The organism is Paracoccus luteus (assembly GCF_004522155.1).
Lineage (GTDB): Bacteria > Pseudomonadota > Alphaproteobacteria > Rhodobacterales > Rhodobacteraceae > Paracoccus > Paracoccus luteus.
This window is the reverse complement of sequence record NZ_SDEA01000005.1, coordinates 113,372-167,375: the sequence shown is the minus strand read 5'-3', so window position 1 is coordinate 167,375 and position 54,004 is coordinate 113,372. Positions and strand designations below refer to the sequence as shown.

The 54,004-nt window shown below is 71.3% G+C and carries 57 protein-coding genes and 3 tRNA genes (1 of these 60 only partly in view); 34 read left to right on the top strand and 26 right to left on the bottom strand.

Translation table 11 applies throughout. The annotated features are described in order from the left end of the window. From EPA64_RS08995 to EPA64_RS08985, 3 genes are all read left to right on the top strand, one after another. Positions 1-206, top strand: the 3' end of a protein-coding gene (locus EPA64_RS08995; RefSeq protein WP_134725913.1) for an HAD family hydrolase. It extends 397 nt beyond the left edge of the window; only the last 206 of its 603 coding nucleotides appear in the window; the start codon falls outside the window, past its left edge; its stop codon occupies positions 204-206. Between the two features lie 112 nt (positions 207-318). Further along, positions 319-1,266, top strand: coding sequence for an MBL fold metallo-hydrolase (locus tag EPA64_RS08990; RefSeq protein ID WP_134725912.1), 948 nt, complete (start codon positions 319-321; stop codon positions 1,264-1,266). A gap of 75 nt (positions 1,267-1,341) precedes the next feature. Then, positions 1,342-1,761, top strand: coding sequence for a TIGR01244 family sulfur transferase (locus EPA64_RS08985; RefSeq protein ID WP_134725911.1), 420 nt, complete (start codon positions 1,342-1,344; stop codon positions 1,759-1,761). Between the two features lie 303 nt (positions 1,762-2,064). On the opposite strand, the gene EPA64_RS08980 is transcribed toward EPA64_RS08985, so the two are convergent. Beyond that, entirely contained in the window at positions 2,065-2,958 is an 894-nt protein-coding gene (locus EPA64_RS08980; protein WP_134725910.1) for a hypothetical protein, read from the bottom strand. A 132-nt stretch (positions 2,959-3,090) separates the two neighbouring features. Between EPA64_RS08980 and EPA64_RS08975 the strand changes: the two genes are divergently transcribed. The 6 genes from EPA64_RS08975 (at position 3,091) to preA (ending at position 8,379) form a co-directional block, all read left to right on the top strand. Next, positions 3,091-3,528, top strand: a complete 438-nt coding sequence (locus tag EPA64_RS08975) for a PepSY domain-containing protein (RefSeq protein ID WP_134725909.1) — start codon at positions 3,091-3,093, stop codon at positions 3,526-3,528. After that, positions 3,529-4,191, top strand: coding sequence for a response regulator transcription factor (locus EPA64_RS08970; RefSeq protein WP_134725908.1), 663 nt, complete (start codon positions 3,529-3,531; stop codon positions 4,189-4,191). It begins immediately after the preceding gene. Further along, entirely contained in the window at positions 4,188-5,534 is a 1,347-nt protein-coding gene (locus EPA64_RS08965) for a sensor histidine kinase (RefSeq protein ID WP_134725907.1), read from the top strand. Before EPA64_RS08970 ends, EPA64_RS08965 begins: the two co-directional genes overlap by 4 nt. 84 nt (positions 5,535-5,618) lie before the next feature. Continuing rightward, complete coding sequence (locus EPA64_RS08960) at positions 5,619-6,938, top strand: NAD(P)-dependent oxidoreductase (protein ID WP_134725970.1); 1,320 nt, start codon at positions 5,619-5,621, stop codon at positions 6,936-6,938. After that, complete coding sequence (locus EPA64_RS16290) at positions 6,928-7,065, top strand: hypothetical protein (RefSeq protein WP_167626635.1); 138 nt, start codon at positions 6,928-6,930, stop codon at positions 7,063-7,065. Before EPA64_RS08960 ends, EPA64_RS16290 begins: the two co-directional genes overlap by 11 nt. Before the next feature lie 15 nt (positions 7,066-7,080). Continuing rightward, a complete protein-coding gene (gene preA, locus EPA64_RS08955; RefSeq protein WP_134725906.1) occupies positions 7,081-8,379 on the top strand; it encodes an NAD-dependent dihydropyrimidine dehydrogenase subunit PreA in 1,299 nt (432 codons plus the stop codon). Between the two features lie 82 nt (positions 8,380-8,461). Here preA and EPA64_RS08950 read toward each other — a convergent pair. The 3 genes from EPA64_RS08950 to EPA64_RS08940 form a co-directional block, all read right to left on the bottom strand. Then, a tRNA-Leu gene (locus tag EPA64_RS08950) sits at positions 8,462-8,547 on the bottom strand. A 52-nt stretch (positions 8,548-8,599) separates the two neighbouring features. Next, on the bottom strand, positions 8,600-9,547 hold the full coding sequence (lipA, locus tag EPA64_RS08945) for a lipoyl synthase (RefSeq protein ID WP_134725905.1): 948 nt from the start codon (positions 9,545-9,547) through the stop codon (positions 8,600-8,602). Between the two features lie 128 nt (positions 9,548-9,675). Beyond that, positions 9,676-10,956, bottom strand: coding sequence for a DUF6456 domain-containing protein (locus tag EPA64_RS08940; protein ID WP_134725904.1), 1,281 nt, complete (start codon positions 10,954-10,956; stop codon positions 9,676-9,678). A gap of 213 nt (positions 10,957-11,169) precedes the next feature. On the opposite strand from EPA64_RS08940, the gene EPA64_RS08935 reads away from it, so the two are divergent. Further along, entirely contained in the window at positions 11,170-11,550 is a 381-nt protein-coding gene (locus EPA64_RS08935; protein WP_220443730.1) for a DUF6477 family protein, read from the top strand. 13 nt (positions 11,551-11,563) lie between these two features. On the opposite strand, the gene EPA64_RS08930 is transcribed toward EPA64_RS08935, so the two are convergent. After that, the gene (locus EPA64_RS08930) at positions 11,564-13,108 is read right to left on the bottom strand and encodes a helicase HerA-like domain-containing protein (protein WP_246026692.1); all 1,545 of its coding nucleotides are present in this window, start codon (positions 13,106-13,108) and stop codon (positions 11,564-11,566) included. A gap of 485 nt (positions 13,109-13,593) precedes the next feature. On the opposite strand from EPA64_RS08930, the gene EPA64_RS08925 reads away from it, so the two are divergent. Next, complete coding sequence (locus tag EPA64_RS08925; RefSeq protein WP_246026684.1) at positions 13,594-14,403, top strand: invasion associated locus B family protein; 810 nt, start codon at positions 13,594-13,596, stop codon at positions 14,401-14,403. A 238-nt stretch (positions 14,404-14,641) separates the two neighbouring features. On the opposite strand, the gene EPA64_RS08920 is transcribed toward EPA64_RS08925, so the two are convergent. The 5 genes from EPA64_RS08920 to rpiA all read right to left on the bottom strand — a co-directional run bounded on the left by EPA64_RS08920 (position 14,642) and on the right by rpiA (position 21,201). Next, complete coding sequence (locus EPA64_RS08920; RefSeq protein ID WP_246026691.1) at positions 14,642-16,018, bottom strand: DegQ family serine endoprotease; 1,377 nt, start codon at positions 16,016-16,018, stop codon at positions 14,642-14,644. Positions 16,019-16,484: 466 nt separating this feature from the next. Beyond that, positions 16,485-17,681 (bottom strand): protease modulator HflC, encoded by a 1,197-nt coding sequence (gene hflC, locus EPA64_RS08915; protein ID WP_134725901.1) that lies wholly within the window; start codon positions 17,679-17,681, stop codon positions 16,485-16,487. Then, positions 17,681-18,943: an FtsH protease activity modulator HflK gene (hflK, locus tag EPA64_RS08910; RefSeq protein ID WP_134725900.1), complete on the bottom strand. Its 1,263-nt coding sequence runs from the start codon at positions 18,941-18,943 to the stop codon at positions 17,681-17,683. Before hflK ends, hflC begins: the two co-directional genes overlap by 1 nt. Before the next feature lie 123 nt (positions 18,944-19,066). After that, on the bottom strand, positions 19,067-20,476 hold the full coding sequence (gorA, locus tag EPA64_RS08905; RefSeq protein ID WP_134725899.1) for a glutathione-disulfide reductase: 1,410 nt from the start codon (positions 20,474-20,476) through the stop codon (positions 19,067-19,069). Next, positions 20,473-21,201 (bottom strand): ribose-5-phosphate isomerase RpiA, encoded by a 729-nt coding sequence (gene rpiA, locus EPA64_RS08900; protein ID WP_134725898.1) that lies wholly within the window; start codon positions 21,199-21,201, stop codon positions 20,473-20,475. Before rpiA ends, gorA begins: the two co-directional genes overlap by 4 nt. Before the next feature lie 120 nt (positions 21,202-21,321). Between rpiA and EPA64_RS08895 the strand changes: the two genes are divergently transcribed. Genes EPA64_RS08895 through EPA64_RS08885 form a run of 3 tightly spaced genes read left to right on the top strand, consistent with a single transcriptional unit; the run spans position 21,322 to position 23,503 of the window. Then, positions 21,322-22,494 carry a bifunctional 2-C-methyl-D-erythritol 4-phosphate cytidylyltransferase/2-C-methyl-D-erythritol 2,4-cyclodiphosphate synthase gene (locus tag EPA64_RS08895; RefSeq protein ID WP_134725897.1) on the top strand — a complete coding sequence of 391 codons (1,173 nt, stop codon included), beginning with the start codon at positions 21,322-21,324 and terminating at the stop codon, positions 22,492-22,494. Beyond that, entirely contained in the window at positions 22,494-22,982 is a 489-nt protein-coding gene (locus tag EPA64_RS08890; protein ID WP_134725964.1) for a phosphatidylglycerophosphatase A family protein, read from the top strand. The genes EPA64_RS08895 and EPA64_RS08890 overlap by 1 nt, the downstream gene beginning before the upstream one ends. Further along, a complete protein-coding gene (locus tag EPA64_RS08885; RefSeq protein WP_134725896.1) occupies positions 22,982-23,503 on the top strand; it encodes a CinA family protein in 522 nt (173 codons plus the stop codon). Before EPA64_RS08890 ends, EPA64_RS08885 begins: the two co-directional genes overlap by 1 nt. Positions 23,504-23,688: 185 nt before the next feature. On the opposite strand, the gene EPA64_RS08880 is transcribed toward EPA64_RS08885, so the two are convergent. The 9 genes from EPA64_RS08880 to EPA64_RS08840 all read right to left on the bottom strand — a co-directional run bounded on the left by EPA64_RS08880 (position 23,689) and on the right by EPA64_RS08840 (position 30,212). Next, positions 23,689-24,711 carry a threonine aldolase family protein gene (locus EPA64_RS08880; RefSeq protein WP_134725895.1) on the bottom strand — a complete coding sequence of 341 codons (1,023 nt, stop codon included), beginning with the start codon at positions 24,709-24,711 and terminating at the stop codon, positions 23,689-23,691. Next, complete coding sequence (locus EPA64_RS08875) at positions 24,708-25,148, bottom strand: YcgN family cysteine cluster protein (protein WP_134725894.1); 441 nt, start codon at positions 25,146-25,148, stop codon at positions 24,708-24,710. Before EPA64_RS08875 ends, EPA64_RS08880 begins: the two co-directional genes overlap by 4 nt. Continuing rightward, positions 25,148-26,128, bottom strand: a complete 981-nt coding sequence (locus EPA64_RS08870; RefSeq protein ID WP_425467021.1) for a bifunctional riboflavin kinase/FAD synthetase — start codon at positions 26,126-26,128, stop codon at positions 25,148-25,150. The genes EPA64_RS08875 and EPA64_RS08870 overlap by 1 nt, the downstream gene beginning before the upstream one ends. Positions 26,129-26,154: 26 nt before the next feature. Then, positions 26,155-26,598, bottom strand: a complete 444-nt coding sequence (locus EPA64_RS08865; RefSeq protein ID WP_134725957.1) for a MaoC family dehydratase — start codon at positions 26,596-26,598, stop codon at positions 26,155-26,157. A 92-nt stretch (positions 26,599-26,690) separates the two neighbouring features. Then, a complete protein-coding gene (locus EPA64_RS08860) occupies positions 26,691-27,551 on the bottom strand; it encodes a TIGR01459 family HAD-type hydrolase (RefSeq protein ID WP_134725893.1) in 861 nt (286 codons plus the stop codon). Between the two features lie 87 nt (positions 27,552-27,638). Further along, positions 27,639-28,556: a manganese-dependent inorganic pyrophosphatase gene (locus EPA64_RS08855; protein ID WP_134725892.1), complete on the bottom strand. Its 918-nt coding sequence runs from the start codon at positions 28,554-28,556 to the stop codon at positions 27,639-27,641. Positions 28,557-28,619: 63 nt separating this feature from the next. Beyond that, positions 28,620-28,997 (bottom strand): nuclear transport factor 2 family protein, encoded by a 378-nt coding sequence (locus EPA64_RS08850; protein WP_134725891.1) that lies wholly within the window; start codon positions 28,995-28,997, stop codon positions 28,620-28,622. Next, on the bottom strand, positions 28,994-30,061 hold the full coding sequence (locus tag EPA64_RS08845; protein ID WP_134725890.1) for a TraB/GumN family protein: 1,068 nt from the start codon (positions 30,059-30,061) through the stop codon (positions 28,994-28,996). The genes EPA64_RS08850 and EPA64_RS08845 overlap by 4 nt, the downstream gene beginning before the upstream one ends. Before the next feature lie 76 nt (positions 30,062-30,137). Further along, a tRNA-Thr gene (locus EPA64_RS08840) sits at positions 30,138-30,212 on the bottom strand. Between the two features lie 169 nt (positions 30,213-30,381). Between EPA64_RS08840 and EPA64_RS08835 the strand changes: the two genes are divergently transcribed. From EPA64_RS08835 to EPA64_RS08805, 7 genes are all read left to right on the top strand, one after another. Next, on the top strand, positions 30,382-30,597 hold the full coding sequence (locus tag EPA64_RS08835; RefSeq protein WP_134725889.1) for a hypothetical protein: 216 nt from the start codon (positions 30,382-30,384) through the stop codon (positions 30,595-30,597). Then, on the top strand, positions 30,597-31,880 hold the full coding sequence (gene murA, locus EPA64_RS08830) for a UDP-N-acetylglucosamine 1-carboxyvinyltransferase (RefSeq protein ID WP_134725888.1): 1,284 nt from the start codon (positions 30,597-30,599) through the stop codon (positions 31,878-31,880). Before EPA64_RS08835 ends, murA begins: the two co-directional genes overlap by 1 nt. Continuing rightward, entirely contained in the window at positions 31,873-32,370 is a 498-nt protein-coding gene (locus tag EPA64_RS08825) for a DUF2948 family protein (RefSeq protein ID WP_134725887.1), read from the top strand. Before murA ends, EPA64_RS08825 begins: the two co-directional genes overlap by 8 nt. A 66-nt stretch (positions 32,371-32,436) precedes the next feature. Further along, a complete protein-coding gene (hisD, locus tag EPA64_RS08820) occupies positions 32,437-33,750 on the top strand; it encodes a histidinol dehydrogenase (protein WP_134725886.1) in 1,314 nt (437 codons plus the stop codon). Between the two features lie 87 nt (positions 33,751-33,837). Beyond that, a complete protein-coding gene (locus tag EPA64_RS08815) occupies positions 33,838-34,332 on the top strand; it encodes a UPF0262 family protein (protein ID WP_134725885.1) in 495 nt (164 codons plus the stop codon). Positions 34,333-34,336: 4 nt separating this feature from the next. Continuing rightward, the gene (locus EPA64_RS08810; RefSeq protein ID WP_134725884.1) at positions 34,337-34,831 is read left to right on the top strand and encodes an arsenate-mycothiol transferase ArsC; all 495 of its coding nucleotides are present in this window, start codon (positions 34,337-34,339) and stop codon (positions 34,829-34,831) included. A 112-nt stretch (positions 34,832-34,943) separates the two neighbouring features. Then, on the top strand, positions 34,944-36,632 hold the full coding sequence (locus EPA64_RS08805) for a methyl-accepting chemotaxis protein (RefSeq protein WP_134725883.1): 1,689 nt from the start codon (positions 34,944-34,946) through the stop codon (positions 36,630-36,632). Between the two features lie 103 nt (positions 36,633-36,735). On the opposite strand, the gene hisH is transcribed toward EPA64_RS08805, so the two are convergent. The 4 genes from hisH to EPA64_RS08785 form a co-directional block, all read right to left on the bottom strand. Next, entirely contained in the window at positions 36,736-37,371 is a 636-nt protein-coding gene (gene hisH / locus EPA64_RS08800) for an imidazole glycerol phosphate synthase subunit HisH (protein ID WP_134725882.1), read from the bottom strand. Between the two features lie 82 nt (positions 37,372-37,453). Continuing rightward, the gene (gene hisB / locus EPA64_RS08795) at positions 37,454-38,041 is read right to left on the bottom strand and encodes an imidazoleglycerol-phosphate dehydratase HisB (protein ID WP_134725881.1); all 588 of its coding nucleotides are present in this window, start codon (positions 38,039-38,041) and stop codon (positions 37,454-37,456) included. Between the two features lie 63 nt (positions 38,042-38,104). Then, positions 38,105-39,145: a hypothetical protein gene (locus EPA64_RS08790; protein ID WP_246026683.1), complete on the bottom strand. Its 1,041-nt coding sequence runs from the start codon at positions 39,143-39,145 to the stop codon at positions 38,105-38,107. A gap of 502 nt (positions 39,146-39,647) precedes the next feature. Next, positions 39,648-39,731 (bottom strand) — tRNA-Tyr (locus EPA64_RS08785). A gap of 127 nt (positions 39,732-39,858) precedes the next feature. On the opposite strand from EPA64_RS08785, the gene rlmB reads away from it, so the two are divergent. The 5 genes from rlmB (at position 39,859) to groL (ending at position 43,974) form a co-directional block, all read left to right on the top strand. After that, positions 39,859-40,677 (top strand): 23S rRNA (guanosine(2251)-2'-O)-methyltransferase RlmB, encoded by an 819-nt coding sequence (gene rlmB, locus EPA64_RS08780; protein WP_134725880.1) that lies wholly within the window; start codon positions 39,859-39,861, stop codon positions 40,675-40,677. Positions 40,678-40,787: 110 nt separating this feature from the next. Continuing rightward, positions 40,788-41,240 (top strand): YHS domain-containing (seleno)protein, encoded by a 453-nt coding sequence (locus EPA64_RS08775; protein WP_246026682.1) that lies wholly within the window; start codon positions 40,788-40,790, stop codon positions 41,238-41,240. 183 nt (positions 41,241-41,423) lie between these two features. Further along, positions 41,424-41,846 (top strand): CoA-binding protein, encoded by a 423-nt coding sequence (locus EPA64_RS08770; RefSeq protein ID WP_134725879.1) that lies wholly within the window; start codon positions 41,424-41,426, stop codon positions 41,844-41,846. A 145-nt stretch (positions 41,847-41,991) separates the two neighbouring features. Next, a complete protein-coding gene (locus EPA64_RS08765; protein WP_134725878.1) occupies positions 41,992-42,279 on the top strand; it encodes a co-chaperone GroES in 288 nt (95 codons plus the stop codon). A gap of 45 nt (positions 42,280-42,324) precedes the next feature. Next, positions 42,325-43,974, top strand: a complete 1,650-nt coding sequence (groL, locus tag EPA64_RS08760; protein ID WP_134725877.1) for a chaperonin GroEL — start codon at positions 42,325-42,327, stop codon at positions 43,972-43,974. Between the two features lie 152 nt (positions 43,975-44,126). On the opposite strand, the gene yddG is transcribed toward groL, so the two are convergent. Further along, positions 44,127-45,017 (bottom strand): aromatic amino acid exporter YddG, encoded by an 891-nt coding sequence (yddG, locus tag EPA64_RS08755; protein WP_134725876.1) that lies wholly within the window; start codon positions 45,015-45,017, stop codon positions 44,127-44,129. Between the two features lie 226 nt (positions 45,018-45,243). Between yddG and EPA64_RS08750 the strand changes: the two genes are divergently transcribed. Together EPA64_RS08750 and grxD are read left to right on the top strand one after the other, a co-directional pair. Further along, positions 45,244-45,486 (top strand): BolA/IbaG family iron-sulfur metabolism protein, encoded by a 243-nt coding sequence (locus EPA64_RS08750; protein ID WP_134725875.1) that lies wholly within the window; start codon positions 45,244-45,246, stop codon positions 45,484-45,486. 44 nt (positions 45,487-45,530) lie between these two features. Next, a complete protein-coding gene (grxD, locus tag EPA64_RS08745) occupies positions 45,531-45,890 on the top strand; it encodes a Grx4 family monothiol glutaredoxin (RefSeq protein ID WP_134725874.1) in 360 nt (119 codons plus the stop codon). A gap of 54 nt (positions 45,891-45,944) precedes the next feature. On the opposite strand, the gene EPA64_RS08740 is transcribed toward grxD, so the two are convergent. Both EPA64_RS08740 and EPA64_RS08735 read right to left on the bottom strand, forming a co-directional pair. Next, positions 45,945-46,625: a phage holin family protein gene (locus EPA64_RS08740; RefSeq protein WP_134725873.1), complete on the bottom strand. Its 681-nt coding sequence runs from the start codon at positions 46,623-46,625 to the stop codon at positions 45,945-45,947. Between the two features lie 4 nt (positions 46,626-46,629). Continuing rightward, positions 46,630-47,034, bottom strand: a complete 405-nt coding sequence (locus EPA64_RS08735; protein ID WP_134725872.1) for an ElaB/YgaM/YqjD family protein — start codon at positions 47,032-47,034, stop codon at positions 46,630-46,632. Between the two features lie 340 nt (positions 47,035-47,374). Between EPA64_RS08735 and EPA64_RS08730 the strand changes: the two genes are divergently transcribed. Genes EPA64_RS08730 through EPA64_RS08705 form a run of 6 tightly spaced genes read left to right on the top strand, consistent with a single transcriptional unit; the run spans position 47,375 to position 53,862 of the window. Next, on the top strand, positions 47,375-49,426 hold the full coding sequence (locus EPA64_RS08730; protein ID WP_134725871.1) for a TonB-dependent siderophore receptor: 2,052 nt from the start codon (positions 47,375-47,377) through the stop codon (positions 49,424-49,426). Between the two features lie 2 nt (positions 49,427-49,428). Beyond that, positions 49,429-50,637, top strand: a complete 1,209-nt coding sequence (locus EPA64_RS08725; RefSeq protein WP_134725870.1) for an MFS transporter — start codon at positions 49,429-49,431, stop codon at positions 50,635-50,637. Beyond that, complete coding sequence (locus EPA64_RS08720; protein WP_134725869.1) at positions 50,634-51,650, top strand: siderophore-interacting protein; 1,017 nt, start codon at positions 50,634-50,636, stop codon at positions 51,648-51,650. The genes EPA64_RS08725 and EPA64_RS08720 overlap by 4 nt, the downstream gene beginning before the upstream one ends. Before the next feature lie 30 nt (positions 51,651-51,680). Continuing rightward, complete coding sequence (exbB, locus tag EPA64_RS08715; protein ID WP_246026681.1) at positions 51,681-52,445, top strand: tonB-system energizer ExbB; 765 nt, start codon at positions 51,681-51,683, stop codon at positions 52,443-52,445. Next, positions 52,445-52,864 carry a TonB system transport protein ExbD gene (exbD, locus tag EPA64_RS08710; RefSeq protein WP_134725868.1) on the top strand — a complete coding sequence of 140 codons (420 nt, stop codon included), beginning with the start codon at positions 52,445-52,447 and terminating at the stop codon, positions 52,862-52,864. The genes exbB and exbD overlap by 1 nt, the downstream gene beginning before the upstream one ends. Next, on the top strand, positions 52,861-53,862 hold the full coding sequence (locus EPA64_RS08705) for a TonB C-terminal domain-containing protein (protein WP_134725867.1): 1,002 nt from the start codon (positions 52,861-52,863) through the stop codon (positions 53,860-53,862). The genes exbD and EPA64_RS08705 overlap by 4 nt, the downstream gene beginning before the upstream one ends. Positions 53,863-54,004: the final 142 nt, after the last annotated feature.

Below are 54,004 nucleotides of genomic sequence, written 5' to 3'. Positions count from 1 at the left end.
AGTTCCAGGTGGTCATTCCCGCAGCCCGGCTGGACGCGAGGCTGATCGACCAGGCGCGGTGCAGGCTTGACGTGGACCGCGCCGACTGCGTGGTGGTCGCGGCGACGGCCCAGGGCAGCGACGTGGCTCGGCACGCGGGGCTGGACGTGCGGGTGGTCGGCGACGCCGAGGACGCGGGGGAATCCGGTCGGGCCGTCTGCCCGTGACCGGCCGTCGGCCACGCGGCCCGATGCGGTTCCGCTGCAAACATTCACATATTGCAATGTGATTGCTGCCGTGTTATGGTCGGCGGGCAAGCCGCCAAAAGGACGACGACGCATGGCCGAAGACCAAGGGGACATCGCTGCCGCCCATCCCTCGCCCGCCGTCGGCGATCCGGCGCAGGCGCGCGACAATCCCGCCAACCGCCCCGATGTCTTCGCCTTCTTCGACGAGGCGACGAACACCCTGACCTATGTCGTCAGGGATCCCGCGTCGGACCGCGCGGCGATCATCGATTCGGTGCTGGATTTCGACTATGGCTCGGGCCGGACCGACACGCGCAGCGCGCAGGCGGTGGCCGATTTTGTCCGCGACAAGGGGCTGACGGTGGAATGGGTGCTGGAAACCCACGTCCACGCCGACCATTTGTCCGCCGCGCCCTGGCTGCAGCAGCAGCTGGGCGGCAGGATCGGGATCGGCGACGGCATCACCGTGGTGCAGGACACCTTCGGCAAGGTCTTCAACGAAGGGACCGCGTTTCGCCGTGACGGCAGCCAGTTCGACCGGCTGTTCTCGGATGGCGACAGCTTTTCCATCGGCGGGCTGACCGGCCGCGTGCTGCACACGCCCGGCCATACCCCCGCCTGCCTGACCTATGTCATCGGCGATGCCGCGTTTGTCGGCGATACGCTGTTCATGCCCGATTATGGTACGGCGCGGTGCGATTTCCCGGGCGGGTCGGCTGCGGTGCTGTTCCGGTCGATCCAGACCATCCTTGCACTGCCCGATGAGACGCGGATCTTCGTCGGCCACGACTATCTGCCCGAGGGGCGCAGCGCCTTTCAGTGGGAAACCACCGTCGGCGCGCAGAAACAGGGCAACATCCACATCGGCGGCAACCGTTCGGCCGATGAGTTCGTGGCGATGCGGGAACGCCGCGACGCGACGCTGGCGACGCCGCGGCTGATCATCCCGTCGCTGCAGGTCAACATGCGCGCGGGCCAGCTGCCCGAGCCCGAGGAGGACGGCACACGGTTTCTCAAGGTGCCGCTGAACAGGCTTTAGGCGCGGCGGGGGTTGACGCGCCCCCTGCCCCGGCCCCACGACAAGGCCGACCCGACCCCTGTCCCGGAGCCTGCGATGGACCTGCGCCAACTGACCCCCGACCTTGCCGTGTCGCCCCAGATCGAGGTCGCGGACGTGGCCGCGCTGGCGCAGGCGGGGTTCCGCGTCCTGATCGACAACCGCCCCGATGCCGAAATCGGCCCCGACCTGGCCAGCGCCCGGATGGCCGAGGCGGCGGCGGCGTCGGGCCTGACCTTCCACTATCTGCCGTTCCAGCCCGCCGGCATCTCGCCCGATCTGATCCAGGGCTTCGACGCGGCGGTCGGGGACGCGCGCGGCCCGGTGATCGCCTATTGCCGGTCGGGCACACGCTGCGCGACGCTGTGGGCTCTGACCCAGGCCGGCCGCCAGCCGGCCGAGACGATCCTCGCCACCGCCGCGGGCGCGGGCTATGATCTGGCGCATATCGCGCCCCTGCTGCGCGGCCGGGGCTGACCCCGTGCGCCGCCGATCCGGCGCATGGCGCGCTGTTCGGCTGGACGGCCGATTGCCGCGCCAGCACGCTGTCGTGCAGACGGGGTGGCGGCTGTCATCGTGACGCCGATGCTTGATCCTGCGGCTGGCCGGGCCTGCGCGAGCTGACCGGGCGGATGTTCCCGCCGCAGGCCCAATCGCTTGCGGCGCTGGCTGCCGACCTGACCGCCCGCACCGGGCGGAGGGCGCGGCGAGACAGGGCGCGCGAGGTATAGGGCCACGGAAAGGCCGCGGCGGGGTGCCGCGGCCTTTGGGTTCGGTGCTTCAGCGGGCCTGTTCGCGGACAATGATGCCACGCGGGTTCAGCGTGACCGTCACCGCCTCGCCTTCGGGGTTCAGCGCCTCGATGGTGGTGCGCGGACCGTCCTTGGCGATGGCGCCGGGCTGGGTATAGCCGGCGTCGGCCAGCGCCGAGCGGACAGCGTCGTCGGTCAGCGCTGCCGGGGGCTGGCCCATGCCGCCGCCCGGCGCGCGTTCCCCGCGCGGCCCCTCGCCCCGGCGGTCGTCGCCCCGGCGGTCGTCGTCATGCCCGTGCTTGCCCTCGTGCTTGCCGCGGTCCTTGCCGCGGTCGTCGTCGTCGTCGTCGTCGTTGTCGCCACGGCCGCCCGGCCCGCGGCCGTCGTCGCCGCGCCCGAATTTCTGCAGCGTGCCGTCGGGCGTGAACGCGGCCCGCACCGGCTGACCGGCGCTGTCGCTGCCAAAGATCATCACGCCCTGCCCGCCCTGCGCGACACCGGCGACCTGCGCGATCTCGGCAAAGACGGCCGCGTCACGGACGGGCTGCGGCACCAGCCGGGCGATGACGTCGGCGGGCAGCGCCGCGCCGTCCCCGGTCGCGCGCAGCATCCGCAGCGCGCCCTTGTCGTCCAGCACCCCCTGGAACGCCGCGCCACCCGGCAGGGTGCCGCGGACGCGCTGTCCGCCGCGCTTGCCCGCGGTCACGGTCGCGTCGGTGATGCCCAGATCGGCCAGCGCCTGCGGCAACGCGGCCGCCGGTGCCTGCGCAGTGGCGGGCGCTGCGGGTGCCGCGATCACCGGCGCGGCGGGGGCCGCCGGGGCGGGGGCTTGGGCCGGGGGGGCGGTCTGCGCGGCCAGCGGCGCGGCCAGCAGGGACGCCGCCACCAGCGTGGCTGCCGAAGTGCGAAGCATGCGAAGCATGATCAGTCCTTTCCGTCATATCGTGCCGGGGGTCCGTCCCCCGGATCGAATCAACCTTTAGCGGGACAAGCACCAACAGACGGCCAACAGCCCGTTTGGTGTTCGTTTGGCATTCGTGGTCTAGTGCGGGCCATGCCCCGCCGCCCGGTCCTGATCCTTGCCCCCATCGTGCTGCTGGCCGCGCTGGCCGGGTGGCTGATGCTGGACCGCCGCGATGACCGCCGCGATCACCGCCCGCCGCCCCCGCACCACGCGGCCATGCCGCTGCCCGACGCCATCCTGGACCCCGAACTGGCGGATACGCTGGGTCAGCCCATGTTCGCCGTCCTGCCCGCCCATCAGGCCGTGCGGGAAATCAACCGCCGGTTCGACGGGCGGCTGATCGGGCTGGCGCTGGTCTCGCCCTCGCCGCCCGAGGCCGCGCGCGGGGTCCAGCTGGTCTATGCCGCAAGGCTGCTCAGCAAGCACCGCGACGTGGTGGAAATCCGCCTTGACGCGCGCCAGGGGCGGCTGCTTTCGGCGCGCGGAAACGACCTTGCGGCCGCCCGCCGGCGCGGAAAGGACGACTGAATGCGCTGCCTCATCGTCGAGGATGACCCCACCCTTGCCACCCAGCTTGCCGACGCGATGAGCGTGGGGGGCTTTGTCCCCGACATCGCGGCCACCGGCGACCGGGGCGAGTTCCTGGGCGCGACCGAACCCTATGACGTGGCGGTCCTGGACCTGGGCTTGCCGGGCCTGCCGGGGATCGAGGTGCTGACCCGCTGGCGCGCGCAGGGCATCACGATGCCGGTGCTGATCCTGACCGCGCGCGGCGACTGGACCGACAAGGTCGCGGGATTCCGCGCCGGGGCCGACGACTATGCCGTCAAGCCCTTCCGGCTGGACGAGGTGGTGCTGCGCGCCCAGACGCTGGTGCGCCGCGCCGCAGGCCACGCCCGCGCGGTGCTGACCGCCGGTCCGCTGGCCTATGACACGCAGCTTGGCGTCATCACCCGCGACGGCGTCGCGCAAAGGCTGACCGCGTTCGAGACCCGCATCCTCGGCTATCTGATGCACCATCCCGACCGCGTGGTCAGCCGCACGGAACTGTCCGAGCATCTCTATGACGCGGGCAGCGACCGCGACTTCAAGTCGATCGAGGTCGTGATCGGCCGCCTGCGCCGCAAGATCGGCGGCGCTATGATCGAGACGCGCCGCGGCGAAGGCTATGTCCTGCGGAGCGGGCGTTGAGGATCGCGGGCGATTCGATCCGCGCCCGCCTGCTGGGGCTGGCGGCCATCTGGCTGACGCTGGCGCTGCTGGCGGCGTGGGTCGTCATCGGCGGGCTGCTGGAACGCTTTGTCACCGACCGCTTCGATGCCGACCTGTCGGTGACGGCCGACACGGTGATCGCGTCGGCGACGCCGGATGCCTCGGGTGCGGTCGGGGTGCCCGCCCCGCCCGCCGATCCACGCTTTCACCTGCCGCTGTCGGACTGGTTCTGGCAGCTGGACGGCGGCGGCGGCGTGCTGGCGCGCTCGCCCTCGCTGCTGGACCTGCGGCTGGCGACCACGCCCCTGCCCGCCCCCGACGCCGCGCTGACCGGCGGCAGGGGCACCGGACCGGATGGCGAGGCGCTTCGCGTGCTGCGCCGCCCGTTCACCCTGCCCGGCATCGACGAGCCGCTGGCGGTCACTGTGACCGCGCCCCAGTCCGAGATCGACGCGGCCTTGGCGCAGGTCCGCCGGCCGCTGGCGCTGTCGCTGGCCGCGCTGGGGGCGGGGCTGGCGCTGGCGTCCGTCGCGCAGGTGGCGGCGGGCCTGCGCGCGCTGGACGCGATGGGCGCGGGCATCCGGCGCATCCGCGCGGGCGGGGCCGAATCGCTGCCCCTGCCCCGCGTCGCCGAACTGCGCCCCATCGCGGCGGAACTGAACGCGCTGCTGGACCAGAACCGCAGCGTCGTCGGCCGCGCGCGCGAGCATCTGGGCAACCTCGCCCATTCGCTGAAAACGCCCATGGCCGCGCTGGCGAACGCCCTGCCCCCGGACCATCCCGGCCAGCCGCTGATCGCGCGGATGGACCGCCAGATCGGCTGGCACCTGCGCCGCGCCCGCAGCGCGGGCAGCCCCCGCCTGCTGGGCCACGCCACCGCCGTCGCGCCGGTGATCGACGACATCCTGCTGGTCCTGCGCCGCCCCGCAGCCGACCGGAACCTGTCCGTCACCGTCACCTGCCCGGCCGGCGCCCGCTTTGCAGGCGAGCGTCAGGATCTGGAGGAGATGGTCGGCAACCTGCTGGAAAACGCCGTGAAACATGCCCGCCGCCGGATCGACGTGAGGGTCGTCGCGGGCGATCCGCTGCGCCTGTCCATCGCCGACGACGGCCCCGGCATGGCCGACGACGACCACGCCCGCGCCCTGTCGCGGGGCGTCCGGCTGGACGAGCGCGGCCCGCCCGGAGCGGGTCTGGGCCTGTCCATCGTGGCCGACCTTGCCGCGCTGCACGGGGGTCGGCTGGCGCTGGGGCGCGCGCCCTCGGGCGGGCTGGACGCCGCCCTGACGCTGCCCGGCACGGACCCATCTTTTACCGTTTGATAAAAAAAACGACCTGTGCCAGCGTGATCGCAAGAGCCAGCAATCGGCCAGCTTTCAGGGAGGTCCGCCGTGACCACGACACCCATGACGCCCGGCGTGGTGCCGGGGCGTCTGACGCCCGATGCCTATGCCGCGAACTTTCGCGACGTGGCCCCCCCGCTGGATGAGCATGAGGCGCGCGTCGCCGCCGACCGCTGTTATTTCTGCCACGACGCGCCCTGCATCACCGCCTGCCCCACCGCCATCGACATCCCGCTGTTCATCCGCCAGATCGCGACCGGCACGCCCGACGCGGCGGCGATGACGATCCTGCACGCCAACATCTTTGGCGGCATGTGCGGTCGCGTCTGCCCGACCGAGAACCTGTGCGAGGGCGCCTGCGTCCGCATGGAGGCCGAGGGCCGCCCGGTCGAGATCGGCGCGCTGCAGCGTTACGCGACCGATGGCGTCGTGCTGTCGGGCGTCCACCCTTTCCGCCGCGGCGCCCCCACCGGCAAGCGCGTGGCCGTCGTGGGCGCGGGGCCGGCGGGGCTGTCCTGCGCGCACCGGCTGGCCGCCAAGGGCCACGATGTCGTCGTGTTCGACGCGCGGCCCAAGCCGGGCGGGCTGAACGAATACGGCATCGCCAGCTATAAGGCGGTGGACGGCTTTGCCGCGGCCGAGGTGGACTGGCTGCTGGGCATCGGCGGGATCGAGCTGCGGCAGAGCCACCGCTTGGGCGAGCAGGTGACGCTGGACGGCTTGCGCGCCGAATACGACGCGGTGTTCCTGGGCATGGGGCTGGCGGGCGTGAACGCGCTGGGGATCGACGCGCCGGAGATCGACGCACCGGCCCGGCGCGACGCCGTGGATTTCATCGCGGAACTGCGCCAGTCGGACGATCTGTCCACCCTGCCGGTGGGCCGCGACGTGGTGGTGATCGGCGGCGGCATGACCGCGGTGGACGCCGCGGTGCAGGCCCGCCTGCTGGGCGCGCAGAATGTCACCATCGCCTATCGCCGCGGACAGGACCGGATGGGCGCGTCGGTCCACGAACAGGACCATGCGGTCACCGCCGGCGTGCGGCTGATGACCAACGCGGCCCCCGTGGCGGTCGAAAACGGGGCGGTCGTGCTGGGCTATACCGCCGACCTGCCCGACGGCACGCTGCTGAACACCGCCGAGCGCATCAGCGTCCCGGCCGACATGGTGCTGACCGCCATCGGCCAGCGGCTGGCGGGGGTGCCCGACGCCGTCGCGGTGGCGGGCGGCAAGATCGCCGTGACCGGGCCGGGGCGCACGTCGGTCCCCGGCGTCTGGGCCGGCGGCGACTGCGCGGCGGGCGGCGACGACCTGACCGTCACCGCCGTGGCCCAAGGGCGCGACGCGGCCGAGGATATTCACGGGTTCCTGCATGCGGGCTGACGACAGATCCTCGCTGCTGATCGGTATCCGTTCGGCGCCCCAGCTGACCCGCCACGCGGTGTTCCGCGAACGCTGCGACCTGATCCGCGCCCATGCCGACACGCCGTTGCCACGACAACGCCTGTAACCCGGAGGAACGCCCATGACCTCGCTCGCCTCGAACTTTATCGGGATCCGGTCGCCGAACCCGTTCTGGCTGGCCTCGGCCCCGCCGACCGACAAGGAATACAACGTCCGCCGCGCCTTTCAGGCCGGCTGGGGCGGCGTCGTCTGGAAGACGCTGGGGCTGGACGGCCCGCCCGTCGTCAACGTCAACGGCCCCCGATACGGCGTGATCCACGGCGCCGACCGGCGCGTGCTGGGGATCAACAACATCGAGCTGATCACCGACCGCCCGTTGCAGGTGAACCTGGACGAGATCAAGTCGGTCAAGCGCGACTATCCCGACCGCGCGCTGGTCATCAGCCTGATGGTGCCCTGTGACGAGGAGTCGTGGAAATCCATCCTGGGCCGGATCGAGGACACCGGCGCCGACGGGGTCGAGCTGAACTTCGGCTGCCCGCACGGCATGGCCGAGCGCGGCATGGGGTCCGCCGTGGGACAGGTGCCCGAATACATCGAGATGGTGACGCGCTGGGTCAAGCAGCACTCGCGCATGCCCTGCATCGTCAAGCTGACCCCGAACGTCACCGACATCCGCAAACCGGCCGAGGCCGCCCGGCGCGGCGGCGCGGACGCGGTCAGCCTGATCAACACGGTGAACAGCATCACCTCGGTCGATCTTGACCTGTTCGCGCCCGAGCCCACCATCGACGGCAAGGGAACGCATGGCGGCTATTGCGGCCCGGCGGTCAAGCCCATCGCGCTGAACATGGTGGCCGAGATCGCCCGCAGCGCGGCCACCCGCGGCATGCCGATCAGCGGCATCGGCGGCGTGACGACGTGGCGCGACGCGGCCGAGTTCATGGCCTTGGGGGCCGGCAACGTCCAGGTCTGCACGGCGGCGATGACCTATGGGTTCAAGGTCGTGCAGGAGATGATCTCGGGCCTGCGCGACTATCTGGAGGCGCGCGACATGGCGCTGTCTGACCTGGTCGGGCGCGCGGTCCCGAACGTCACCGACTGGCAGTATCTGAACCTCGACTATATGACCAAGGCGGTGATCGACCAGGATCTCTGCATCCACTGCGGCCGCTGCTATGCCGCGTGCGAGGATACCAGCCACCAGGCCGTCGCAATGGAACCCGGCCGCATCTTCCGCGTGAAAGAGGAGGAATGCGTCGCCTGCAACCTGTGCGTGGACGTCTGCCCGGTCGAGAATTGCATCACCATGCGCGAACTGGCGCCCGGCGAGGTCGATCCCCGCACCGGACGCGTTGCGGGCGGATTCCGCGACTGGACGCAGCACCCCAACAACCCGATGGCGCAAGCGGCGGAGTAGCAAGGGGGCGCTGCCCCCGTCCCTGCGGGACTCCCCCGGGATATTTCGACAAGGAAGAACCGGCGGGGGGCCACGTGGGCGCTGGTACCCGAGGTCGGACTCGAACCGACATATCCTTGCGGATGGCGGATTTTGAATCCGCTGCGTCTACCATTCCGCCACTCGGGCCCCTTGCGGGCGCGGTGCAGCGATAGCGCGGCCGGGCGGGCCGCGCAAGCGGTCAGACCAGCGCCAGCCTTTGCAGCCGCGCCGCGCGCAGGGCGGCGAAATCCTCGCCGGCGTGATAGGACGAGCGCGTCAGCGGCGTCGCCGACACCATCAGGAAGCCCTTGCCAAAGGCCGCCTTTTCATAGCCCGCGAACTCCTCGGGCGGGACGAAGCGATCGACGCGGTGGTGCTTCGGCGTCGGTTGCAGGTACTGCCCGATGGTGATGAAGTCGATGTCGGCGGCGCGCATGTCGTCCATGACCTGCATGACGCCCTGCCGATCCTCTCCCAGCCCGACCATGATGCCGGACTTGGTGAACATCGCGGGGTCCAGTTCCTTGACACGCTGCAGCAGCCGCAGGCTGTGGAAATAGCGCGCGCCGGGGCGGACGGTCGGATAGAGGCCGGGCACGGTTTCAAGGTTGTGGTTGAACACGTCGGGCCGGGCCTCGACCACGGTTTCCAGCGCGCCGGGCGCGGTCTTGAGGAAATCGGGGGTCAGCACCTCGATGGTGCTGTCGGGGCTGCGGTGGCGGATGGCGCGGATGGTCTGGGCAAAATGCTCGGCCCCGCCGTCGTCCAGATCGTCGCGGTCGACGCTGGTGATGACCACGTGCTTCAGCCCCAGCTTCGCCACGGCATGGGCCACGCGCCCCGGCTCGAACACGTCCAGCGCCTTGGGCTTGCCGGTGATGACGTTGCAGAAGGAACAGCCGCGGGTGCAGATCTCGCCCATGATCATCATGGTGGCGTGACCCTGGCTCCAGCATTCGCCGACGTTGGGGCAGCCGGCCTCTTCGCAGACGGTGGACAGCTTGTTGTCGCGCAGGATGTCGCGCGTGTCCTTGTAGCCCTGGCTGACGGGCGCCTTGACGCGGATCCACGCCGGTTTCTTCGGCTGGCTCTGGTCCGGGCGGTGGGCCTTTTCGGGGTGACGCAGGATCGGGGGCGTGTCGGCCATGATCTCCTCGGACGCGATTTGCCCACAGGTAATGGCTTTCGGCCGATTGATCAACGGCGGCAGGCGCGGGGAGTGATGGCGGCGCACAGGCGCGCGTCTTGCCCGCGCGCGCCTGTGCGGAACCGCAATCAGCCGATCAGCGGACGGCCCGAACCATAGGTTTCGCCATAATGGCGTTCCAGCCGCATCAGCGCCAGCCGCAGCACGACCTTGCCCGACCGCGCCGACCAGCCCAGGCGGCGTTCGGTCAGCTCGATCCCTTCGAGAAAACAGCAGACCCGCAGGACCAGGTCGCCCATCCCCGGTCCCAGTTCGCGCAGCGCCGCGGCGACACGGCGGCGCGCGCCCTCGGACCCGCCGCCGCCGGCGTCGTGGCGGCTGACGTCGATCCCTGCGGTCATGAACCGGTCCCAGTTCTGCGCCACCCGCGCGCCCATCTGCGCCAGCTCGAAATCCTCGCGCAGGCGTTCGCCCGCCCCGACCTGTCCCGCATCCAGGAACGGCTGGCCGTTCGCGTCGCGCCGCCGTCCCAGCACCTGCAGCGGGCTTTCGGCGATGTTGACGCGCATCCGCCGCGGCCCGCCGCCCTCGGGGTCGTCCAGCACCCGGTCCCCAAGGATGCGGTGGCGCTGCGCCTCGGCCGGGCCGATGTCGGGCGCGGGCGCGAATGGGGCCGCCGCCTCGGCCATGCCGGGGCCGGCAGGGGCATGCAGGCCGTCCACCGGGCGGGCGTCCATGAAATCGGCGGCCTGCGGCACAAAGAAGGCGCGGCCCGCGACCATCCCCTTCAGCGCCGCGCGCCCTGCCGGCGTGATGGCATGGCGGGTGATGCGCCCCTGCCCCACCAGCGCCACCCACCCGCGCAGCGCGATCAGTTCCGCCAGGCGGCGGTCCAGCACGGCGGTGCGGATGTCGGACCGGGTGACGATGGCCTTGTCCATGCCGACGGCCACCGCCAGCACGGCGCCGGGTTCGGCCAGCCGCCGCAGGATGCGGCGCAGCTGGTCCTGGTCGTGCAGGCTGATCGCCGACGGCGCGCCATCGGCCCGACCGGCCCGGTCGACGGCACGGTCCACCAGCGGATCGTCGCGGCGCGCCTCGAACCGGCGGATGCGGCGCAGGATGGTCGAGGCGTGGCACCCCGTCTCGCGCGCCAGCGCCCGGATCGTCTCGCCGCCCTCGACGTGGCGCAGATACAGCCGCGCGTCGTCGGGCAGGCCCGCCGCGGGCAGCGGCGCGGCCGCCGGGGCGGGGCACGGCTGGATCCCGCCGCCCAGCACGCCCTGGGGCGCGGTTTTCAGTTCGACCAGCTCCTGCAGGATGCCTGCGGCGCCGGGGATAGGGTGCTGCCCGCCGCCGGCCGGCACGATGGCTGCGGCGTCAGAGAAATCACCCGTCAGTATCGTCATGTCCGATGTGTCCTCGTGATCCTGGGGCCGCCCGTCGCGGCCTTGGGCTTGGTGGAGACCCACCGTGCAAGGCAGGTCGTATTTTCACATCGGTGAATAAATCCTAACAATTCCTAAAGAACCCTTGTCGTCGCGAACGCTGCCCGGGTCTGTGGCGCAACACACGCATAAGGCGAGCAGAGTGCCGGGGCCAACCCGAACGCGGAGCCTGCGATGTCTCACCTGTCCCCCTTCGACCTTGCCGACAGCCGTCATGTGGGCGTGCCGCCGTCCGGCCGGGTGATCGCCTTCCCGGCCCAGCGGATCGACGCGCCGCTGCGCCGGCCGGGCGTGCTGCTGGCGGCGGCCCGCGCCGGGCAGCCCGGCTGGCGGCGCGACCCGGCGCTGCGCCGGCTGATGCGGGCCGAGGTCGCGCCCCGCCCCGGCGCCGCCCTGCCCTGGCTGCGCGCCGAGGAGGACCGGCTGAACTGCGCCCGGCTGGAAGGCGCGGCCGACTATGACATGCACCGCCATGTGCTGGTGCTGATCGCCCTGCTTGCCGAACTGGCGGCCGTCGCCGCAGGCCCGCGGCTGCGGGTGGTGGGCGGCGCCTGATCGTCGCGGCGCCCTAGCGCCCCCGGAACAGCGACCCCAGCACCCCGCGCACGATGGCGCTGCCCGCCCGCGTCCCGATCGAGCGCGCCATGCTTTTGCCAAAGGCCGTGGCGATGGAATCGCCGCGCCGGACCGGCTGGTCGGGCCGGATCTGGATGCCGGGATCATGGCGGCGGCCGCGCCGGACCGACTGGCCCGGCATCTCGAACAGATCGGCGTCCGCCTTGTCCGCTGCTTCGTCGGCGGCCTGCGCGGTGCGGCGGGCCAGCGCCTCGTGCGCCGAATCGCGGTCGATGGGCCGGGTGTATTTCAGCGCCAGCGGCGACAGCCGGATGATCCCTGCCCGGACCTCGTCGGGGATCGGACCCAGTTGCGACAGCGGCGGGCGAATCAGCGTGCGCTGCGCCATGCCGGGCGCGCCCTTCGCGTCCAACAGCGATGTCACCGCCTCGCCGGTGCCGACCTGCCGGATAGCCTCGACGGTGTCGAACGCCGGGTTCGCCCGATAGTTTTCCGCCGCCGTCTTCAGCGCCCGCGTGTCGCGCGGCGTAAACGCCCGCAGCGCATGCTGGATGCGGTTGCCCAGCTGCCCCAGCACCGATTCGGGCACGTCGGCGGGGTTCTGGGTGACGAACCACAGGCTGACGCCCTTGGACCGGATCAGGCGCGCCACCTGTTCGACCTTGTCGATCAGCGCGTCGGGGGCGTCGTCGAACAGCAGATGCGCCTCGTCGAAAAAGAACGCGAGCCGCGGCTTGTCGGGGTCGCCCACCTCGGGCAGCTGCTCGAACAGTTCCGACAGCAGCCACAGCAGCAGGGTCGCATACAGCCGCGGCGACTGCATCAGCCGGTCGGCGGCCAGGATGTTCACGACGCCCTTGCCCGACGCGTCCAGCCGCATCATGTCGGCCAGTTCCAGCGCGGGTTCCCCGAACAGCCGGTCCGCCCCCTGGTTTTCCAGCACCAGCAGCGCGCGCTGGATCGCCCCCACCGACGCGGTCGGGACATTGCCAAAGCGCAGGCTGAGGTCTTTCGCGTTCTCGCCCACCCAGATCAGCATCGACCGCAGATCCTTGAGGTCGAGGATCGGCAGCGCCTGTTCGTCCGCGATGCGGAACACGATGTTCATCACGCCTTCCTGTGCGGGCGTCAGGTCCATCAGCCGCGACAGCAGCAGCGGCCCCATCTCGGCCGGGGTGGTGCGGACCGGGTGGCCCCTGTCGCCGAACACGTCCCAGAAGGTGACGGGAAAGCCCTGATGGTCCAGCGCGACCCCGATCTGCGCGGCGCGAGCGGCAAAGGCCGCGGCCAGCCGGGGATCGGCCCCGCCCGGCTGCGCCATGCCGGCAAGGTCGCCCTTGACGTCGGCCAGCACCACCGGCACGCCTGCCAGCGACAGCGCCTCGGCCAGGGTCTGCAGGGTCACGGTCTTGCCAGTCCCCGTCGCCCCCGCGATCAGCCCGTGGCGGTTGGCGTATTTCAGCAGCAGTTCCTGCGGCTCTGCATGATCCGGCCCGCCGCCGCCGACAAGGACGCGGCCCCCGCCAAGGTCCACCACCGGGCGGGGGGCGGTGGCGGTCGGCTGGGGACCGGCGTGCGACGCGGCGGGGGAAACGGGCGGGGCGGGATCGGTCACGGGCATCCTCGTTCGGCGGGACTGCAAAGATCAGGCGCATGGGCTGGCCCATCGCGCCGGCGAAGAATACCCGGTTGAGGGCGGCGTTCCAGCCTTGTCGCCGGGCGCTTGTCGCGGTCATGTTTACCCTGCGGCAAGCGATGGCCGGCATGATTGACGCGTTGCGAGCGGATGGATAATCTGCGTGCAATGATGACCGGCCAGTCCGGCAGGGAAGAGAGAACGGGAAGGGGTGTCGGCATCTGCCGCGCCCCTTTTTCCTTTCCGGGCGGCAGGCTGGCGGCCGAACCTCGCCGACGCACGCGACTGTTACGCGCCCCCCGGCGCGGCGGCGGGGGACTGGCCCTGACAAGCCGCAAGGCGCGTGCTAGCACCGCGCGGACGCGTATCGCCAAAAGGATGAACATATGGCTCGCACCCCTTCTGCCGCGCTGCTGGCGGCGATGATCGCCATCGCGCCGCTGGCCGCTTTGGCCCAGACCGCCCCGGAAACGGTGCCCCCCGCCGCAGCGCCTGCCGCCGCCCCCCCCGCGGCGGACGCGGCCACCCCGGCCGCGCCGGACGCCGCGCCCGACGCCGCGCCGGCTGCGGCTGAACCCACCGCCGCAGCGGCCGCGCCCGCACCGACCGCCCCCACGGCCGAGCCTGCCGCGCCGTCCACCGCCGCCGTGCCGGTCCCGACCGGCCAGACCCCTGCCCCCGCCGGTGCGGCCCCTGCCGGTTCCCCTGACGCTGCCGCGGCGTCCGGCGAACCGCAGGTCGGCGCCTATTACAACAAGACCACGCATGGCGACTGGCAGCTGCGCTGCCTCAAGACGCCCGACAACAAGGATCCGTGCGAGCTTTACCAGCTGATGCGGGACGGCGAAGGCGCCGCCGTGGCCGAGGTGTCGGTCATCCCGTTCACCGGCCGGGCCGCCGCGGTGGTGAACTTCGTGGCGCCGCTGGAAACCGACCTGACGACCGGCCTTGGGTTCCAGATCGACGCCGGCAAGAACAGCGCCTATCCGTTCCTGGTGTGCGCGCCGATCGGCTGCATCGCCCGTGTCGGCATGACCGAGGCCGAGCTGGGCGCGCTGAAAGGCGGCAACGCCGCCACCGTATCGCTGCTGCCCTATGGGGGCGAGGCCGCCGAGAACACCGTCAAGCTGAACCTGTCGCTGAAAGGGTTCACGGCCGGGTTCGACGCGCTCAAGGCGGCGGTGTCCGCCCAGTAAGGCCGCCCCACGCGGCAGCCAGGCGGGCGGCGGTCATGTGGCCGCCGCCCGTTTCCTTGTCCCGCGACCGGACCGCGGCCCGAATGAGAACAGCGACCCCTGCGGATCGCCGCCGCCACATCAAGCGGCAGTGCCGATCATTCGACCGACAGTGCAGGGACCGCGGCTCGCCCCTTCGCGTCAAATGGAAACGGCGACCCCTGCGGATCGCCGTCGCCGTGTCACGCCGCAGCGCCGATCATTCGACCGACAGCGCCAGGAACCGCGGCTCGCCCTCGCGCCGGACCAGCAGCAGGACCGACTTGCGCCCGGCCTCCTTGGCCTCGGCCACCCGCGCCTCGAGGTCGGACAGCGTGGCGACGGGCTGCTGGCCCGCCTCGACGATGACGTCGCCGGCCGACAGGCCCTTGCCCGCGGCCGGGCCTTCGGGATCGACGTCCTGCACGACCAGCCCGGTCGCGTTCTGCGGCAGGTCCAGCCGCGACGCGAGTTCCGGCGTCATCGGGGCCAGCGTCAGGCCCAGCGTCTCGCTGGCGCGGGGCGCGCCCTCGGCGCCCTGGGGGGCGGACCCGTCGGCCTCGGCCTCGGCCAGTTCGCGCCGGCCCAGCGTGATCTGCAGCGTGACGGGCTTGCCCTCGCGCATCACCACCACGTCCACCGCCTGCCCGACCGGCGCATCGGCCACGCGGCGCACCAGGTCGCGGGTGTCCGCGACCTCGCCGCCGGCGAACTGCGTGATGACGTCGCCCGCGCGCACGCCCGCGTCGGCCGCCGGGCCCGCGGGCACATCCGTCACCAGCGCGCCCGCCCGGGTTTCCAGGCCCAGCGAATCGGCGATGTCGTCGGTCACGTCCTGGATCTTGACGCCCAGCCAGCCGCGGCGCGTCTCGCCGAACTCGTTCAGCTGCTCGACGACCTTGCTGACGACGTTCGACGCCATCGAGAACCCGATGCCGATCGACCCGCCGTTGGGCGACAGGATCGCGGTGTTCACGCCGATCACCTCTCCGGCCAGGTTGAACAGCGGCCCGCCCGAGTTGCCCCGGTTGATCGCCGCGTCGGTCTGGATGAAATCGTCATAGGTGCCGGTCAGCGCCCGCGCCTTGGCCGAGATGATCCCGGACGAGGCGGAAAACCCCTGCCCCAGCGGGTTCCCCAGCGCCAGCACCCAGTCGCCCACGCGGGCCTGGTCGCTGTCGCCGAAGGTGACGAAGGGCAGCGGGTTGTCCGCCTCGACCTTCAGCACGGCGACGTCGGTGGTGGCGTCGGTGCCGATCACCTTGGCGGGCAGGCGCGCGCCCGACTGGAACTCGACCTCGATCTCGTCCGCGCCGTCGATGACGTGGTTGTTGGTGACGATCAACCCTTCGGCCGACACGACGAACCCCGATCCCAGCGCGTTCGACCGTTCCCGCGACATCGGCCCCTGGTCACCGAAGGGCTGGCCCTGGTCGGGCATGCCGGGCATGCCGAAGTCGCGGAACAGGTCGGAAAACGGGCTGCCTTCGGGGAACATCGGGCCGCGAGTCGTGGGGCGCGACACGACCGCGGTCGTGGTGATGTTGACGACCGCCGGGCTAACCCGTTCCACGATGCCCGCGAAGCTGTCGGGCATCACCTGCGGCGCGGGCGCGGTCAGCGGCGTGTTCGCGTTCGCGGCCTCCGGCACCTTGCCAGCCACGGCGTCGGGATCGGTGGTGGTCTGCGGCGCGTCCGAGGGCGCGGCCTGCAGCGGGGTGATCTGGGCGGGCGCCGCCGGGGGAACCGGCTGGGGCGCGGCCTGCTGCGCCTGGACGGGCGACAGCGTCATGACAAGGGCAAGCGCCGAGGCGGACAGGCCCAGGCGACGGCGATAAGGGGCGGGGATCATGCGGGAAAATCTCCAGAATCTGCAGGCCGCCGTGCGGCCGTTTGCGAAAACCAACGCACGACATATGGGAACCAGTTGCAAGAGTGCCACGCCCGCCGCGCGTGAACTCATCGTGACTTGCGGGTGAGGCGGCGTGAGCGGGGGCGCATGCGCCCGGCCCAACGCAAAAGGGCGCGGTCGCCCGCGCCCCCTTGCCGATGTCGTGACAGGCTCAGTTGCCGGCGGTCGCGGCGGGTTCGGGCGCGGGCGTCGTCGCCGGAGCGGGCGCTGCCGGGGACCCGGCCGTCGCGACGGGCGCATCGGGGGCGACCGCCGCCGCCGTGTCGGCGGGCAAGGCCGACGTGCCGGCATCCGCCGCAGCGCCGTCCGTTTCGGCGGCCCCGTCCGGCGCGGCCGTCGCGTCCGGCACCGCAGGCGCGGCCGTCGCGTCCGGCTCCGCAGGCGCCGCGGTTTCCCCCGCATCGGCGCCATCCGCCGCGGCGCCGTCCGTGCCAGCCGCGGGCGGCGTGATCGGCACGCCACCGGGACCGGTGCCGCCGCCCGTCTCTCCGCCCAGATAGCTGAAGAACTCGCCGTCCGGCGCCATCACCATCGAGCTGTTGGACCCGCGCAGCGCGCGTTCATAGGCGGTCATCGAACGGGTGAAGGCAAAGAACTCGGGGTCGCGGCCGAAGGCGTCGGCATAGATGGCGTTGCGCCGGGCGTCAGCCTCGCCGCGCACCACCTCGGCCTTGCGCCGCGCGTCCGAGGTCAGCTCGACCACGGTCCGGTCGGCGGTGGCGCGGACCCGCTGCGCGGCCTCGCCGCCGCGCGCGATCTCGTCGGCGGCTTCGCGTTCGCGTTCGGCCCGCATCCGCGCATAGGTCGCGGTCAGGTTCTGCTCGGGCAGGTCGGTGCGCGTCAGCCGCACGTCGATGACCTGCACGCCAAGGTTCTCGGCGTCGCGCCGGGCGGTGTCGCGGATCTGGTTCATCAGCGAGGTCCGGTCATCCGACAGGACCGTCGTCGAGGGGACCGAACCCAGCACGCCGCGGATCGCGTTGGTCATGATCCCCGACAGCCGGCTTTCGGCGAATGCGATGCCGCCATCGCCCACGGCGCGACGGAACCGCACCACGTCGGTGATCTGCCAGCGCAGGAAGGCATCGACCACAAGCCGGCGGTCGTCCAGCGGCGTGACCTCCATCGGCTCGGTCGTCAGGCCGAGGATGCGGGCGTCGTATTTCACGACCTGATCCACGACCGGCAGCTTGAGGCCGAGGCCGGGTTCCTCGCGCACCGCCACGACCTCGCCAAAGCGCAGCACCAGCGCCTTTTCGCGGACATCGACGATATAGACCGAGGCCATGACAGCCACCGCCAGCACGATCACCAGCGGCAGCGCAAAGAAGGAAATCGCGCGGCGCATCAGTTGCTCCCCTGCGTGACGGTGGTTTCGGGGGCAACGCCGCGAGCGGCGGCCGAGGGCTGGGCGGCCGGCTGCACGGGCTGCGGGCGCAGCTGGTCAAGCGGCAGATAGGGCACGACGCCCGAACCGGACGCGCCGCCGTCGATCAGCACCTTGTTCACGTCGCCCAGCACTTTTTCCATCGTTTCCAGATACATCCGGCGGCGGGTCACGTCGGGCGCCTTGATGTATTCGTCATAGACCGAGATGAACCGCGCGGCTTCGCCCTCGGCGGCGTTGACCGCCTGCGCGCGATATGCCTCGGACTGCTCGACCAGGGCTGCCGCCTCGCCGCGGGCGTTGGCCAGCACGCGGTTGGCATAGGCGTCGGCCTCTTTCTCAAGCCGGTCGCGTTCCTGCTGGGCGGCCTGCACCTCGCGGAAGGCGTCGATGACCTCTTGCGGGGGGTCGGCGCGGCCAAGGTTGACGCGCACGACGTTGATGCCGGCGCTATAGCTGTCCAGCGTGGCCTGGATCGCGATTTCCAGGTCGTTGGCGATGACGCCGCGGTCGCGGTTCAGGATCGGGGCCAGTTCCGACCGGGCCACGATGTCGCGCATCGCGCTTTCGGCGACGGCGCGGATCGTGCCCTCGGGGTCGGCCAGGTTGAACAGATACTGTTCCGGGTTCGAGACGTTCCAGACGACCTGATACTGCATGTCCACGATGTTCTGGTCGCGGGTCAGCATCAGCCCGCTGTCCAGCGCGTCGCGCCCGGTGCCGATGTCGATCGACTTTTCCTCGGTCACGCCGATGATCTGGCGGGTGACAAAGGGCCAGGGGGCAAAGTTCAGACCCTCGTCGCGCACCGCATAGGGCTGGCCGAACAGCAGTTCGACCGACTTTTCGCCGGTGTCCACGGTGTAGAAGCTGGTGAAGACCCAGACCGCCACCGCGCCCAGGGCAAAGATGCCCCAGGTGCCGCGGCTGGCGCGGGGCAGGCCGGGCCGCGGCGCGCCGGGGCCGCGCGGGCCGCCGGTCTTGCCGCCCATCAGGACGCGCAGCCGTTCCTGGCCCTTGCGCATCAGATCCTCGATCTCGGGAACCTGGTCGGGGCGGCGCCGGCCGTTCGGGGGCGGCCGGTCGTCAGAGCCGCCGGGCACGCCCCACGGGCGCTGCGGGCCGCGGCCCTGTTCCGGCGGGCGCGCGGGTGGCGCCTTGGGCCGCTCGTCGTCGCCGCCGCCGCCGCCGGTGCCCCCGCCCCACGGGCCCTGATTTGCCATGAATTCACCTTTCGTCAAACCTGACCCCTAACTGGGGCGAACATGCGTGAAGTCAACCCTTTGTGTCCCCGCGCGCCGCGGATACCAGCGACGCGACCGTGAGCGGCGATCAGGCCGCGGGGGTCACGCCTCGGCGGGCTGCGCGGCGCGCGGCGCGGGTGCCGGCTGGGGACCGGCGCGCCGGACGGGCATGCGCATCGTGACCAGCTCCTCGGCCAGCGTCGGGTGGACGGCCACGGCGGCGTCGAAATCCTCTTTCGTGGCCTTCATCCCGATGGCGACGGCGGCCAGCTGGATCATCTCGCCCGCCTCGGGGGCAAAGATGTGGCAGCCCAGCACCCGGCGCGTCGTCTCGCAGACCACCAGCTTCATCAGCGCCCGGATCTCGGACCCGGCGAACAGCGAGCGCATCGGGCGGAAACTGGCGGCATAGACCTCGATCGGGCCCTTTGCGCCCGCCTCCTCCTCGGTCAGGCCGATGGTCGCCAGCTCGTGCGGGCGGGTATAGACGGCGCTGGCGATCAGCGCGTGATCGACGCAGCGCGGCTGCGCGCCGAACACCGTGTCGGCGAAGGCGTGCCCCTCGCGGATGGCGACGGGGGTCAGGTTGACGCGGTCGGTCACGTCGCCCACCGCAAAGATCGAGGGCACGGCCGTCTGCGACCACTGGTCGACAAGGATCTGGCCCTTGGGGCCAAGCCGCACGCCGGTTTCCTCAAGCCCCAGCCCGGCGGTGAACGGCGCCCGCCCGGTCGCGAACATCACCGCGTCAAAGTCCGCATCCGGCCCCGCCTTGAAGCTGACGCGCACGCCCTCGCCGTTGCGGGAAAGCGCGGTGGGGCTGTCGTCCAGCTGCAGCGTGACCCCGATCCCCGCAAGCTGGCGGGTGACAAGGCCGCGCAGCTCGTCGTCAAAGCCGCGCAACGCCTTGTCGCCGCGATGGACCAGCGTCACGGCGCAGCCGAGGCCGTTCAGGATCGTCGCGTATTCGCAGGCGATGAAGCCGCCGCCAACGACCAGAACCCGGCGCGGCAGCCGGTCCAGGTCGAAGAGGTCGTCCGAGATCAGCCCCAGTTCCGCCCCCGGAATGTCCGGGCGCACCGGCCGGCCGCCGACGGCGATCAGGATATGGGCGGCGCTGAACCGCCGTCCGTCGGCCAGCTCGACCGTGTGGGCATCGACGACGCGGGCGCGGGCGTGGTGGACCGTGACCCCCGCCGCGACCAGCCCGCCCTCGTAGATCCCTTCCAGCCGCGACAGTTCCGCGTGCAGCTTGCCGCGGAAGGCGGGCCAGTCGAACCGCCCCGCGTCCGCCGACCAGCCATAGCCGCGGGCCTCCTCGGCCGCCGCGGGCGCGCCGCTGGCGAAGATCATCAGCTTTTTCGGCACGCAGCCGCGGATGACGCAGGTGCCGCCCATGCGGCTTTCCTCGGCCAGCGCCACGCGGGCGCCGTGCTGGCTGGCGGCGATGCGCGCCGCGCGCACCCCGCCCGAGCCGCCGCCGATCACGAACAGATCGAAATCAAAGCTCATTCCACCACCTCGGGCCGGGCCAGTTCGATCACGCCGCCGTCCGGGCTGCCGATCAGCGCAAGGTCGCACATGCCCAGAAACAGCCCGTGTTCCACGACGCCGGGGATCGCGCTCAGCCCGTTGGACAAGGCCCGGCAGTCGGGGATCGCCTCAAGCGAAAGGTCCAGGATCATGTTGCCCTCGTCGGTGACGAAATCGCGGCCGTCGCGCTGGCGGGTCAGCATCGGACGCTGGGTCAGGTCCAGCGATTCCAGCAGGCGCTGGACATGCGCCCGCGTGGTCTGCCAGCCAAAGGGGATCACCTCGACCGGCAGGTGGAACGCGCCCAGCGTCTCGACCACCTTGCCGGGGTCGGCGATGACCACCATCCGGTCGGACGCGGCCGCCGTGATCTTTTCGCGCAGATGCGCCCCGCCGCCGCCCTTGATCAGGTTCAGGTCGGGGTCGATCTCGTCCGCGCCGTCGATGGTCAGGTCCAGCCAGCCGATGTCGTCCAGGTCTTCGATCGTCAGGCCAAGCTGCCGGGCCAGGTCGCAGGTCGCGCGGCTGGTCGCGGCCAGCCGCAGGCGCAGCCCTTCGGCGCGCACCCGTTCCGCCAGCCGATGCACCATGAAGACGGCGGTGGACCCGGTTCCCAGGCCCACGCGCATCCCGTCCCGCACCAGCGCGACGGCCGCCCGCGCCGCCGCGTCCTTGGCCGCGTCCGAGGGGGAAAGATCGGTCATGCGCGCCTCCTTGCGTTTGTCGCAACGGATATAGGCCGGATGCCCGCCGGGCGCGAGGGGGCGTTCGGCGGGCGGGGCGCGGCCGTTGCACGGCCCGCCCCGCTGACGTATCCCGGCGGCATGGACCGCACCGCCCCCCCGCCCCCTGCGCTTTCGCCCGACCGGCTTGCCGTCGTCATCACCGCCGCCGGGCGCGGCCTGCGCGCCGGCGGGGATCAGCCGAAGCAATGGCGCGACCTGTCGGGGCGCCGCGTGCTGGCGCGCAGCATCGATGCCTTCGCCGGCGTGGGGCGCATCGTCGTCGTGGTCCACCCCGACGACATGCCGCGCGCCGTGGCCGAACTGTCCGGTCCCGTCACGCTGGTTGCGGGCGGCGACACGCGGTCGGCCAGCGTCCTTGCCGGGCTGCAATCGCTGGACGGCTCGGGTGTGACGCATGTGCTGATCCACGACGGCGCGCGTCCGCTGGTGTCGCGCGCGGTCATCGACGGCGTGACCGCCGCGCTGGCCGCGGGCGCGCCTGCTGCGGCCCCGGCGCTGCCGGTGACGGACGCGCTGTGGCGCGGCGACGGGGCGCGGGTCACGGGGTTCGCCGACCGCGAGGGGCTGTATCGCGCCCAGACGCCCCAGGGTTTTGCGCTGGACGCGATCCTTGCCGCGCATCGCGCCCATCCGCAGGGCGCCGCCGACGATGTGGAGCTGGCGCATCGCGCCGGCCTGCCCGTGACGATCACGCCGGGCGCCGAGGACAACCTGAAACTGACCTGGCCCGCCGATTTCGACCGCGCGCGCCACCTGCTGGAGGCTGCGATGGACGTTCGGCTGGGCAACGGGTTCGACGTGCATGCGTTCGGCCCCGGCGATCACGTCTGGCTGTGCGGGGTGCGCGTGCCGCATGGCGCGGGGCTGGTCGGCCATTCCGACGCCGACGTGGGGATGCACGCGCTGACCGACGCCCTCTATGGCGCGCTGGCGCAGGGCGACATCGGCCGCCATTTCCCCCCCAGCGACCCGCAGTGGAAGGGCGCGGCCAGCGATATCTTCCTGGCGCACGCGGCGGAACTGGCGCGGGCGCAGGGTTATCGGCTGGGCAACGCCGACGTGACCCTGATCTGCGAGTTCCCGAAGATCGGCCCCCACGCCGCCGCCATGCAGGCGCGGCTGGCCGAGATCATGGGGGTCGATGCCGCCCGCGTCAGCGTCAAGGCCACCACGTCCGAACGGCTGGGCTTCACCGGCCGGGGCGAGGGCATCGCCGCCATCGCCACCGCCACGCTGATCGGGGGCGCATGATGCAGGCGTGCCTGGCGACATGGTTCGGCGTCGGCCATCTGCGGCCCGCGCCGGGCACCTGGGCCTCGGCGCTGGCCATCGTGATGGGGCTGATCCTGCACCGGCTGGGGCATTTCCCGGCGCTGGCGCTGGCCACGGCTGCGACGTTCGCGCTGGGGCTGTGGGCCGTCGCGGGCTGGACCGCCGGGATGGCCGAGAAGGACCGCAGCGAGATCGTCGTGGACGAGGTCGCGGGCCAGTGGCTGGCGCTGTGTTTCCCCTCGGCCGGTTTCTGGCTGATGGGCCTGCCCGCCGACCGCTTTCCCTGGCCGGGCTGGGTCGCGGCGTTCGTGTTCTTTCGCCTGTTCGACATCTGGAAACCCTGGCTGGTCGGCCGCGCCGACCGGCGCGCCGATGCCGCCGGGGTGATGCTGGACGATTTCTGGGCTGGCCTGTTCGCCGGAACCGCGACCATGATCGCCGCCGGGATTTCTCACGGGTTGATGTGATGAGCGAGCCGAAGCCGAACGCCGACGACAAGCCCGAACTGACGCACAAGGAACTGGCCAAGGCCGAGACGCTGCTGGACGCCGCCCGGCGACGCGGCGTGATGATCGCCACCGCCGAAAGCTGCACCGGCGGGCTGATCGTCAGCAAGCTGACCGACGTCGAGGGCGCGTCCGAGATGGTGGACCGCGGCTTCGTCACCTATTCCAACGAGGCCAAGCAAGAGATGCTGGGCGTCCGCCAGGCGACGCTGGACGCACACGGCGCGGTCAGCGAAGAGGTCGCCGCCGAAATGGCTACGGGCGCGCTGGAACGCTCGCGCGCCGGAATCGTCGTCGCCGTCACGGGCATCGCCGGCCCCGGCCCGTCCGAACACAAGCCCGAGGGCCGCGTCTGCTTCGGCATCGCCGACACGGGCGGCGTGCGGACCGAAACGGTCGAGTTCGGAGCCTTGGGCCGCGACGGCGTGCGCGCGGCCACGGTGGACCATGCGCTGGACCTGCTGCTTGAGGCGCTGGCCTGACGCGCAAAGGGCCGCAATATCATCCTCGGTCGTGGCGCGGTTGAGCAAACCGCTCGGCCGCCGGCAGGGCATTGCCCCGCCGCCGTCCGAACCTACACCGCCGCTGCAGCGATCTCACCTGTGTCGCGGCCCGGCTGAGCGGCCCGCTCCGTCGCCGGCAAGGCATTGCCCGCCGGCATTCCGCCTTACAACGCCGCGCGCAGGGCGGCGATTTCATCCTCGGTCGTGGCCCAGCTCGTCACCAGCCGGATCGTCGCCGCGTCGGCGTCGTCGCCCGGTGTGGGCCAGTCGGCGGCGCGCAGGCCCTGCGTCCGCAGCCGGGCGATCAGGGGCCGGGGCAGGCGGACGAAGACCTCGTTGGCCTGCACCGGGGCCAGCGGCTCGGCCGCGGCGGCGCGCAGGATCGTGGCCAGTTCGGATGCGGCGGCGTTGGCGTGGCGGGCAAGGTCCAGCCACAGATCGCCGTCGAGCCACGCCAGCATCTGCGCCGCAAGGAAGCGGTGCTTGGACCACAGATGCCCCGCGCGCATGCGGCGGAAATCGAACTGCGCGGCGCGGGCGGGATCGAAGATCACCACCGCCTCCAGCGCGAGACAGCCGCCCTTCGTCCCGCCCAGCGACAGCGCGGCCGCGCCCGCGCGGTGGGTCAGCGCGGCAGGCGTGGCGCCGGTCGCCGCCACCGCGTTGGCAAAGCGCGCGCCGTCGATGTGGACCGCCATGCCCGCCGCCTGCGCCAGCGCCGCCACCTCGCCCGGGGCATAGACCGTGCCCCATTCGGTGGCGTTCGTCAGCGACAGGACCGCGTTCACCCCGTCGTGTTCATCCACCTGCGGGTATTCGGCCAGCCGCGCCGCCAGCGCCGCGGGCGTGACCTTGCCCCCTGCCCCGTCGATCAGCGCCAGCTGCGCGCCCCCGGCCATGAAGGCGGGCGCGCCGGATTCGCTCGTCTCGATATGGGCGGTGCGGTGGCAGAAGATGCGCCCCCAGGGCGGGCACAGCTGCGCCAGCGCCAGCGCGTTGGCGGCGGTGCCGGTGCCCAGCAGGAACACGGCGGCGTCAGGCGCCTCGAACACCTCGCGCACGCGGGCGCAGGCGGCGGCGGTCAGCGGGTCGCGGCCATAGGACGAGGCTGAGCCGTCGTTCGCCGCCGCCAGCGCCGCCATGATGCGGGGATGCACGCCAGATGCGTTGTCCGAGGCGAAGTTCACGACAGATCCTCGATGATGTGGTCTTCCCAATCCTCTTCGGCGACGGTCAGTTCGCTGACCGTCCAGCCACGCACCGACGCGCCGGCGCGATGCACTGATTCGGGGTCGCCGGAAATCAGGTGGTGCCAGTCGTAAAGCGGCCTGCCCTCGGCCCGCAGGCGATAGGCGCAGGTCGCCGGCAGCCACCAGGCGATCTCGTCCAGTTTTTCCGGGGTCAGCACCACGCAGTCGGGCACGAACTGGTGGCGGTTCTGATAGCTGGAACAGCGGCACGTCTGCCCGTCCAGCAGGCGGCAGGCGACGCGGGTGAAATCGACGCTGCCGTCGTCCTCGTATTCGATCTTGTTCAGGCAGCATTTTCCGCAGCCGTCGCACAGCGCCTCCCACTCGGCGGTGGTCAGGTCGGCCAGCGGCAGTTCCCAGAACCGCGGCCGCATCACAGCGCCGTCAGGATGGCGCGGGCCTGCGCCTCGTCCGCGCGCATCTGCGCGACCAGCGCGTCCAGGCCGTCGAACCGGACCTCGGGGCGCAGCCAGTCGACCAGCGCGACGGACAACTGCGCGTCGTAGAGATCGCCTGCAAAGTCAAACAGATACGTCTCGATGTTCGGGGTATTCTCGCCGAACATCGGCCGCACACCCAGCGACGCCACGCCGCGATAGCTGCCCTTGTGCGGGCCGGTCAGCACGTCCACCAGCACCGCATAGACGCCCAGCCGCGGCAGCGCCAGCCCGTCCAGCGCCATGTTCGCGGTGGGATAGCCCAGCTCGCGCCCGCGTTTTGCGCCGTGCAGCACCGGCCCCTCGATCCGGTGCCAGTGGCCCAGCATCCGTTCGGCGTCGCGCGGCCGCCCTTCGGCCAAAGCGGCGCGGATGGCGGTCGAACTGGCCGCCCCGGTCCCGGCCCCGACCATCGGGACGGCGGTGACGCCAAAGCCCATCTCGCGCCCCAGCGCGGCCAGCGCGGCGGCGTCGCCCGCGCGGCCGCGGCCAAAGCGGAAATCGGCGCCGATGGCGACATGGGCGACGCCCAGTCCCTGGGCCAGCACGTCGCGTGCGAACCCCTCGGGCGTCAGCCCCGCCAGCACCGGGCCGAAGGGCAGTTCGTAAAGCTGTTCCACCCCCAGCCGCCCCAGGCGGTTGGCGCGCGACCGCGCGTTCATCAGCCGGAACGGCGCGGCCGCCTCGCCGCGCTCGGCGGCGAAATATTCGCGGGGATGGGGTTCAAAGGTGATGACGCCCAGCGGCCGGTCGGGGCAGGCCCGCCGCGCCGCGTCGATCACCGCGCGGTGGCCGACATGGACGCCGTCGAAATTGCCCATCGCCACGGTCGCGCCACGGGCGCTGGCCGGCAGGCCCCGCCAGTCGCGGTGGATATGCAGAACCGGGTTCTGCGGCGCGTGGTCGGCGGTCGGCATCGGCGGCCCTTTTGGGGCCTGGCCCCTCAGTCGAACTTGCGGCTTGGCGCCAGAACCACCGCCTCGCCCTTGAGCACGACGGTATCGCCCACCAGGCAGCGGGTGGCAAGGGTCACGCGGCGCCGCGCGTGGTCGATGGACTCGACCGTCACCTCGACCCGGACCAGATCGCCGGGGCGGACGGGGGCCATGAACTTCAGCGTCTGGCCCAGATAGACGGTGCCGTGGCCGGGCAGCTGCTCGCCGATCACCGCGCTGACCAGCCCGGCGGTCAGCATCCCGTGGGCGATCCGCCCCTCGAAGATGGTGTCGCGCGCATAGTCGTCGTCCAGATGCACCGGGTTCCGGTCGGTCGAGACCTGCGCGAACAGTTCGATGTCCTGATCGGTGATGCGCTTTTGCAGCGAGCGCATCATCCCGATCTCAAGATCCTCGATGACGATGGTGCCGCGCGGTTGGTTGTCCAGCATCATGGTCCGCCCCTGTTTCTGCAATGCGGCATAGCAGGAGCGCGGTGGCCGCGCAATAAAATATCACTGGCTGCGACGGGGCAGCCATATTGTTACCTGAGGCGGCCGATGGCCAGCGTGGGCACGATCCCCTGCGCGGCCGCCCAGTCGGTCAGCAGGGCCGCGTCGGGGCGTTCGACGTCCGTGCCCATGTGTTCGGCCGCGAGGCCCCCGGTCACGAACAGCGAATCGATGCCCTGCGCGACGGCCCCCGCGATGTCGGTGCCGATCCCGTCGCCGATGGCCAGTTCACGGCCCGTATGGCCGTCCAGCCGACGGCGCGCCAGATCATAGATCGGGGCGTGCGGCTTGCCGAAATACAGCACCTCCCCGCCCATCTCGCCGTAAAGCTGCGCGATGGCGCCCGCGCAATAGATGCGCGTCTCGCCCAGGTCCACGACAAGATCGGGGTTGGCGCACAGCATCGGCAGGCCGCGGGCAAGGGCGGCGTCAAGGCGGGCGCGGTAATCCTCGGGGACGTCCGCCATCTCGTCAAAGGGGCCGGTCGCCACGATGCCATGCGCGGCGTCCAGATCGACGCGCCGGATGCCCGCCGCGCGCGGATCGGGGGTTTCGGTAAAGAACCCGTGGTCCTTTTCGGGACCGAGATGCCACACATCCTGCCCGATCCGCCCCGCCAGCATCGCATCCTGCGCCGCATCGCCCGACGTCACGATCACGTCCCACGCCTCGGGCGGGACGCCCATGCGGTCGATCTGCGCCTGCACCAGCGCCGCCGGTCGCGGCGCGTTGGTCATCAGCGCGACCCGTCCCCCGCCCTGCCGGAACCGGATCAGCGCGTCGGTCGCGGCGGGATAATGGCGTTCGCCGTTGTGGACGCAGCCCCACAGGTCGCAGAACAGCACGTCATAGTCGGCGGCGACCTGATCGAGGCTTTCGATGATGCGGGTCATGGCGGTGTTCCTTGCTGCGGACAGGACAACGCCCGGAAGCGGCGCGGCCTCCGGGCGGTGACGGGATGCGGCCGGGCCGCGGAGGGATCAGACCTTCAGCGCGGGGATGATCTGCTTTTTGCGGCTGACGATCCCCGGCAGCACGACGCTGTCGCCGACGGCCGGCACGCCGAACGACGCCTCGGCCACGCGGCGCACGAAGTCGTTGGGGACCAGCAGGGTGGATTGCTCGTTCAGGATGTCCACGACGAACAGCATCACCTCGTCGGCGCCATCTTCGGCCGCGACGCCGGGCATGGCGGCGATCAGCCGCGCCTTGCGGTCCAGCAGCACCTGCGGCGCGGTGGTTTCCAGCACGGAAATCCGCATCTGCTTGCCGCCCAGTTCGTATTCCTTGCTGTCCATCCGCAGCAGCGCGTCGTCGCCGAACGCCGAGACGTCGGATTTCGCGGTGAACATCTCGGTCGCGAAGGCCGGGATGGCGATGTCCAGGTCGGCCGCCAGCTTTTCGGCCACCCAGCGGTCGTGCGGCGTCGTGGTGGGGCTGCGGAACTCCAGCGTGTCCGACAGGATGCAGGTCAGCATCAGCCCTTTGACCCAGCGCGGGGCGCGGTCCAGGTCGTCGCCGATCAGGTCGTGCATGATCGTCGCGGTGCAGGCCAGCGGGCGGATGGTGATGTTGATGGGCAGGCGGGTCTTGATGCCGCCGGCCAGCAGGTGGTGGTCGATGATCTCGATCACCTCGGCGTCGTTGATCGACGCGGGCAGTTCGGCCGGGTTGTTGGTGTCCACGATCACGCACTGGTCGCCCGCGGCCACGTCGGCGATGATCTCGGGCAGGTCCACGCCCCACTTGCCCAGCATCCACATCGCCTCGGTGTTCGGCGTGCCCTGCAGGACGGCCTTGGCGGGCGTCTTGCGGATTTCGGACAGATACCACGCCCAGATCAGCGGCGAGCCGGTCGAATCGGTGTCGGGGGCCTTGTGGCCGAAAACCTGGATCATGGGCGGACCTTTGCAAGCGGATGGCGGAATCGGCCGCGTTATAGGCGGCGGCCGCACGCTTGTCTATTCGGCGCGGGGCTGCCCCGCCCCGTCCCGTTCCCCGGCCGGCGGGGTCTGCTGATGCTGGATCAGCTGCCAGCCGTCGCGCTGGCGCACCCAGGTCGATGTGCAGATCGCCGCGCGCGTGCTGCCGTCCGGCCGCGTCGCCAGCGCCCGATAGGCCAGCACGATGCAGTCCTCGCCCTCGGTCGCGTGGCGGTCGGTCATCGCGATCATCTTCCAGCGCGGCCCGGTGTCCAGCCGGGCAAGGATCGCCCTGCCCTGCACGATGCCATCCGCGAACGCCATCACGCAGGCGGGATGGGCATTGCGCCACGCCTCGGCGGCGCCCATCGTCCACAGGCTTTCCTCTTCGGCCCAGCGTTCCTCGGTCAGGCTCATGGTGCGGTCCTTTCGATGGTCCAGCCGTCCTTTTCCAGCAGGCGCAGCACGCCCTGTTCGCCCGGCAGGTGCAGCGCGCCGAACGCCGCGACGATCCCCTTGCCGCGCCCCGCCGCCGCGTCCGCCGCAAGGGTCAACGGTTCGATCCAGCGCCGGTTGCGTTTGTCCATCAGCTGATCCTGCGCCAGCCGCATCTGCTCGTCCACCGTCGCCCGGTCGAGGCCCGAGCCGTCATAGGCGTCGATGCGGCCGAATTCCCAGATCCGCCAGATGTCGCCGGCAAAATAGGCCTCGGTCGTGGTCGCGGCATAGTCGTCGGCATGGCGCGCGGCAGGCAGGGCGGCGCGGATCATGTCATCCTCTTGCCGGTCGGTCATGCCCGCGAACACGCCAAACAGCGTGTCCCAGGGTTCCAGCGCGCGGACCGGGACGCCCGCGTCCTGCGCCGCGTCGATCAGCAGGTGATCCAGCCCCCCGGTGTCCCCCGCGGCCTTGACCTGGCGCAGCATGCAGGGCGACAGCCCCAGCATCATCGAGACATACCAGGGCCGCATCTTGCTGGCGAGGATCGCCGGGATGCCGCGGTCCGACAACGCCGTCGACAGCGCGGCCCAGTCCTGCGGCCCCAGCCGTTCGGGCAGCGTGGGGCCGGTCGCATCCACGATCAGCGCGGGGTCGTCGGCCAGCGCGGCGGACAGGCGGGCCTCTTCCTTTGGGCCGGCCTCGACCAGCAACGCGTCGGCGGCGGCAATGGCGGGGGCAAGCGCGGCGACGGTTCGGGCGTGGCGCGGGTCGGCGAAGTGATAGGTGCCCACGATGTCGATGCGCGCGTCGCCGCGCGTGGCCCGCCAGCGGATGCCCTGCGCAAAGGGCACGCCTGCCACCGCCGCATCGAGGGCCGCGATCCGGGCGGGGGCCAGCGTGTCGAACAGGTTGCGCCCCCCGCATTCGATCGCGGCGGCGGGCTGCGCCAGCGCCACGGCGACGGCAACTGCTGCGGCGCGAAGCCATCGCGGCCAACGGCGCGCGGTGGGCACGGTGATGGAACGGCAAGCGGCGGTCATGCGGTATCCCTGCGCGGCAAGCGTCCAGCATGTCGCCGGCGGCGGCCGGGGGCAAGATGCAGCGCGGGATGGATGATGGTGCTGTGAGAGAGGATTGAACTCTCGACCTCTCCCTTACCAAGGGAGTGCTCTACCACTGAGCTACCACAGCAACGGCGGCCGTTTGCGGCCGTGCGGGGGGATTTAGAGCCAAGGCCGGGACAGCGCAAGGGGGTAAAGCACAGCCGGTCGAAATGGGGCGGGCGGGACAGCGCCGCGCCCACCAGGCCCGATGCGCTGCGTTCTGGACGCAGGGCGGCTGCGCTTGTAACAGGCCACCCATGACCCGCGACACCGATCCCCCCCCAGATCCGCCCGCAGACGGGGCGCGCCCGGACCGGGCGGACGCGCGCCGGCCGGCCAAGGCCGGGGCGGACCGGCGCGCGGCGGCGCTGCGCGCCAATCTGGCGCGGCGCAAGGCGCAGGCGCGCAGCCGCGCGGGCAACGACGACACCGCGCCGGGCCAGACCCCGCAGCGGCCCGAAAGCGAGGACTGATGGATACGATTCTGGTGCGCGGCAACGGTCCGCTGAACGGCGAGATCCCGATTGCCGGGGCCAAGAACGCCTGCCTGACGCTGATGCCCGCGACGCTGCTGACCGACCAGCCGCTGACGCTGACCAACGCGCCGCGGCTGTCGGACATCCGCACGATGACCGCGCTGCTGGGCTCGCTTGGGGCCGAGGTCGCCAGCCTGCAGGACGGGCAGGTGCTGGCGATGTCCAGCCACGACCTGACCAGCCACACCGCCGACTATGACATCGTGCGCAAGATGCGCGCCTCGATCCTGGTGCTGGGGCCGATGCTGGCGCGCGACGGCCACGCGGTCGTGTCGCTGCCGGGCGGCTGCGCCATCGGGGCGCGGCCGGTGGACCTGCACCTGCGGGCGCTGCAGGCGATGGGGGCGGAACTGGACCTGCGCGACGGCTATGTCCACGCCAAGGCCCCCCCGGGCGGGCTGCGCGGGGCGGAGTTCGAGTTTCCCATCGTCTCGGTCGGGGCGACGGAAAACGCCCTGATGGCGGCGACCCTGGCGCGTGGCACGACCGTGCTGAAGAACGCCGCGCGGGAACCCGAGATCGTCGATCTGGCGCAGTGCCTGCGCCGCATGGGCGCGCAGATCGACGGCGAGGGCACGTCCACCATCACCATCCAGGGGGTGGACCGGCTGGGCGGCGCGACCCACCCCGTCGTCACCGACCGGATCGAACTGGGCACCTATATGCTGGCCCCGGCGATCTGTGGCGGCACCGTCACCTGCCTTGGCGGACGCATCGAGCTTGTGCAGGCGTTCTGCGAAAAGCTGGACGAGGCGGGGATTTCCGTCACCGAGGATGCGCGCGGCCTGACCGTCAGCCGAAAGAACGGCCGGGTGCGCGCCGTCGATGTCGTGACCGAGCCTTTCCCCGGCTTTCCGACCGATCTGCAGGCGCAGATGATGGCGCTGATGTGCACCGCCGACGGCGTCAGCGTGCTGGAGGAGACGATCTTCGAGAACCGCTTCATGCACGCCCCGGAACTGGCCCGCATGGGCGCGCGGATCGACGTGCATGGCGGCCACGCCCGCGTCACCGGGGTCGAGCGGCTGAAGGGCGCGCCGGTCATGGCGACCGACCTGCGCGCCAGCGTCAGCCTGATCCTGGCCGGACTTGCCGCCGAGGGTGAGACCGTGGTCAGCCGCGTCTATCACCTGGACCGCGGCTATGAGAAGGTCGTCCGCAAGCTGCGCGGCGTCGGCGCCGACATCGAGCGCATCAAGGAGGGCCCGGCCCATGACTGACGCACGCCACGCAGCCGACGCCAGCTTTGCCGACGGCGACCCCGCGCGGGTGCTGGCGATCCGCGCGGAATCGTCCGACGACCTGCCGGTGCTGGCGGCGCTGGCGCAGGACGCGGTGCTGAGCGTGGGCGACATCCGCCACGATGCCCGCACCCGGCGGCTGGCGCTGCTGGTCAGCCGCTTTCGGTGGGAGGATGCCGACGCCGCGCGCGCCGAAGGGCGCCCCTTTGAACGGGTGCGCGCGCTCTTGGTCATCGGCGACGCGCTGCGCGTGCGCCACGACGGCATCCCCCGCGATGATGCGGGCACCGTGCTGTCGCTGCTGGATGTGTCGTGGCAGCCGGGCGAGGACGGCACCGGCACGCTGATCCTGCGCTTCGCCGGCGACGGGGCGATCGCGGTCGATGTCGAATGCATGAACGTGGACCTGCGCGACGTGGCGCGGCCGCATCGCGCCGTCTCGGGCGCGGCCCCCCGGCATCAGGACTGACGCGCCGCCCTTGAGGGCGCGCGCGCGGGCCGCTAACACCCCGGCACCTGTCGAAAGGCCGCCCCCATGCCCGTCACGCTGAACACCGCCGACCCCGATTTCGAGCGGGGCTTTGCCGCCATGCTGGCTGCCAAGCGCGAGGATGCGGCCGACGTGCAGGATGTCGTGGCGGCGATCATCGCCGACGTCCGCGCACGGGGCGACGCGGCCGTGCTGGACTATACCGTGCGGTTCGACCGCATGACGCTGACCGCCGACCGGATGGTGCTGACCACGGCCGAGATCGACGCCGCCATCGCCGCCGTTCCCGCCGACCAGGCGGCGGCGCTGACGCTGGCCGCCGAGCGCATCCGCGCCTATCACGACCGCCAGCGCCCCGCCGACGCGATGTGGACCGACGACACGGGCGCGGAACTCGGCTGGCGCTGGACGGCGGTCGATGCGGCAGGGCTGTATGTGCCAGGGGGGCAGGCCAGCTATCCGTCCTCGGTGCTGATGAACGCCATTCCGGCGCGGGTGGCCGGGGTGCGGCGGCTGCTGGTCTGCGTGCCGACCCCCGACGGCGTGCTGAACCCGCTGGTGCTGCTGGCCTGCCGGCTGGCGGGGGTGGACCAGATCTGCCGCATCGGGGGCGCGCAGGCGGTGGCCGCGATGGCCTATGGCACGGCGACCGTCGCGCCCGTCGACATCATCACCGGCCCCGGCAACGCCTATGTCGCCGCCGCCAAGCGCCAGGTCTTCGGCCGCGTGGGCATCGACATGATCGCGGGTCCGTCCGAGGTGCTGGTCATCGCCCAGGGGGCGCAAGACCCCGAATGGCTGGCGCTGGACCTGCTGGCGCAGGCAGAACACGATGCCGACGCGCAGGCGATCCTGATGACCCCCGACGCGGACCTTGCCCGCGCCGTCGCCGAACAGGTTGACCGGCTGATCCCCACCCTGCCCCGCGCCGCCATCGCGGGGGCAAGCTGGCGCGACCACGGCACGATCATCGTCACCCGCGACCTCGCCGAGGCCGCGACCCTCAGCGACCGCATCGCGCCCGAGCATCTGGAACTGTGCGTGGACGATCCCGCCGCGCTGGCGGCGCAGACCCGGCACGCGGGCGCGATCTTCATGGGCGGCTGGACGCCCGAGGCCGCGGGCGACTATGTCTCGGGTCCGAACCACGTCCTGCCCACGGCGCGGTCGGCCCGGTTCTCGTCCGGGCTGTCGGTGATGGACTTCCTCAAGCGCACGACGCTGTCGCGCCTGACGCCTCAGGCGCTGGCCGCCATCGGCCCGGCGGCCGTGACGCTGGCGCAATCCGAGGGGCTGTCGGCCCACGCCCTTTCCGTTTCCGCCCGCCTTGCCCGGATCAACCGGCCGGATCGCGGCTGATGGGCGATCGGCCCTTGAAATCGGGCGCGTTCATCGGGACGGTGCGCGCAGGCGCGCTGGATGCGGCCGGGCTGTGACGGGTTCGCCATGACGATTGCCAACCACAACGAACGCCTGTGCCGGGTCGAGATCGACGATTCCGCCCTGCCCCCCGCCTCGCCCGAACTGGAGCAGGAACGCCGCGTCGCCATCTTCGACCTGATCGAGGACAACAGCTTCGCCCTGCCCGGCCGCGGCGCGGAGACAGTGCCCCCCGGACCCTATGCCCTGCTGCTCGCGATCCGCGACCGGCGGCTGGTGTTCGACGTGACCACCGACCCGGGCGACAAGGTGGCCGAGTTCCACCTGTCGCTGGGACCGTTCCGGCAGGTCGTCAAGGATTACTTCCAGATCTGCGAAAGCTATTTCGAGGCGGTCAAGCGCCTGCCCCCGGCCCAGATCGAGGCCATCGACATGGCCCGCCGCGGCATCCACAACGAGGGCGCGCGCACCCTTCAGGACCGGCTGGACGGCAAGGCCGCCGTGGACATCGACACCGCGCGCCGCCTGTTCACCCTGATCTGCGCGCTGGTCCGCGGCTGAGTTCATGACCGTCGGCGCGATTCCCTCGTCGGTTCTGTTCTGTTGCGACCACAATGCGATTCGCTCGCCGATGGCCGAGGGGATCATGAAGAAACTGTATGGCCGGCGGGCCTATGTGCAGTCGGCGGGGGTGAAAAGCGACTTCGAGATCGACGGCTTCGCGGTGGCGGTCTGCGCCGAGATCGGGGTGGAGCTGGCCCGCCACCGGGTCCGCAGCTTTGACGAGATGCGCGACTGGGGCGACGATCTGGGCACGTTCGACCTGATCGTGGCGCTGTCGCCCGCCAGCCAGCGCCGGGCGCTGGACATGACCCGCGTCTATCACATGGACGTGGAATACTGGCCGATCATGGACCCCAGCGGCCTGTCCGAGGGCCGCGACGCCACGCTGGCCAGATACCGCGAGACGCGCGACCTGATCCTGTCGCGGATGATCGCGCGGTTCGGGCCGGGCGACACCGGCGCTGCCTCGCCGCCCGCCCCTGCGTCTGTGCCCTGAATCGGCGCATCACCTGCCATTCAGGGAAACGGCCGGAAATCGGCCCGCATCAACCGAATCTTAGGGCTTGCCGGGTAATCACCGTCAATCCCTTCGGCTTCAGGAGCATGCGATGTCTGCCGGAAAGTTTACGCATCCCGACCTCGACCAGGCGATGACCGCGATCGAGGCCGTGCAGTCGGTCCTGTCCTTCACGATGGACGGCGTCATCACCGAGGTGAACGACAACTACCTCAAGATGTGCGGGTTCCGCCGGGACGAGCTGGTCGGATCGACGCTGGCCCGGCTGATGGATCCCGACGACGAGACGACCAAGGCGCATCCCGAGTTCTGGGCGCGCCTGCGGGCGGGCGAAACCCAGGTGGGCGAGTTCAAGCGCATTGCCAAGGCCGGCCATCCCTTCTGGATCAGCGCCATCTATACCCCCGTGCGCGACGCGACCGGCACGGTGACGCAGGTCGTGGTCTTCGCCATCGACATCACCGGGTCCAAGCGCACCTCGCTGCGCGGCATCCGCAAGGTGGATGCGCTGGCCCGGTCGCAGGCCGTCGTGGAGTTCACGCCGACCGGCGAGATCGTGGCCGCGAACGAGGGCTTCCTGAACCTCATGGGCTATACGCTGGACGAGATCAGGGGACGGCATCACCGCATCTTCATGCCCTCGGCCGAGGTGAACGGCGCCGACTATGCCCGGCTGTGGGCCGATCTGGCGCGCGGCGTCAGCCACAGCGGCGAGTTCCAGCGCCGCACGCGGTCGGGCCAGACGGTCTGGCTGTCGGCCAGCTATGTGCCGGTCCTGGACGAGGTGGGGTGCGTGGAAAGCGTGATGAAGATCGCGATCGACATCACCGCGGGGCGGACCGCGGTCGATTCGCTGATCCACGGGCTGGGGCGGCTGGCGCGCGGCGACCTGACCGCGCGCCTTGGCGACACCGTCGCCGGCGAGTTCGAAGGCCTGCGCGAGCAGTTCAACACCACGCTGGACAGCTTTTCGCACATGGCCGACGACATCCGCAGCCACGCCGAACAGATGAACGGCGAGGCCGGGCAGATCGCGCGCGGCGCGTCGGACCTGGCGCGGCGGGGCGAAAGCCAGGCCGCGTCGCTGGAACAGACCGCCGCCGCGGTCGAGGAGATCTCGGGCAACATCACCATGACCAGCCAGGCCGCGCGCGACGCCGACGCCGCCGCCCGCGACGCGCAGGCCGTGGTGCTGCGGGGCGCCGAGGTCGTGGGCCAGGCCATCGCCGCGATCGAGCGCATCGACGAGCACACCAAGCAGATGGGCGAGTTCACCCGCGTGATCGAGGGCTTCGCCTTCCAGACCAACCTTTTGTCGATCAACGCCGCGGTCGAGGCGGCGCGCGCCGGCGAGGTCGGGCGCGGCTTTGCCGTCGTCGCCAACGAGGTCCGCAACCTGGCCCAGCAGTCGGCCAAGGCGTCCCAGAACATCGCCGACCTGATCGGGAAAAGCGAAACCGAGGTGAAGGCGGGCGTCAAGCTGGTGCGCGACGCCGGCATCTCGCTGGACCAGATCCGCACGGCGGTCAGCGGCGTGGTCGAGAACATCACCGGCATCGCCCATGCCACGACCGAACAGTCCACCGGCGTGCGCGAGGTCTCGCAGGCGCTGGCGCAGCTGGACGGCGTGAACCAGGCCAACCTGTCGATGTCCGAGCAATACGCCTCGGCCGCGGCATCGCTGCTGTCGCAGATCGAGGAACTGGGCGCGATGATGGAACGCTTTCACACCGACAAGGACACCGCGCTTGCGACCCCGCCCGCGCGCCGCGCGGCATGACGGGTTCCGGCGCGGGCGCGGCGTGGGGCCGCACGCCGCCAAGGCGCCCCCCCCGCGGCCGGGCGGGGCTTCCCGGCCGCCCGCCCCCCCCGGCCGGACCGCCTCAGGGTTGCCAGTCGAGGAAGTTGCGGATCAGCCGCAGGCCGGTCGCCTGCGACTTTTCGGGGTGAAACTGCGTGCCCGCGATGTTGTCGCGGGCCACGATGGCGGTGACGGGGCCGCCATAATCGACCGCCGCGACCAGATCGTCGCCGCTGTCGGGCAGAAACTGCCAGGAATGCACGAAATAGGCGTGGTCGCCGCCGGAAATCCCCTCCAGCAAGGGATGGGCGCGCCGGATCTCCAGTGCGTTCCAGCCCATGTGCGGCACCTTCAGACCGGGGTCGGCGGGGCGGATGCGGTCGATCCGGCCGCCGATCCAGCCGAACCCGGGCGTTTCGCGGTATTCATGGCCGACATCGGCCAGCATCTGCATGCCGACGCAGATCCCCAGAAACGGCGCCTTGCGGTCCAGCACGGCCTGCTGCAGCGCCTTCATCATGCCGGGCACCGCGTCGAACGACGCGCGGCAGGCCGGAAACGCCCCGTCGCCCGGCAGCACGATCCGGTCGGCGGATGCGACGACGGCCGGGTCGGCGGTCACGACGACCTCGGCCCCGCGATCGCGCCCGACCAGCGCGAACGCCTTTTCCGCCGAGTGCAGGTTCCCGCTGTCATAGTCGATAAGCGCCACGCGCATCCCGTCACCTCTTGCTGCCGCCGCCCGGTTAGCGGCGGCGCCGACCTCGCGCAAGCCGCCGGCCGGCCACTGTTCGTCCGCCCTAAAGCGCGCCCTTGGTCGAGGGCAGCGCGTCGCCCAGCCGAGGGTCCGGCTCGACCGCTTCGCGCAGGGCGCGGGCGACGGCCTTGAACGCCGCCTCGGCGATGTGGTGGCTGTTGAACCCGCGCAGCCGGTCCACGTGCAGGGTGATGCCGCCGTGGACCGACAGGGCCTGGAAGAACTCGCGCACCAACTGGGTGTCGAAGCTGCCGATCGTGGCGGTGGGGAAATCGACATCCCACGCCAGAAACGGCCGCCCCGACAGGTCCAGCGCGGCGCGCACCAGCGTGTCGTCCATCGCCAGGTGACAGCTGCCATAGCGGCGGATGCCGCGCTTGTCGCCCAGTGCCGCGCGCAGCGCCTGCCCCAGCGCGATGCCGCAATCCTCGACCGTGTGGTGGTCGTCGATATGGCGGTCGCCGGTCGCCGCCAGGTCGATGTCGATCAACGAATGGCGGCCCAGCTGGTCGATCATGTGATCGAAGAACCCCACGCCGGTGCGGCTTTGGTGCGTGCCGGTGCCGTCCAGGTCCACCGAAACGGTGATGTCGGTCTCAGTGGTGGTGCGGGTGATCGTGGCGCGGCGCATGGCGGACCTTTCAGTGGCGTGCCCCTGACTAGCCCGACGCGGGGGCGCAGGGCAACGCGGCTGTCAGGCCAGCCACAGATCCTCTTGCCGCAGGCGGTGGCGGATCGCCTGTTCGCGCGGGGGGACGGGCTCGCCCGCGAACATCGGCGCGATGCGGCGCCGCCCGATGCCGTCGCGGATCAGCCGCGCGGGCGCCCAGCCGTCCAGCAGCGGCGCGATCTGCGGCAGCGCGGCGATGGCCTCGATCTCGTCCACCGCGGCGGCGGGACCGCGCGCATACAGCAGCGGCAGGTTGCGGTAATGCGTCGTGACCGCCCCGTCCATCCCGGCCAGTTCCGGCCCCGGACGCCCGCCCCCCAGGCTGTGGATGACCAGCGGCAGGACGATCTGGTCCAGCCACGGGTCCAGCGACTGGCTGGCCAGCGCGTCGCCGGGTTCGTCGCGCACGGCGACCGCCCAGTCCGTGAAGCGGCGGCCGAACGGACCCGCGTCGGCGCCGATGAACCAGCCCGCGTTGAAATAAAGATGCCGTTCCCAGTGGTCCACGGGCTGCGCCGGGTCCAGCGACCCCGCCATGTCCAGCCCGAACCGGCGATAAAGCGCGTCCCAGATCGCGGCCATGTCGGGGCCGTAAAGCGGCGGCGCGGGCCAGGTGAACTCTCGCCGCATCGAGGCGGTGGGGCGGGCAAAGTCGAACGGCACCGCGTCGATGTCGCCCGTCACCACGGTGTCGCTGTCCAGGAACAGGAACGGGCGGCCGGGGTCCGGCAGGGCCAGCGCCTCGATCTTGTTGCCGTGGGGATAGCTGCGGCCGAAATGATGCGCGTGCAGGGGGCGGATGTCGGCGCCCATGTCGGTCAGGGCCGCGCGCGCGGCGCCGGACATGCGGGGGTCGGCACCTTCCCACGCGCCCGAGGGCTGCGGTTCGGCCACGATCAACCGGCCGCGGAAACCGGGCGCGTTGCGGCGCAGGCTGGCCGTCAGCATCGCCGCCTCGCGGTCGATGCCGCCGCCCTGCGCCACGATCAGGATGTCGAATTGAGGGGAAAGGGCGCGCGGGCGGGGAATGTCACCGGGCGGCTGGGGGGCGGAGCCATCCGCCACGCCGGCGGTCACTGCGGTCGCCGCAGAGTGTGGGGGTTTGGAGGGCTGGGCTGGATTCGCAGCCTTCGCCCGCTCGGCAGCCTTTGCGGTCTTTGCAGCCTCTGCCGTCTTTGCAGCCTTTTCCGGCTTGGCAACCTTTGCTGTCTTTGCAGCCTTCGCCGTCTTTGCAGCCTTTACAGCGTCGGCCGGTTTGGCAGCCTCGGCTGACCCGGCAGCCTTCTCCCCCGCAACGTTCGTTGACGCGACGCCCGGCGTTTCGCCGCCGCTCGATGCGTCCGCCCGCCTGGCCTCTCGCCGCGCGGCGCGTTCCGCTTCGCGCGCGGCCCGCTTGCCCTCGCGCTCGGCGATGCGGGCGGCGCGGCGGGCCTCTCGGTCCAGCGATGCGGCGGCGGGTTGCGAGGTGTCGGCGGTGCCGCCTGCGGGCGGTCTGGGCGCTTTCGTCACGGATGGGCCTTTGTGCTGCGGGTGACATTCCCGCGTCCCGCACCGCTGAAAAGCGGGGTGGTGGGCGACCCTGGAATCGAACCAGGCATGGGTCTCCCCGGCGGAGTTACAGTCCGCTGCCGCACCTTGCAGCACGTCGCCCGACGCCGGGGGTGATTAGCCGCGCCCCGTGCAGGGGTCAAGCGGGAATCGGGGGCCAAGCGCCTGCAATTCCGGCTTGCAGCGCGCCGCCCCCGCGCGCAGACAGAACCACCCATGCCGGAGCCACGATGACCCAGCCGCCCCGCCCCGCGAAAACGAAAAAGCCCACCTGGGTGATCGACAAGGAACGCGCGCGCCGCGCCGCCGCGGCGGAAACCGTGTGGCTGTTCGGGCTGCACGCCGTCCGCGACGCGCTGGCGAACCCGGCGCGCCAGCGTCTGCGCCTTGTCCTGACCCGCAACGCCGCCGACCGGCTGGGCGAGGCCGTGGCGGCATCGGGGATGGCGCCCGAAATCGTGGACGCCCGCACATTCGACCGCGCCGCGCCGCTGGCCCCCGACAGCGTCCATCAGGGCGCCGCGCTTGAGGTCAAGCCGCTGGCCTGGGGATCGCTTGCCGATGTGGCCGCCGCCGGCGCGGGCGGCGCGCGGCCGCTGGTCGTGGCGCTGGACCGCGTGACCGATCCGCACAACGTCGGCGCGATCCTGCGTTCGGCCGAGGTGTTCGGCGCGCGCGCGGTCGTGGCCACCGCCCGCCACGCCGCCCCCGAAACCGGGGCGCTGGCCAAGACCGCGTCGGGCGCGCTGGAACGCCAGCCCTATCTGCGGGTCACCAACCTTGCCGACGCGCTGACCGAGCTGAAAGCGATGGGCTATGTCGTCCTCGGCCTCGACGGCACCGGAGAGGCGACCCTGCCCGAGGCGCTGGAGACGCTGGGCAGCCGCGCCATCTGCCTGGTGCTGGGGGCCGAGGGGCCGGGCCTGCGCGAAAAGACGCTGGACACCTGCGACCGCGTGGTCCGCATCCCCTTTGCGGCAGGGTTCGGATCGCTGAACGTGTCGAACGCGGCCGCGGTCGCGCTGTATGCGGCCAGCCTGAACCGCTGATCCCCCTGCCGCGCCGCACTGTGGCGCGGCCGCCGCACGAACCGTCACATCGGCGCGAGAGGGCGCGCGACGGCGTTGCGCGCGCGCCGGGCGGGTGCCACATCGGGTTGATGCCACGCCCCGCCACGCCATCCCTGCCCCACACGCTGCGCCGCCTGCCTGCCGCCCTGCTGGCGGCCGGGCTGGCGCTGGCGACGCCGGCGGCGGCGCAGCATGCCGCATTGAACGGCATCGACGCGGTCAGTCTGCGCGACAGCGGCCGCGCGGTCGGCGGGCGCCCCGACATCGTCACCCACTGGCGCGGCGCAAGCTGGCATTTCGCCAACGAGACGAACCGCCAGACCTTTGAATCCAACCCCCGCGCCTATGCCCCGGCGATGGGCGGGCTGTGCGCCGTCTCGCTGGCCGACGGCCGCAAGGAACCGGGCGATCCCGCGCAGTTCGTCGTGGTGGGGCAGCGGATCTATCTGACACGCGATGCGGCCGCCCGCGCCGCCATGCGGGCCGATCCCGAAGGCATCGTGGCCCGCGCGACCGACGCGTGGAAGCGGCTGGGCCGCTGAACCGGCGCGGCACGGCCTTTGCGATCACATTGGCGCGACAGCACTGGAACTTAGGGGCGGCGATGCGCATTTGTGTGGGGAACATGACCACGGAACGGTCGTGTTCAGATCACTGTCCCTCGTTCCGCGACTTGCGCCCGGCCCCGTGCCGGGCGCTTTTTACTGCAGCGACAGGAGACCGCCATGACTGACGACATCGCCCGCATCGTGCGCGAGACGAAGACCATCGCCGTGGTCGGGCTGTCGCCCAAGCCGGAACGGCCCAGCCACGGCGTCGCGCGGTTCCTGCAGGCCAGCGGCTATCGCATCGTGCCGGTCAACCCCGGCCATGCCGGCCAGACCATCCTGGGCGAGCCGGTCTATGCCACCCTGTCCGACATCCCGTCCGACATTCAGGTGGACATGGTGGACGTGTTCCGCCAGTCCCACGCCGTTCCCGCCATCGTGGACGAGGCGATGGCGGCGCTGCCGGGCCTGCGGACCATCTGGACCCAGATCGGCGTGCGCCATGAGGGCGCCGCGGCCAAGGCGCGCGGGGCCGGGCTGACGGTGGTCCAGGACCGCTGCCCCAAGATCGATTTCCCGGCCCATCTGCGCCGTCGCTGAGCGGCTGCCGCAAAGCGGAAACCGTGCCCGAACATGCCCCCGCCCGTGTTGACAGGCGCTGCCGTCCACCCTAGATGGGCGCCATTGGCACTCATGGTTGTCGAGTGCCAACAGCAGACACTGCAACCTGAAACGGAGTGTTTCGATGGCTTTCACCCCTCTTCATGACCGCGTCCTGGTGCGCCGCGTCCAGTCGGACGAAAAGACCAAGGGCGGCCTGATCATCCCCGACAGCGCCAAGGAAAAGCCCGCCGAAGGCGAGATCGTTTCCGTGGGCCAAGGCGCGCGCAAGGATTCGGGCGAACTGATCGCCCCGTCCGTCAAGGCCGGCGACCGCATCCTGTTCGGCAAGTGGTCGGGCACCGAGGTCACGCTGGACGGCGAAGAACTGCTGATCATGAAGGAAAGCGACATCCTCGGGATCATCGGCTGATCCCTCGCAGGTTTCGCTTTCAACCAACTGAAAAGGAATAGATGAATGGCTGGCAAGGAAGTCAAGTTCAGCACGGACGCCCGTGACCGCATGCTCAAGGGCGTCAACATCCTGGCCGATGCGGTCAAGGTGACGCTGGGCCCCAAGGGCCGCAACGTGGTCATCGACAAGTCGTTCGGCGCCCCCCGCATCACCAAGGACGGCGTCACCGTCGCCAAGGAAATCGAGCTGACCGACAAGTTCGAGAACATGGGTGCCCAGATGGTCCGCGAAGTCGCCTCGCGCACCAACGACGAGGCCGGTGACGGCACCACCACCGCGACCGTGCTGGCGCAGGCCATCGTGAAAGAGGGCATGAAGGCGGTCGCCGCCGGCATGAACCCGATGGACCTGAAGCGCGGCATCGACATGGCCACCGCCAAGGTCGTTGAATCGATCAAGTCGGCCTCGCGTCCCGTGTCCGACACCGCCGAAGTGGCGCAGGTCGGCACCATCTCGGCCAACGGCGAGGCCTTCATCGGCCAGCAGATCGCCGAGGCGATGCAGAAGGTCGGCAACGAGGGTGTCATCACCGTCGAAGAAAACAAGGGGATGGAGACCGAGGTCGAAGTCGTCGAAGGCATGCAGTTCGACCGCGGCTATCTGTCGTCCTATTTCGTGACCAATCCCGAGAAGATGGTCGCCGAGATGGAAGACGCGTACATCCTGCTGCACGAGAAGAAGCTGTCGTCGCTGCAGCCGATGGTCCCGCTGCTGGAAGGCGTGATCCAGACCGGCAAGCCGCTGCTGATCGTCGCCGAGGACGTCGAGGGCGAGGCGCTGGCCACGCTGGTGGTCAACCGTCTGCGCGGCGGCCTGAAGGTCGCGGCCGTCAAGGCGCCGGGCTTTGGCGATCGCCGCAAGGCGATGCTGCAGGACATCGCGATCCTGACCGGCGGTCAGGTCATCAGCGAAGACCTGGGCATGAAGCTGGAGAACGTCGGCATCGACATGCTGGGCCGCGCCAAGAAAGTGTCGATCAGCAAGGACAACACCACCATCGTCGATGGCGCCGGTGAAAAGGCCGAGATCGAGGCCCGCGTGTCGCAGATCCGTCAGCAGGTCGAGGAAACCACCTCGGACTATGACAAGGAAAAGCTGCAGGAACGCGTTGCCAAGCTGGCCGGCGGCGTCGCCGTCATCCGCGTCGGCGGCATGACCGAGATCGAGGTGAAAGAGCGCAAGGACCGCGTTGATGACGCCCTGAACGCGACCCGTGCGGCCGTCCAGGAAGGCATCGTCGTCGGTGGCGGCGTGGCCCTGGTGCAGGGTGCCAAGGCGCTGGAAGGCCTGGATGGTGCGAACGCCGACCAGAACGCCGGCATCGCCATCGTGCGCCGCGCGCTCGAGGCGCCGATGCGCCAGATCGCGGAAAACGCGGGCGTTGACGGCGCGGTTGTCGCCGGCAAGGTGCGCGAATCCGACGACAAGACCTTCGGCTTCAACGCGCAGACCGAGGAATATGGCGACATGTTCAAGTTCGGCGTGATCGACCCGGCCAAGGTCGTGCGCACCGCGCTGGAAGACGCAGCCTCGGTCGCGGGCCTGCTGATCACCACCGAGGCGATGGTCGCCGAAAAGCCCGAACCCAAAGGCGCCGCTGGCGGCATGGGCGGCGGCGGCATGGGCGGCATGGGCGGCATGGACATGATGTGATCCATCCGCTGCCATCCAGGCAGAGGACCGAAGGGCGCCCCGCGGGGCGCCCTTTTTCGTTGGTGGGTGGGGGCGTTGCTGGCGGATGCGGACCAAGGATCGTCATGTGCCCGCAGCGGACGCACGGCCCGCACCCTGCACCCGCCTGACCGTCAGCCCCGCCCGCCCGACGCCGCGACCAGCGCGCCGCCGGCGATCAGCACCGCGGCCAGGATCAGGGCGGCGCCGCCGCTGGCCAAGCCCGCCGCGATCAGGGCCAGCGTGGACAGCACCGGCGCGGCATAGGCGGCGGTTCCCAGCAGCTGGATGTTGCCGCGCTTGACGCCCACGTCCCACAGGGCGAAGGCCGCGCCGACCGGGCCAAGCCCCAGCGCCAGCACGGCCAGCCAGCCCGCCGCACCGACGGGCCACAGAGTCGGCTCGACCAGCGGATGCAGGGCCGCCGACAGCGCGGCGGTGGCCAGGCAGTTGACGGCGACCGCCTCGGTCGGGACGCCCGCCATCCGGCGCGAGCCGAGGGAATAGACCGCCCAGACCAGCGCGCAGGATGCGGCCAGCGCGTATCCGGTCAGCGGCGCGGGCGCGGCGTCGGCGCCGCCCCCCCGCGCAAGCACGATGGCGGCGGCGCCGGCGAATGCCATGACCGCGCCCGCGACGTGGCGGCCGCTCAGGCGTTCCCCCGGCAGCAGCCCCGACAGCAGCACGATCAGCAGCGGCCACAGATAGGCGATCAGTCCGGCCTGCGCGGGCGGGGCCAGCCGCAGCGCGGTGAAATACAACGCATGATAGCCGAACAGCCCCAGCGTGCCAAAGGCATAGCTGCGAAACGGCACGGCGCGCAGCACGCCCAGCCGGCCCCGCCATGCCGCCACCGCCAGCAGCAGGCCGCCGCCGACGGCAAAGCCCAGCGCCGACAACAGGAACGGCGGCACGGGCGCGGTCAGCACCGTCGTCAGCGCCAAGAGCGACCACAGCGCCACCGCGCCGCATCCGGTCAGGGTGGCGCGGCGTGGGTCGTGGGTCGTGGTCGTGGTCGTGGTCATCGGACATTCCCCGGGGCGGCGGCGCGTGACGCTGGCCGGTCGGGGCCGTGACGTCAAGCGCATGCGGCCCCGCGCCCGCCCCTGCAGTCCGCCCTTCCAGCCCCGCCCTTGGAAGCCCTCCCCATGCGCCACCACCCCCGCCCTTGCCGCGTCGCCTTCGCACCCCCACCCTTGCAGCCCCGCGGCGCGCAGCCTACATCATGCCCACGCAACGAGGAGACCGGACATGGCGATGGAAGCCCACGAGATCGAGGCATTGATCCGCTCGGCCTTTCCGGATGCCGGGATCACCATCACCGACTTGGCCGGCGACGGGAACCACTTTGCAGCCGAAGTCGTGGACGAAAGCTTTCGCGGGCAGAACCGCGTCCAGCAGCAGCGCGCCGTCTATGCCGCGCTGCAGGGCCGGATGGACGGCCCCGCCGGGGCGCTGCACGCGCTGGCCCTGACCACCAAGGCCCCCGACTGAGCGCAACTCTCTTTGGCCGCAGGATGCCACGCGAGGATAACCAGATGACGATACGCGACCAGATTCAGGAAACCATCGACGCCAACGACGTCGTGTTGTTCATGAAGGGCACGCGCGACGTGCCGCAATGCGGGTTCTCCAGCCGCGTCGCCGGGGTGCTGAACTATATGGGCATCGCCTTCCGGGACGTGAACGTGCTGTCCAGCGACGAGATGCGGCAGGGCATCAAGGATTTCTCGGACTGGCCGACGGTGCCGCAGCTTTACGTCAAGGGCGAGTTCGTGGGCGGGTGCGACATCGTGACCGAAATGACCCTGTCGGGCGAACTGGACCAGCTGCTGGACCGCGCCGGTGTGACCTTCGACAAGGAAGCCGCCGACAAGATCCGCGAAGCCAACGCCTGAACCCCGGCAGGGGACCGCGTTGAAAAAGGGCCGCTTTCGCGGCCCTTTTGCATGTCAGTAGAGATCGTCGCGATCCAGGTGATCGTCGCTGTAGGACCACTGGTCGTCCTCGTCGTCGTCGTCCCGCCAGGACCGGATGCGGGACGCCAGCGCGATACCGACGGCAAAGGCGCCCAGCAGCGGCGGGATCGTGGCCGCGTTCGAGTGCTTGACCTTCTCGACCGTCTGCCTGGCCTGCGCCACCACCTCGGGGGTCAGCCCGACGCTGCGGGCGGCATGATCGGCCGCGTTGCGGGTCAGGCCCTGCACCTTGGCCTCGGCTTCCCCGGCGAACTGGCTGGCCTTGTAGGACACGGTATCGACAAGGCCGTGGACCTTGTTTTCCACCGTATCCACGACCTCGGTCGCCTTGATCCGGGCCTTTTCCAGCGCCGCGTCGGTGGCCAGGCTGACCCGCGTCTCGACCTCGGCGCGCAGCTCGTCCGTGGACGGGATCGGGTGCTTGACCTTTTTCGCCATCATGATGACGACGACCCCGGCGATGACGAACAGCAGGCCGACGGCCAGTGACGCCCCCAGCGGACCCCAGTCGAGGGTGTCCGCCAGGAAGGTCCACAGCGCGGCGATCAGGAACCCTGCGCCGATGGCGATCACGACGCCGGCGGCGGCCTGCATGGCCGTCCGCCGCGCCACGTCGCCTAGCGCGAGCTGCATGTTGCGCGCATAGTCGAACATGGGATCAGCGACGCGCGAGGATCAGGCCGACAAGAAAGCCGACACCGGCGGCGATCCCCAGCGCCTGCGCGGGCTTGCGCCGCACCATGTCCGACATCTCGTCGTAATAGTCGCTGGCGTGCGCCGCCATCTCGCCGGCGCGGCGCTCGCCCTCGCGATACAGGCGGTCGGCCTCGCTGCGGGCACGGTCGGCGTATTCGGCGCCCTTCTCCTTGGCGGTCGCCACGAACTCCTCGCCGCGTTCGCGGGCGGTCGCGGCGATGTCGGACGCCGAATGCTTGATCTTGTCGACGGTGTCGCTGGCCGCCTGCTTGGCGTCCTTTGCCATCGACTGCGCGGTGTCCTTGGCGTCGTTGGCTGCGTCGTTCACGTCTTTCTTCAGGTCGTTGGTGGAATAGTCGGTGGCCATGTGCCCATCCTTTCGACAGCAAGCTTCTGTTATGGGGTCAGAACGGCCAGCCGCGCCGATTGTTCCAGCACGCGGGAAACATTAGCCGAAGTTCAGGGCGGACATGCCGCCGCTGCATTGTTGACAGAACTAGTATGGCGTTTTATCCGGTTCCTCACCGCGCCAGCCTTAAGCCAGCGTTCCGCATGACCGCTCGCCCCAGGACGCCACATGGCCCGTGCCCCGCTGATGCCATCCGGTGCCGCCCCCTTGCGGGCGCGGACCGGCCGCGCGCCGGGCCTGGGCCGGGCGGCGGGTGATCCGGTCCGCGTCATCGCAGCCCTTCAGCGCCGGACTCCCCATGCGCCTTGACCTGACCGCCCTGCTGCTTGCCAGCGCCGCCCTGCCCGCCGCCGCGCAGGACAGACCCCATGTGCTGCCCGAAATCACGCTTGAGGCGGAAAGCGACGAGACGCTGACCCAGTCGGGCTATGTCGCCACGATCTCGCGCCAGGCGACGCGGCTGGACACGCCGGTGGCCGAGATCCCGCAGGCGATCAGCATCGTCACCCAGGACCAGATCGAGGATCAGCGCCCCCGCACCCTGAACGAGACGCTGGGCTATACCGCCAGCGCCAACCCCAACAACTATGGCTATGACACGCGCTTTGACGCCTTTACGCTGCGCGGCTTCCCGGCGTTCTATAACGGCGTCTTTCGCGACGGGCTGCGCGTCTATAATGCCCCCACCGCGATCTGGAAGACCGAGCCTTACGGCACCGAGGGCATCGCCATCCTGAAAGGCCCGGCGTCGTCGCTGTATGGCGTCAGCGGGCCGGGCGGCATCGTCAACATCGTGACCAAGCGCCCCAAGGACCAGCCCTTCCGCGAGATCGAGGCGACGACCGGGGCCAACGACCGCGCCCAGATCGCCGCCGACTGGTCCGGCCCGCTAAGGGACGACCGGCTCAGCTATCGCCTGACGGGGCTGGTGCGGAAATCCGGGACCGATCTGCCCGGCTATGACGACGACAAGACCTATCTTGCCCCGGCGCTGCGGTTCGACGACGGCACGACGCGCGTCACCCTGCTGGCCGAATGGTCGCGGTCGGTGACCGGCGGGACGGCCGCGTTCTATAACCCCGCCTACGGCGTCGTCTCGGATCTTTACGAGGGCGACCCCGAATACAACGACTTCCGCCAGGACCAGTGGCGTCTGGGGTATGAGGTCGAGCATCGCCTGTCGGGCAGCCTGACCCTGCGCCACAGCGCGCGCGTCAGCCAGGTGGACGTGGATCTGGAATACAGCGGCCATTACCCGGCCGGCGCGGGGCTGGCGCGATACTGGGGCCATTACCTGGAAAAGGTCGACAGCGCGACGGCGGACACCGCGCTGCAATGGAACGGCGCGACCGGCCCGGTCGATCACGAGCTGCTGGCCGGCATCGACCTGACCCGCGCCGAGTATCGGGCGCACAGCCTGATCGGCTATGTCTCGGCGGCGGATACGGCGGCGGGGGACGTGCCCTTTTCGGACGCGCAGGAAACGACGCAGGCGGGCATCTATCTGCACGACCAGATGTCGTTCGGGAACTGGAACGCCTTTGCCAGCCTGCGGTTCGACAAGGTGGACACCGATTCGACCGCCGCCGACGGCAGCGTCGAGGCGACGGAGGACAGCGGCCGTTCCGGCCGGCTGGGCGTCAGCTATCGCTGGGACAGCGGGCTGGTCGCCTATGCCAATGTCTCGACGTCGTTCGCGCCGAACCTGGGCCTGGTCTATGACGACGTCACCAGCGACATCGGCCGCCCCGCCCGCCCGACCCGCGCCACCCAGCGCGAGGTGGGGCTGAAATACGCCCCCGAGGGCGGAAACCTGCTGCTGACCGCGTCGGTGTTCGACATCGACCAGCGCGACGGCGTGGTGCTGGACGCAAGCTCGGGCCGCAACCGGCAGCGCCAGCTGGACCTGAACAGCCGCGGGGTCGAACTTGAGGCGATGGCCAACTGGGACAACGGCCTGGGCATGATCGCCAGCTGGACCCACCAGCGCCTGAAGATCGAGGAAGGCGCCGCCGGCACCGTCGGGCACGAGCTGTCGGGCACCCCCAACGACATCCTGTCGCTGTGGGGGAAATACGACATCCGTCAGGGCAGCCTTGCCGGGCTGGGGCTGGGCGCGGGCATCCGCCATGTCGGGGAAAGCTATGGCGACGACCGGAACACGCTGACGAACGATGCCCGCACCTTCGTCGATCTGCAGGTCAGCTATGACGTGCCGCAGGCGCCCGGCGTGCAGATGCAGATGAACGTCAAGAACGCCTTCGACCGGCAGGAAGACATCTGCACTGCCGGCTATTGCTATCGTGACGAGGGCCGGGTCTGGACCGCCAGCCTGCGGCGGCGGTTCTGACGATGGGCGCGGACCGGCAACTGCCCCTGCTGGCGGGGTTCTGGGCGGCCTATGCGGCGCAAAGCGTCATTGGCGGCCTGACCTGGGGCGGCCTGCCGGCGGTGCTGCGCGACAGCGGCCTGCCACTGGACCGGATCGGCCTGCTGTCGCTGCTGATCGCGCCCTGGGCGCTGAAGTTCCTGTGGTCGCCCCGGGTCGAGGCGCGCCGCCTGCCCCCCGGCGGCCGCGTGCGGACGGGCCGGATCGTCCTGATGGGCGGGGCGGTGGCGGTCGCGGGGCTTGCCGGGGTCGCGCTGACCGGGCTGGTCCCGCTGCTGCCGGTGCTGGCGCTGCTGATGGTGGTCGCGATCGCCACCGCGACGGTGGACATCGCGGTCGACGGCCATGCCGTGCGCGCGCTGGCGGCGCGGCGGCTGGGCTGGGGCAACGCGGCACAGGTCGGCGGGGCCTATGCGGGCGCCGCCATCGGCGGGGGGCTGTTCGTCGTGCTGGTCGCAAGCTGGGGCTGGACGGCCGCGACGCTGGTCATGGCCGCGCTGGTCGCCCTGCTGCTTGCAGGCTTTGCCGCTGTCGCGCGCGACGACGCGCCCGTGCCCGCCAGCGCGCCGCGCCCCAGCCTGCGCGCGGCGCTCGCGCGCCCCGAGATCCGGCACGGCCTGCTGCTGACCGCAGGCTTTGTCGTCGCGCAAAAGGCCGCGATGGGGATGCTGGCCCCCTATCTGATCGACCTGGGCGTGCCGCTGGCGCGCGTGGGCCTGCTGGGCGGGCTGTCCAGCCTGACGCTGGGGGTCGCGGGCGCGGTCGTAGGCGGCTGGATGGTCCGCGCGATGGGGACCGGCCCGGCGCTGCGCGCGGCGCTGGCGCTGCAGGCGGTCGCCATGACGTTGCTGGCGCTGCCCGTGCTGGGGATCGCGCTGCCCTTGTCCGTCAGCGTGGCCACCGCGCTGGCCGCCGGATCGTTCGTGCTGTCCATCGGCTTTACCGCGCTTTTCGCGCAGATCATGGCATGGGCCGACCCGGCGCAGGGCGGCGTGGATTTCACGCTGTTCCAGTGCCTGGACGCCGCCATCAGCATGGTCCTGGGCGTCGCCGCGGGGCTGGTCGCCGAACACGCGGGCTTTGGCGCGCTGTTCGTCCTGTGCGCGGGGCTTGCCGCGGTCATGGCCGTCACCCTGCCCGCCAGCCGCCAACCCGACAGGGCCGCCGCATGAGGACCGATCCCCTGCCCCCCTTTCAGGCCGAGGCCGAGATCGCCGTCGATTTCGCCGGCCTCGACGCGCTGTTCCGCCATCTGGCGGACGATCACGGCCTGACGCTGCGGTCCGGTCACGGCCGGTCCACCTGGGTCACCGTGGGCGAGGGCGAGTTCGGCGCCCGCCAGCGCGGCGCGGCGACGACGCTTTACGCCCGGGCCCACAGCGCCGACTGGCTGTTCACCCTGCAAGAGGCCGCGGCCGCCCATCTGGCCGACCATGCGCCCGACGCGGTCGGCCTGCGCTGGACCGGGCCCGCGCAGGCGGGTGCGCTGCCGCCGAACTTCAGCCTGGGGCGCGTGGCGTCGGTCGAACGCGTCAGTGCGCAGTTCGTGCGGATGCGGGTGCAGGGCGACGGGCTGGACCGGCTGGCCCGCGACATGATCCATTTCCGCATGGTGCTGCCGTCGGGCGACGGCGCGACCGAATGGCCGCGGCTGTCGGGCACGGGCCAGACGATCTGGCCGCAGCCCCTGCACCGCCCCGCCTATACGATCCGCGCCATCGACCTCGCGGCGGGCTGGCTGGAAACCGACGTCTTCGTCCACGAGGGCGGGCGCGTCTGCGCCTTTGCCCAGGCGGCGGCCCCCGGCACGGTCGTCGGGCTGATCGGGCCGGGCGGCGGCGGCATCCCGCTGGACGACCGGCTGCTGATCGGGGGCGACGAGACGGCCTATCCGGCGCTGGCCCGGATCATCGCGGCGCAAGGCCCCGGCGCGCGCATCGCCTGCCACCTGCTGGGCGCCAGCGCGGATTACCCGCTGCCCGACCACCCCGGCCTGACCCTGCACCACCACCCGCGGGGCGAGGACGATCTGGCGCGCCTGCTGGTGGCCGAGGCGCCCGACGCGGGGCAGTTCTGGCTTGCCACTGAAAAATCGCGGCTGCAGCCCTTGCGGCAGGCGGTCCTGACCTCTCTTGGCGTGCCCAAGACCCGCGCCCATCTGGCCGCCTACTGGAACGCGGCCTGAACCCTGACGAACATGGAAATGCAGAAGACAATGACCCTATTCCGACCCATCGCCCTGTCCCTGCCGCTGGTCCTTGCGGCCGCCGCCGCCTCGGCGCAGGACATCGCCCGTCCCCTGCCCCACGATCTGTCGCCGCTTGGCATGTTCCAGGCCGCCGACGTGGTGGTCAAAGGGGTGATGCTGGGGCTGATCGCGGCATCGGTCATCACCTGGACGGTGCTGCTGGTCAAGGCGGTCGAGATCTGGCTGTCTGACCGCGCGGCCGGGCGCAGCGCGCGCCGCGTCGCCACCGCGCCCACGCTGGGCGCGGCGGTCGCGGCGTCGGGCCGCAGCCGCGACCCGGTCAGCCACATGCTGCGCCTGGCCGATGCGGAACGCCGCCGGTCCGCGCCGGCGCCCGCCGCGCCCGAGGGGCTGAAAACCCGCATCTCGTCGCATCTTGCGGGGGTCGTGGGCCGGGCGGGGCGGCAGGCGGGGGTGGGCACGGGCATCCTTGCCACCATCGGATCGACCGCGCCCTTCGTCGGACTGTTCGGCACCGTCTGGGGGATCATGAACAGCTTTATCGGCATTTCCGAGTCGCAGACGACCAACCTGGCCGTCGTCGCCCCCGGCATCGCCGAGGCGCTGCTGGCGACCGCGCTGGGGCTGGTCGCCGCGATCCCGGCGGTGGTCATCTACAACGGCCTGGCCCGCGCGATCACCGGCTATCGGCTGAAGCTGGCGGACGCTGCGGCGGCGGTCGAGCGGCTGGTCAGCCGCGACCTGGACCGGCAAGCCGCGGGGGCGGTGTGATGGCGGGCGGCCTGCACGACGGCGACGATCTGCACGAACAGCACGAAATCAACGTCACCCCGTTCATCGACGTGATGCTGGTGCTGCTGATCATCTTCATGGTCGCGGCGCCGCTGGCGACGGTGGACATCCAGGTCAACCTGCCGGTCGCGGCCGGCGCGGCCTCGCCCCGCCCGGACGAGCCGGTGTGGCTGACCGTCTCGCCCGACCTGACGCTGGCGCTTGGCGCCGATCCGGTGGCACCCGACGCCCTAGGCCCCGCGCTGGACGCGGCGACGGGGGGCGACCGCGAGGCGCGGATCTATCTGCGCGCGGACCGCAGCGTCAGCTATGGCGACGTGATCGGCGTCTTGAACCAGGTCCGTGATACCGGCTTCACCCGCATCGCGCTGGTCGGGCTGGACGGTGGCGCACCATGAGCCGGGCGGGCTTTCTGGGCCGTTCGACCATCTGGTTCGCGGCCGCGTTCGCGGTCTGCGCGGCCCATGTGGCGGCGGCGCAGTTCCTGCTGGTGAACGTGGCCGCCGCGCCCCGGAGCCTTCCGCCCGAGCCGGTGATGATCGAGTTGTCGGCCGAGCCGACGCCCCCCGAGGCGGCCAGCCCGGAAACCGACAGCGAGGCGGCCGAGGCCGCGCAACCCGCCGAGGCGCCGGCCGAGGCCCCGCCGCCCGAGCCTGAGCCCGAGGTGGCCGAGGCCGCCCCCGTCGAGGAACCGGTCGAGCCGCCAGCCGAGGAGCGCCCGCCCGAGGTAGCCGAACCCGAGCTGCCGCCCCTGCCCACCCTGCCCCCGGTGCAGGATCTGGCAGACCTGCTGCCCCAACCCGCAGAGCCGCCGCCGGATTTCGCGGTGCCGGATTTCGCCGCCCTGCCGCCGGTCGGCGACTTCGCCACGCTGGTCCCGCCCGAGACGCAGCCCCTGACCACCTCGCGCAGGCCAGCCCCGCGGCCCCAGCGTGAACCCCCGCCCGAGCCGGAAGTAAAGCAGGCGCAGCCCGAAAAGCCGCGGCGCGAGCGGACGCCCGCGCGTGAGCCGCGGAAAGAACCGGCCGAGCGGCAGCAGGCCAGATCGGCCGAACCGCGCGCGGCCGCCAGCACCCGCCAGTCGCAGGCCGCGGCCACGGCCGGGCAAAAGGCGCCCAGCCGGGCACAGATGCAAAGCTGGCAGTCGCAGGTGGGCGCGCGCATCTCGCGCCACATGGCGCGCACCCGCCTGTCAGGGGGCGGCGGCGCGGCGCGGGTGCAGGTGTCCGTCACCATCGGCCCGAACGGCGCGGCCACCGCCCGGCTGGTCAGCTCGACCGGCGACGCCCGCGCCGACGCCGCGCTGGCCCGGCAGGCCGCCCGCCTGCCAAAGATGCCGGCCCCGCCCGGCGGCAAGGGGCAGTCCTTCGTGCAGCCGATCCGGGTCGAGTTCTAGGGTTGGACGTCCGCGTCGGCGCGCGTCGCCGTCCCCCGCGCGACAGGCTGCCCGGCGTTCCGCGCTGCGGCCGCTGCGCGCGCGGGGTGTGGTGAACGGTCGCTGTCCGGCTTCTTGATGTTGCCTTCATTTCGGCCCGCGG

Excerpts from the sequence above, each read along its gene's own strand:
- EPA64_RS08990 (WP_134725912.1), top strand. The coding sequence starts at position 319 with ATGGCCGAAGACCAAGGGGACATCGCTGCCGCCCATCCCTCGCCCGCC.
- EPA64_RS08985 (WP_134725911.1), top strand. The coding sequence starts at position 1,342 with ATGGACCTGCGCCAACTGACCCCCGACCTTGCCGTGTCGCCCCAGATC.
- EPA64_RS08980 (WP_134725910.1), bottom strand. The coding sequence starts at position 2,958 with ATGCTTCGCATGCTTCGCACTTCGGCAGCCACGCTGGTGGCGGCGTCC.
- EPA64_RS08975 (WP_134725909.1), top strand. The coding sequence starts at position 3,091 with ATGCCCCGCCGCCCGGTCCTGATCCTTGCCCCCATCGTGCTGCTGGCC.
- EPA64_RS08970 (WP_134725908.1), top strand. The coding sequence starts at position 3,529 with ATGCGCTGCCTCATCGTCGAGGATGACCCCACCCTTGCCACCCAGCTT.
- EPA64_RS08960 (WP_134725970.1), top strand. The coding sequence starts at position 5,619 with ATGACGCCCGGCGTGGTGCCGGGGCGTCTGACGCCCGATGCCTATGCC.
- EPA64_RS16290 (WP_167626635.1), top strand. The coding sequence starts at position 6,928 with ATGCGGGCTGACGACAGATCCTCGCTGCTGATCGGTATCCGTTCGGCG.
- preA (WP_134725906.1), top strand. The coding sequence starts at position 7,081 with ATGACCTCGCTCGCCTCGAACTTTATCGGGATCCGGTCGCCGAACCCG.
- lipA (WP_134725905.1), bottom strand. The coding sequence starts at position 9,547 with ATGGCCGACACGCCCCCGATCCTGCGTCACCCCGAAAAGGCCCACCGC.
- EPA64_RS08940 (WP_134725904.1), bottom strand. The coding sequence starts at position 10,956 with ATGACGATACTGACGGGTGATTTCTCTGACGCCGCAGCCATCGTGCCG.
- EPA64_RS08935 (WP_220443730.1), top strand. The coding sequence starts at position 11,170 with ATGTCTCACCTGTCCCCCTTCGACCTTGCCGACAGCCGTCATGTGGGC.
- EPA64_RS08925 (WP_246026684.1), top strand. The coding sequence starts at position 13,594 with ATGGCTCGCACCCCTTCTGCCGCGCTGCTGGCGGCGATGATCGCCATC.
- EPA64_RS08920 (WP_246026691.1), bottom strand. The coding sequence starts at position 16,018 with ATGCCCGACAGCTTCGCGGGCATCGTGGAACGGGTTAGCCCGGCGGTC.
- hflC (WP_134725901.1), bottom strand. The coding sequence starts at position 17,681 with ATGCGCCGCGCGATTTCCTTCTTTGCGCTGCCGCTGGTGATCGTGCTG.
- hflK (WP_134725900.1), bottom strand. The coding sequence starts at position 18,943 with ATGGCAAATCAGGGCCCGTGGGGCGGGGGCACCGGCGGCGGCGGCGGC.
- gorA (WP_134725899.1), bottom strand. The coding sequence starts at position 20,476 with ATGAGCTTTGATTTCGATCTGTTCGTGATCGGCGGCGGCTCGGGCGGG.
- rpiA (WP_134725898.1), bottom strand. The coding sequence starts at position 21,201 with ATGACCGATCTTTCCCCCTCGGACGCGGCCAAGGACGCGGCGGCGCGG.
- EPA64_RS08895 (WP_134725897.1), top strand. The coding sequence starts at position 21,322 with ATGGACCGCACCGCCCCCCCGCCCCCTGCGCTTTCGCCCGACCGGCTT.
- EPA64_RS08890 (WP_134725964.1), top strand. The coding sequence starts at position 22,494 with ATGCAGGCGTGCCTGGCGACATGGTTCGGCGTCGGCCATCTGCGGCCC.
- EPA64_RS08885 (WP_134725896.1), top strand. The coding sequence starts at position 22,982 with ATGAGCGAGCCGAAGCCGAACGCCGACGACAAGCCCGAACTGACGCAC.
- EPA64_RS08875 (WP_134725894.1), bottom strand. The coding sequence starts at position 25,148 with ATGCGGCCGCGGTTCTGGGAACTGCCGCTGGCCGACCTGACCACCGCC.
- EPA64_RS08870 (WP_425467021.1), bottom strand. The coding sequence starts at position 26,128 with ATGCCGACCGCCGACCACGCGCCGCAGAACCCGGTTCTGCATATCCAC.
- EPA64_RS08865 (WP_134725957.1), bottom strand. The coding sequence starts at position 26,598 with ATGCTGGACAACCAACCGCGCGGCACCATCGTCATCGAGGATCTTGAG.
- EPA64_RS08860 (WP_134725893.1), bottom strand. The coding sequence starts at position 27,551 with ATGACCCGCATCATCGAAAGCCTCGATCAGGTCGCCGCCGACTATGAC.
- EPA64_RS08855 (WP_134725892.1), bottom strand. The coding sequence starts at position 28,556 with ATGATCCAGGTTTTCGGCCACAAGGCCCCCGACACCGATTCGACCGGC.
- EPA64_RS08850 (WP_134725891.1), bottom strand. The coding sequence starts at position 28,997 with ATGAGCCTGACCGAGGAACGCTGGGCCGAAGAGGAAAGCCTGTGGACG.
- EPA64_RS08845 (WP_134725890.1), bottom strand. The coding sequence starts at position 30,061 with ATGACCGCCGCTTGCCGTTCCATCACCGTGCCCACCGCGCGCCGTTGG.
- EPA64_RS08835 (WP_134725889.1), top strand. The coding sequence starts at position 30,382 with ATGACCCGCGACACCGATCCCCCCCCAGATCCGCCCGCAGACGGGGCG.
- murA (WP_134725888.1), top strand. The coding sequence starts at position 30,597 with ATGGATACGATTCTGGTGCGCGGCAACGGTCCGCTGAACGGCGAGATC.
- EPA64_RS08825 (WP_134725887.1), top strand. The coding sequence starts at position 31,873 with ATGACTGACGCACGCCACGCAGCCGACGCCAGCTTTGCCGACGGCGAC.
- hisD (WP_134725886.1), top strand. The coding sequence starts at position 32,437 with ATGCCCGTCACGCTGAACACCGCCGACCCCGATTTCGAGCGGGGCTTT.
- EPA64_RS08815 (WP_134725885.1), top strand. The coding sequence starts at position 33,838 with ATGACGATTGCCAACCACAACGAACGCCTGTGCCGGGTCGAGATCGAC.
- EPA64_RS08810 (WP_134725884.1), top strand. The coding sequence starts at position 34,337 with ATGACCGTCGGCGCGATTCCCTCGTCGGTTCTGTTCTGTTGCGACCAC.
- EPA64_RS08805 (WP_134725883.1), top strand. The coding sequence starts at position 34,944 with ATGTCTGCCGGAAAGTTTACGCATCCCGACCTCGACCAGGCGATGACC.
- hisH (WP_134725882.1), bottom strand. The coding sequence starts at position 37,371 with ATGCGCGTGGCGCTTATCGACTATGACAGCGGGAACCTGCACTCGGCG.
- hisB (WP_134725881.1), bottom strand. The coding sequence starts at position 38,041 with ATGCGCCGCGCCACGATCACCCGCACCACCACTGAGACCGACATCACC.
- rlmB (WP_134725880.1), top strand. The coding sequence starts at position 39,859 with ATGACCCAGCCGCCCCGCCCCGCGAAAACGAAAAAGCCCACCTGGGTG.
- EPA64_RS08775 (WP_246026682.1), top strand. The coding sequence starts at position 40,788 with ATGCCACGCCCCGCCACGCCATCCCTGCCCCACACGCTGCGCCGCCTG.
- EPA64_RS08770 (WP_134725879.1), top strand. The coding sequence starts at position 41,424 with ATGACTGACGACATCGCCCGCATCGTGCGCGAGACGAAGACCATCGCC.
- EPA64_RS08765 (WP_134725878.1), top strand. The coding sequence starts at position 41,992 with ATGGCTTTCACCCCTCTTCATGACCGCGTCCTGGTGCGCCGCGTCCAG.
- groL (WP_134725877.1), top strand. The coding sequence starts at position 42,325 with ATGGCTGGCAAGGAAGTCAAGTTCAGCACGGACGCCCGTGACCGCATG.
- yddG (WP_134725876.1), bottom strand. The coding sequence starts at position 45,017 with ATGACCACGACCACGACCACGACCCACGACCCACGCCGCGCCACCCTG.
- EPA64_RS08750 (WP_134725875.1), top strand. The coding sequence starts at position 45,244 with ATGGCGATGGAAGCCCACGAGATCGAGGCATTGATCCGCTCGGCCTTT.
- grxD (WP_134725874.1), top strand. The coding sequence starts at position 45,531 with ATGACGATACGCGACCAGATTCAGGAAACCATCGACGCCAACGACGTC.
- EPA64_RS08740 (WP_134725873.1), bottom strand. The coding sequence starts at position 46,625 with ATGTTCGACTATGCGCGCAACATGCAGCTCGCGCTAGGCGACGTGGCG.
- EPA64_RS08735 (WP_134725872.1), bottom strand. The coding sequence starts at position 47,034 with ATGGCCACCGACTATTCCACCAACGACCTGAAGAAAGACGTGAACGAC.
- EPA64_RS08730 (WP_134725871.1), top strand. The coding sequence starts at position 47,375 with ATGCGCCTTGACCTGACCGCCCTGCTGCTTGCCAGCGCCGCCCTGCCC.
- EPA64_RS08725 (WP_134725870.1), top strand. The coding sequence starts at position 49,429 with ATGGGCGCGGACCGGCAACTGCCCCTGCTGGCGGGGTTCTGGGCGGCC.
- EPA64_RS08720 (WP_134725869.1), top strand. The coding sequence starts at position 50,634 with ATGAGGACCGATCCCCTGCCCCCCTTTCAGGCCGAGGCCGAGATCGCC.
- exbB (WP_246026681.1), top strand. The coding sequence starts at position 51,681 with ATGACCCTATTCCGACCCATCGCCCTGTCCCTGCCGCTGGTCCTTGCG.
- exbD (WP_134725868.1), top strand. The coding sequence starts at position 52,445 with ATGGCGGGCGGCCTGCACGACGGCGACGATCTGCACGAACAGCACGAA.
- EPA64_RS08705 (WP_134725867.1), top strand. The coding sequence starts at position 52,861 with ATGAGCCGGGCGGGCTTTCTGGGCCGTTCGACCATCTGGTTCGCGGCC.